At 45.8% G+C, this 57,671-nt stretch carries 42 protein-coding genes and 1 pseudogene (1 of these 43 running past the window's edge); 35 read left to right on the forward strand and 8 right to left on the reverse strand.

Features of this window, described 5'->3' with window-relative positions; all coding sequences use genetic code 11:
• Positions 1–214: 214 nt before the first annotated feature.
• The 12 genes from D829_RS0100140 (at position 215) to D829_RS0100190 (ending at position 25,671) form a co-directional block, all read left to right on the forward strand.
• Positions 215–1,513, forward strand: a complete 1,299-nt coding sequence (locus D829_RS0100140) for an NCS2 family permease (protein ID WP_017686792.1) — start codon at positions 215–217, stop codon at positions 1,511–1,513.
• An 85-nt stretch (positions 1,514–1,598) separates the two neighbouring features.
• Entirely contained in the window at positions 1,599–3,398 is a 1,800-nt protein-coding gene (locus D829_RS0100145; RefSeq protein ID WP_017686793.1) for an ABC transporter ATP-binding protein, read from the forward strand.
• 146 nt (positions 3,399–3,544) lie between these two features.
• Positions 3,545–4,204: a TetR/AcrR family transcriptional regulator gene (locus tag D829_RS0100150; RefSeq protein WP_017686794.1), complete on the forward strand. Its 660-nt coding sequence runs from the start codon at positions 3,545–3,547 to the stop codon at positions 4,202–4,204.
• Positions 4,201–4,938 (forward strand): ATP-binding cassette domain-containing protein, encoded by a 738-nt coding sequence (locus tag D829_RS0100155; protein ID WP_017686795.1) that lies wholly within the window; start codon positions 4,201–4,203, stop codon positions 4,936–4,938. The genes D829_RS0100150 and D829_RS0100155 overlap by 4 nt, the downstream gene beginning before the upstream one ends.
• Complete coding sequence (locus D829_RS0100160) at positions 4,931–5,629, forward strand: ABC transporter permease (protein ID WP_017686796.1); 699 nt, start codon at positions 4,931–4,933, stop codon at positions 5,627–5,629. The genes D829_RS0100155 and D829_RS0100160 overlap by 8 nt, the downstream gene beginning before the upstream one ends.
• Before the next feature lie 40 nt (positions 5,630–5,669).
• Entirely contained in the window at positions 5,670–6,455 is a 786-nt protein-coding gene (locus D829_RS0100165) for a DUF4097 family beta strand repeat-containing protein (RefSeq protein ID WP_193748435.1), read from the forward strand.
• Positions 6,456–6,491: 36 nt separating this feature from the next.
• Positions 6,492–6,662 carry a hypothetical protein gene (locus tag D829_RS33275; protein ID WP_017686798.1) on the forward strand — a complete coding sequence of 57 codons (171 nt, stop codon included), beginning with the start codon at positions 6,492–6,494 and terminating at the stop codon, positions 6,660–6,662.
• A gap of 63 nt (positions 6,663–6,725) precedes the next feature.
• On the forward strand, positions 6,726–7,979 hold the full coding sequence (locus tag D829_RS0100175) for an MFS transporter (RefSeq protein WP_081594906.1): 1,254 nt from the start codon (positions 6,726–6,728) through the stop codon (positions 7,977–7,979).
• Positions 7,980–8,015: 36 nt separating this feature from the next.
• Positions 8,016–8,729, forward strand: a complete 714-nt coding sequence (locus tag D829_RS0100180; protein ID WP_017686800.1) for a thioesterase domain-containing protein — start codon at positions 8,016–8,018, stop codon at positions 8,727–8,729.
• Between the two features lie 179 nt (positions 8,730–8,908).
• Complete coding sequence (locus tag D829_RS32235) at positions 8,909–17,509, forward strand: non-ribosomal peptide synthetase (RefSeq protein ID WP_017686801.1); 8,601 nt, start codon at positions 8,909–8,911, stop codon at positions 17,507–17,509.
• A 5-nt stretch (positions 17,510–17,514) separates the two neighbouring features.
• Positions 17,515–23,241 (forward strand): non-ribosomal peptide synthetase, encoded by a 5,727-nt coding sequence (locus tag D829_RS32240; protein ID WP_017686802.1) that lies wholly within the window; start codon positions 17,515–17,517, stop codon positions 23,239–23,241.
• Between the two features lie 249 nt (positions 23,242–23,490).
• Positions 23,491–25,671: a UvrD-helicase domain-containing protein gene (locus D829_RS0100190; protein ID WP_017686803.1), complete on the forward strand. Its 2,181-nt coding sequence runs from the start codon at positions 23,491–23,493 to the stop codon at positions 25,669–25,671.
• 124 nt (positions 25,672–25,795) lie between these two features.
• Here the strand turns inward: D829_RS0100190 and D829_RS0100195 are convergent, their stop codons facing one another.
• Complete coding sequence (locus D829_RS0100195) at positions 25,796–26,698, reverse strand: EamA family transporter (protein ID WP_017686804.1); 903 nt, start codon at positions 26,696–26,698, stop codon at positions 25,796–25,798.
• On the reverse strand, positions 26,695–27,438 hold the full coding sequence (locus tag D829_RS0100200) for an SDR family NAD(P)-dependent oxidoreductase (RefSeq protein WP_017686805.1): 744 nt from the start codon (positions 27,436–27,438) through the stop codon (positions 26,695–26,697). The genes D829_RS0100195 and D829_RS0100200 overlap by 4 nt, the downstream gene beginning before the upstream one ends.
• Positions 27,439–27,574: 136 nt before the next feature.
• Between D829_RS0100200 and D829_RS0100205 the strand changes: the two genes are divergently transcribed.
• From D829_RS0100205 to crcB, 4 genes are read left to right on the forward strand one after another with little or no spacing between them, the layout of a single operon-like run.
• On the forward strand, positions 27,575–28,465 hold the full coding sequence (locus tag D829_RS0100205) for a LysR family transcriptional regulator (RefSeq protein ID WP_017686806.1): 891 nt from the start codon (positions 27,575–27,577) through the stop codon (positions 28,463–28,465).
• 42 nt (positions 28,466–28,507) lie between these two features.
• Positions 28,508–29,815 carry a replication-associated recombination protein A gene (locus D829_RS0100210; RefSeq protein ID WP_017686807.1) on the forward strand — a complete coding sequence of 436 codons (1,308 nt, stop codon included), beginning with the start codon at positions 28,508–28,510 and terminating at the stop codon, positions 29,813–29,815.
• Between the two features lie 33 nt (positions 29,816–29,848).
• A complete protein-coding gene (locus D829_RS0100215) occupies positions 29,849–30,253 on the forward strand; it encodes a CrcB family protein (protein WP_017686808.1) in 405 nt (134 codons plus the stop codon).
• A complete protein-coding gene (gene crcB, locus D829_RS0100220; protein WP_017686809.1) occupies positions 30,250–30,609 on the forward strand; it encodes a fluoride efflux transporter CrcB in 360 nt (119 codons plus the stop codon). Before D829_RS0100215 ends, crcB begins: the two co-directional genes overlap by 4 nt.
• A gap of 131 nt (positions 30,610–30,740) precedes the next feature.
• Here the strand turns inward: crcB and mnmA are convergent, their stop codons facing one another.
• Entirely contained in the window at positions 30,741–31,865 is a 1,125-nt protein-coding gene (gene mnmA / locus D829_RS0100225; protein WP_017686810.1) for a tRNA 2-thiouridine(34) synthase MnmA, read from the reverse strand.
• 322 nt (positions 31,866–32,187) lie between these two features.
• Between mnmA and D829_RS0100230 the strand changes: the two genes are divergently transcribed.
• A complete protein-coding gene (locus tag D829_RS0100230) occupies positions 32,188–32,607 on the forward strand; it encodes an Rrf2 family transcriptional regulator (RefSeq protein WP_017686811.1) in 420 nt (139 codons plus the stop codon).
• Positions 32,608–32,789: 182 nt separating this feature from the next.
• On the opposite strand, the gene D829_RS0100235 is transcribed toward D829_RS0100230, so the two are convergent.
• Positions 32,790–33,164: a hypothetical protein gene (locus D829_RS0100235; RefSeq protein ID WP_017686812.1), complete on the reverse strand. Its 375-nt coding sequence runs from the start codon at positions 33,162–33,164 to the stop codon at positions 32,790–32,792.
• A gap of 132 nt (positions 33,165–33,296) precedes the next feature.
• Between D829_RS0100235 and D829_RS0100240 the strand changes: the two genes are divergently transcribed.
• From D829_RS0100240 to D829_RS0100305, 14 genes are all read left to right on the forward strand, one after another.
• Entirely contained in the window at positions 33,297–34,448 is a 1,152-nt protein-coding gene (locus D829_RS0100240; RefSeq protein ID WP_017686813.1) for a cysteine desulfurase family protein, read from the forward strand.
• 164 nt (positions 34,449–34,612) lie between these two features.
• Positions 34,613–35,134, forward strand: coding sequence for a PRC-barrel domain-containing protein (locus tag D829_RS0100245; protein ID WP_017686814.1), 522 nt, complete (start codon positions 34,613–34,615; stop codon positions 35,132–35,134).
• Between the two features lie 10 nt (positions 35,135–35,144).
• The gene (locus tag D829_RS0100250; RefSeq protein WP_017686815.1) at positions 35,145–35,354 is read left to right on the forward strand and encodes a hypothetical protein; all 210 of its coding nucleotides are present in this window, start codon (positions 35,145–35,147) and stop codon (positions 35,352–35,354) included.
• A gap of 295 nt (positions 35,355–35,649) precedes the next feature.
• Positions 35,650–36,717, forward strand: coding sequence for an AI-2E family transporter (locus tag D829_RS0100255; RefSeq protein WP_017686816.1), 1,068 nt, complete (start codon positions 35,650–35,652; stop codon positions 36,715–36,717).
• A gap of 435 nt (positions 36,718–37,152) precedes the next feature.
• Positions 37,153–39,774: an alanine--tRNA ligase gene (alaS, locus tag D829_RS0100260; protein WP_017686817.1), complete on the forward strand. Its 2,622-nt coding sequence runs from the start codon at positions 37,153–37,155 to the stop codon at positions 39,772–39,774.
• Positions 39,775–39,903: 129 nt separating this feature from the next.
• Positions 39,904–40,164, forward strand: coding sequence for an IreB family regulatory phosphoprotein (locus D829_RS0100265; protein ID WP_017686818.1), 261 nt, complete (start codon positions 39,904–39,906; stop codon positions 40,162–40,164).
• A 128-nt stretch (positions 40,165–40,292) separates the two neighbouring features.
• Positions 40,293–40,709, forward strand: a complete 417-nt coding sequence (gene ruvX, locus D829_RS0100270) for a Holliday junction resolvase RuvX (RefSeq protein ID WP_017686819.1) — start codon at positions 40,293–40,295, stop codon at positions 40,707–40,709.
• Between the two features lie 12 nt (positions 40,710–40,721).
• On the forward strand, positions 40,722–41,021 hold the full coding sequence (locus tag D829_RS0100275; RefSeq protein ID WP_017686820.1) for a DUF1292 domain-containing protein: 300 nt from the start codon (positions 40,722–40,724) through the stop codon (positions 41,019–41,021).
• Positions 41,022–41,336 carry a DUF1292 domain-containing protein gene (locus tag D829_RS0100280; protein ID WP_017686821.1) on the forward strand — a complete coding sequence of 105 codons (315 nt, stop codon included), beginning with the start codon at positions 41,022–41,024 and terminating at the stop codon, positions 41,334–41,336.
• Positions 41,337–41,426: 90 nt separating this feature from the next.
• On the forward strand, positions 41,427–42,452 hold the full coding sequence (gene mltG / locus D829_RS0100285) for an endolytic transglycosylase MltG (RefSeq protein WP_026080923.1): 1,026 nt from the start codon (positions 41,427–41,429) through the stop codon (positions 42,450–42,452).
• A 14-nt stretch (positions 42,453–42,466) separates the two neighbouring features.
• Positions 42,467–43,396: a peptidase U32 family protein gene (locus tag D829_RS0100290; protein ID WP_017686823.1), complete on the forward strand. Its 930-nt coding sequence runs from the start codon at positions 42,467–42,469 to the stop codon at positions 43,394–43,396.
• Positions 43,397–43,413: 17 nt separating this feature from the next.
• Positions 43,414–44,742, forward strand: coding sequence for a U32 family peptidase (locus D829_RS0100295; RefSeq protein ID WP_017686824.1), 1,329 nt, complete (start codon positions 43,414–43,416; stop codon positions 44,740–44,742).
• A 240-nt stretch (positions 44,743–44,982) separates the two neighbouring features.
• Positions 44,983–47,265: a methyl-accepting chemotaxis protein gene (locus tag D829_RS0100300; protein WP_017686825.1), complete on the forward strand. Its 2,283-nt coding sequence runs from the start codon at positions 44,983–44,985 to the stop codon at positions 47,263–47,265.
• Between the two features lie 122 nt (positions 47,266–47,387).
• Positions 47,388–49,199: a penicillin-binding protein 2 gene (locus D829_RS0100305; protein WP_026080924.1), complete on the forward strand. Its 1,812-nt coding sequence runs from the start codon at positions 47,388–47,390 to the stop codon at positions 49,197–49,199.
• Here the strand turns inward: D829_RS0100305 and D829_RS0100310 are convergent.
• On the reverse strand, positions 49,178–50,374 hold the full coding sequence (locus tag D829_RS0100310; RefSeq protein WP_017686827.1) for an AI-2E family transporter: 1,197 nt from the start codon (positions 50,372–50,374) through the stop codon (positions 49,178–49,180). The two genes, D829_RS0100305 and D829_RS0100310, sit on opposite strands and share 22 nt — an antisense overlap.
• Positions 50,375–50,548: 174 nt before the next feature.
• On the opposite strand from D829_RS0100310, the gene D829_RS0100315 reads away from it, so the two are divergent.
• Complete coding sequence (locus D829_RS0100315) at positions 50,549–51,952, forward strand: polysaccharide deacetylase family protein (RefSeq protein WP_017686828.1); 1,404 nt, start codon at positions 50,549–50,551, stop codon at positions 51,950–51,952.
• 116 nt (positions 51,953–52,068) lie between these two features.
• On the opposite strand, the gene ilvD is transcribed toward D829_RS0100315, so the two are convergent.
• From ilvD to D829_RS0100330, 3 genes and pseudogenes are all read right to left on the reverse strand, one after another.
• Positions 52,069–53,754 (reverse strand): dihydroxy-acid dehydratase, encoded by a 1,686-nt coding sequence (gene ilvD, locus D829_RS0100320; RefSeq protein ID WP_017686829.1) that lies wholly within the window; start codon positions 53,752–53,754, stop codon positions 52,069–52,071.
• Between the two features lie 316 nt (positions 53,755–54,070).
• Positions 54,071–54,313, reverse strand: a pseudogene (locus tag D829_RS0100325) (general stress protein); the annotation flags it as partial.
• A gap of 124 nt (positions 54,314–54,437) precedes the next feature.
• Entirely contained in the window at positions 54,438–55,478 is a 1,041-nt protein-coding gene (locus D829_RS0100330; protein ID WP_017686831.1) for a hypothetical protein, read from the reverse strand.
• 222 nt (positions 55,479–55,700) lie between these two features.
• Between D829_RS0100330 and D829_RS0100335 the strand changes: the two genes are divergently transcribed.
• The 3 genes from D829_RS0100335 to D829_RS0100345 all read left to right on the forward strand — a co-directional run.
• On the forward strand, positions 55,701–56,666 hold the full coding sequence (locus D829_RS0100335) for a sugar kinase (protein WP_017686832.1): 966 nt from the start codon (positions 55,701–55,703) through the stop codon (positions 56,664–56,666).
• 88 nt (positions 56,667–56,754) lie between these two features.
• Positions 56,755–57,420 (forward strand): bifunctional 2-keto-4-hydroxyglutarate aldolase/2-keto-3-deoxy-6-phosphogluconate aldolase, encoded by a 666-nt coding sequence (locus D829_RS0100340; RefSeq protein ID WP_017686833.1) that lies wholly within the window; start codon positions 56,755–56,757, stop codon positions 57,418–57,420.
• 94 nt (positions 57,421–57,514) lie between these two features.
• On the forward strand, positions 57,515–57,671 hold the beginning of the coding sequence (locus D829_RS0100345) for an alpha/beta fold hydrolase (protein ID WP_017686834.1). It continues 608 nt past the right edge of the window; the window shows 157 of its 765 coding nt (coding positions 1–157); its start codon is at positions 57,515–57,517; the stop codon falls past the right edge of the window.

Raw genomic sequence — 57,671 nt, forward strand, 5'->3', positions numbered from 1 at the left:
AGAAGAAACCTGAAGAAGCAAAGCGTTTCGACCTAAAAGCTTTCTGAAAGAAAGCTACATCGGAAGCATACGCTATCACCGGATTTGTACAATTAAAAAATTCAAACAAAAAAATCTGGGGATAACAGCGATCGGAAGGTTGTTCTGTCCACGCAGTGATAGAGTGTAAATACTCAGTTATTCAGCTTATATACAGAGAGGGGAATAGAACGAAATGAAACACGGATGGATGACCAGACGTCTTGGCATGGAGCCAGGAGACCAGTGGAAGAAGGAAATTGTGGCGGGAGCCATTTCCTATTTTGCCGTGGTCTATATCGTTATGGTCAATGCTACAATTCTTTCCGATGCCGGAATGCCCTTACAGGCAGCCATGGCTGGAACCCTGTTGACGTCCATTGCAGGCTGTTTGCTCATGGCATTTGGCGGAAAATCACCGATTATCGTAGTACCCGGAATGGGGATTAATGCATTTTTCACGTATACACTCGTACATTCCATGAAATTAAGCTGGCAAGAAGCTCTGGCCGTTGTAACCGTCACAGGTATACTGTTTGCCATTGTTGCGTTTACGTCACTATACAAAATGATCAGCGAAGCGATTCCCAAAAATCTGCAGCATGGCATTACGGTCGGGATTGGTTTGTTTCTGACATTTATCGGTTTGCAAAAAAGTGGAATCGTTATCGCGCATCAGACTACGTTTGTTGCGATTGGGCACTTCAATGATCCGAATGTCATTACAGCCTGCGTTACGTTGGTGCTTGCCTTGATTTTATTTATACGGAACGTACAAGGTGGACTTCTGATCAGTATTCTGGTCGGGACAGGCCTTGCCTATATACTTGGTGCAGTGAGCCCGGGTGAATCCGTATCAGCGATGGATGCGCTGCGTCAATACGGTGGGTTGTTTGGCGAATTGTCTTTGATGAAGCTGGCTGATGTCGCGTTTTGGATCGCGGTATTTTTGCTACTGTTGATTGTGGTGTTCGAAAATATCGGATTAATTACCGCTCAGACACAGATGATTGGTCGTCCAGAGCGCTTCAAAGGAAGTCTGCGTGCTCTGTCCATTAGCACCGTGCTGGCAGGTGTATTCGGAAGTAGTCCTCCAGTTGCTGCAGCCGAGACTACAGCCGGTATTGCGGCAGGCGGTCGCACAGGTTTGACTCCGCTCGTTACAGCCGTATTATTCGGAGCTACTTTCTTCTTCATCCCGCTACTCGGTTACATTCCGGATAGTGCAATTGCTCCCATTTTGATCATTATTGGTGGCCTGATGGTGCAAGGTGTGAAGGATATGGATTTTGGTGACTTTACAGAGGCATTCCCGGCATTTCTGATCATGGTAATGATTCCATTTACATATAGCATCGTGGACGGTATGGCGTTTGGATTTATTGCCTATCCATTAGCGAAGCTGGCAGCAGGACAAGGTAAACAGGTGCCTGTGGTCATGTATTGCATTTCCATCCTCTTTTTAGCCAATTTCGTGTTGCATGGTATCTTGTAAAGCTGTGTTATACAACAAAAGGCAACGTCATGTAAGTTCATACGTATGATCTCTGGTGAGCAGATGGAGAACGGGAGGAACGGGAATGGAAGAGCAGCAACAAGCAGGGCAGAATGAACCGAAGGTAGGAAAAAAGGGATTTAAGGATTTCGTCAAGCTTATCGCTTCCACGAATCCGCCAAAACTCATTTTGATTCTTGCCCTCATCTTAACCCTGATTCAAACAACAGCCGGACTGATCGTGCCATTGATGACCAAAGGTCTGATTGATGGACTTACCACTTCGGCACTGAACAAATCTGTGATTTTATTGTTGCTGGGGGCATTTGTAATTCAGGCGATTGCCTCAGGCATTAGCATTTATATGTTAAATTATGCCGGACAACGCGTGGTCGCAACGCTTCGCACCAAGCTGTGGAACAAGGTATTGTCGCTGCGAATGCCGTATTTCGATCGCAATCGGACAGGCGATACGATGAGCCGGATTACGAATGATACAAGCCAGATCATGACGTTGATCGCGGATTATCTGGTTTCATTTGTGTCGAACATCGTCGCTGTTGTAGGTGGTGTGGCGTTACTATTTTACTTGGATTGGGTGATGTCGCTCATTATTCTGAGTCTGGTGCCACTTACGCTGTTGATTCTGTTGCCGGTCGGGAAGAAAATGTACAAGATCTCCAAGAAGCAGCAGGACGAGATGGCAGGTCTTACGTCCGTGCTCAGTCAGGTTATTGGCGAGATTCGCTTGGTAAAAGCCTACGGCACGGAGAAACAGGAAGTGGAAGCAGGGGATTCCCGGATTCGTAAAATGTTTGCTTTTGGCTTGCAGGAAGCACGCATTCTTGCACTGATCGGTCCCTTGTTTACATTTGTCATGACTGCCGTACTGGTCGTTATTCTGGGTGTGGGGGGAATGCGCGTAGCGTCTGGACTGTTGTCGCCTGGTGAACTGGTCGCGTTCATATTACTGTTGTTCCAGGTCATTATGCCAATGGGACAATTCACGACGTTATACTCCCGTTTACAGAAAGTTGTAGGTGCAACAGAGCGCATACAAGCTATTCTTGCTGATGAAGAAGAGCCACATGACAGCATCAAGGTAGCGCCAAAAGGAAATGAGACGATTGCATTCCATGATGTACACTTTTCCTATGTCACAGGTGAGGAAGTGCTGCACGGAATCAATCTGACGGTACCTACACGCAAAGTGACGGCGATTGTCGGTCCAAGCGGTAGCGGCAAATCAACGCTGTTCTCCTTGATGGAGCAGTTCTATATGCCCGATTCAGGCCACATTTCGTATGGGGGACAAGCGATAACGGAGTATTCCTTATCCTCCTGGCGTAGCAAGATCGGGTATGTATCTCAGGAAAGTCCGCTTATGGCGGGCACGATCAAAGACAACATCACGTACGGATTAGGTCGTGAGGCCACGATGGATGAGATCCGGCGAGCTGCTGAGATGGCCTATTCTGCCGACTTTATCGACAAGTTGCCACAGGGCTATGACACGGAAGTGGGCGAGAGAGGAATCAAGTTATCCGGGGGCCAACGTCAGCGGATTGCTATTGCTCGTGCTTTACTGCGCAGTCCGGATATTCTCATGTTGGATGAAGCGACATCCAGTCTGGACAGTACCTCCGAGTATGAAGTACAACAGGCTTTGTCCAACCTGATGGAAGGCAGAACTACGATCGTGATCGCGCACCGACTGTCCACAGTTGTGGATTCCGATCAGATTGTTGTATTGGAGCATGGATATGTTACCGGAACAGGAACTCATACGGAATTAATTAGCAATCATCCGGTATACCGTGAATTAGCTCAAAAACAGTTTGTGGCACAGGAAGGAAATGCAGCTACAGTACAAAACGAAGAGTAATTCTCATTAATGCAGGGTCTCCTTTATACCCATGAGGTATTTCAACGGAGATCCTTTTTCTTTTTCTGAAATTCCTCATATTGACAGTAAGATCAACATACTCTATATTATAGATACCGACCGTTGGTATGTATAAGGAGGAACTTATGGCTAGAAATAAATACCCTGAGCAGACGCTGGACCTGATTCTGACAGTTTCAACTCAAATGTTTACCGAAAAGGGATATGAAAAGACCAGTATTCAAGAAATTATAGATGAATTAGGTATGTCCAAAGGTGCAATATATCATCATTTCAAGTCCAAGGAGGATATCCTTAGTGCAGTGATGGAGAAGGAGCTCGGGCGGGCAGAAGACATGTTCATGGAACTCATCCAGAACACGCATGCTCCGAATGCCAGACAGAAGCTCATCAGTATTTTGGAAAATATTATTGTTGATCCTGGAATCCAGTCCAACTCAATTGATCAGGTTCTTAGCACTCAGATCAAGAATCCGCAGTTTGTACTCGGTGGAATCAGGAAGGGTGTTCTAAAAGACGCACGAATTATTGCCAATATTATGGAGCAAGGCAAGGAAGATGGGTCCATTTCAGTCGAATATCCGCTGGAGTGTGCTGAAATCTTCATGCTGCTCGTTAATATCTGGATCAACCCTCTTCTTTTTGGCAGAGATCAGGAGCAGACATTGGAAAGGCTTAAGTTTTTGCAACACATAATGAAGCTCTTGGGAGCAGATATCGTTAGTGAACAGCTCATTCAGCGAATTACGAATCGGCATGCTAGCACGGGAGGGTATGTGGGATGAGTGGGAAGGGCTTAATTGTAGAAATGGAAGGTATATCCAGATTCTTTGGAGAGAGGGAAGTCATTCGAAACTGTACGATGCACTTGCCGGAGGGCAGTATCTATGGCTTTTTGGGACCGAACGGAGCTGGAAAAACTACGGTTATGAAAATATTGACCGGTTTACTTAAGCAGAGCAGCGGTCATGCCAAAGTACTTGGGCTGGATGTTTCGACTCACCGGGATGAGATGCTGGGGCAGGTGGGAAGTTTGATAGAAGTACCCATTTTTTTTGAACATTTGTCAGCGAAGGAGAATTTGCAGATTCATCTCGCTTATATGGATAAAGATGATAACAATGTGATGGAATTTTTGGAAATGGTAGGGCTGGAACAGACTGGTAGTCAAGCGGTTTCTACGTTTTCGTTAGGAATGCGCCAGCGTCTTGCTATTGCCAGAGCAGTTATTCACAAACCTAAGCTCTTGATACTGGATGAGCCGATTAACGGACTAGATCCCTTGGCTATTCGGGAAATGAGAGCATTGTTTAAACGTTTTGTCAACGAATACGGTATGTCTATCTTGATCTCCAGTCACATTATTTCAGAACTGGAACAAGTGGCTGATATTATTGGAATCATTGTGAATGGTTCAATTATCCGTGAGATGCATATGACTGAAATCCGTGCAAAGTTTCCAAATGGATTGGAGGAATACTTTTTTGAAGTGACGAGTGGAGGGACAGAAATTGCATAAACTTATTCGTCTGGAGCTGAAAAGGCACAGAATGAACGTGTACGCAAAAGCAAGTGCAGCGGTGACCTTGGGTTTAATCGCTTTTGTTTATTTTATTGCTTACGTGGCCCAGGTTGAGAAAGAGGCAGACTTTCAAACGTACCCCAACATTCTCTTGTTTACATCAATTATTAGCATGATTTGTTTTTCTGTATTAGCTTCAGTCATGTATTCCCGAATAGTGATCGAAGAGTATTCTGGAAATCGTTTGACGTTGTTGTTTACGTATCCTGTAAACCGGAAAAAGATGTTGCTGGCCAAAGTGATCCTCGTTTCAAGCTTCTCAACGATTGCAATGATCGGAGGGAACTTGCTGGCGTTATTCATTTTTACCATGACAGAATCTGTAGCTCCTATTGTAAATGACAAAATGTCGTTAAATCTGGTGTTATCGATGATATTAACGATTGTCATTCTCTCCATTAGTGCGAGTGTTTGCAGTCTAGCCGCCATGCGTATCGGATTCGTTCGCAAATCTGTGCCGTCTGCTATCGTATCTGCTTTGCTTCTATGTGCACTTATTGGGAATCTCGTGATTGGTAGTGCCCAAAATCAGCTTCTTCTGTTTTTCCTAGCATTAATAATGATTGCGCTGGGGGTGTTTATCGTCATGGAATTGATGAATCGCATCCATACGATGGAGACAGAATGATCTTGGGGTGATAAGCCAAAGAAAGGGGAGAAGAAAAGTGTTGAAAAGCAGTGAACTTAGCCTCTGCAAAACGATAGATGTGGATCAACCCATAGATGACATTGATTTGGATTGGTTGTCAGGCGATATTCATGTACTTTTGGGTGAAGATGAATTGATTCACGTCATGCAGTATGCCGATCAGCGTTATGCCGAGCGAAAGTTAATGCAGCCAAGTATTAACGGCAATAAATTAAGTATTATAGATGGACGGAAAAAAACAGGTTTCATTGGATTTAATATCGGCCGGACCGCTTTAGAGCTGCACGTCCCTCGTCGTGTTTTAAATTCTATTCTAGTGAAAACAACAGGTGGTCAGCTTGCGATGAATGGAATTCAAGCTAATCGCTGTCAATGTAAAGTCACATCAGGAAGTTTAACGTTGTCCGGAAACATGGAAAAGCTTGAGGTATACGCAACCGCCTCAGATTTCTACGCAAATAATGTAAAAGCAAATAGATTCACTCTCCACTCGAGTTCATCCAAGATTGAGATTACAGGAGAATTTCAACATGTGGAATCGAAGACTACGGGGAGGGGGCTTCATATGGATTGTCTTCAAACTCCAAATAGTTTCCATTCTATTTCCACTGGAATGAAGGCCGTGGTATGCATTCCAGATCAAGAAGGCTTTGAAGTGCAACTGAACGAAAGATCAGGCACATTAAAAAGTGATTTTGAATTGACTCCTAAACAGGGTGAACGTAAACGATTCTCATACAAAAATGGAAAAAGACAATTTCAAATTGATATTCGTGGGGGTTCCTTTCATTTAAAGAGAAGGTAATTGAATGAATCCCATGAAAATGAAGGAGGCATGCACATGGCAGGCTGGATTGTAGGCATAACCTTTTCCTCTATTGTACTAATCATAGGAGTCTATGGTGTATTAAATAGCAAACGCAGGCGTGTCAGGAATAAATGGGCTTGGTGGTTCATTTTGTTCGGTTGCTGTGCACTTGTCAGTGCAGTGATTAATTATCAATTCAAATAGCTTTAATCCTGCAATAAAGGGGGAGTTCATATCTTATTAGGTTTTAATCGAAATTTCAACCTGATTCTGATAGGACAGATCATTACCTTATTTGGAAGTGCTATCCTGCGTTTTGCACTGTCATTGTATATTCTTGATTTTACAGGCTCTGCAGAGACGTTTGCTGTGTTGCTTGCTGTTTCAACGTTACCTACCATACTTCTGTCCCCCATTGGCGGAGCGATCGCGGATCGGGTGAATCGAAAACATCTAATTGTGTCCTTTGACTTCATCAGTTTTGTAGTAACGGGTGGATTGCTTGCATTTCTTTATGCAGGATCAGGTGACATGGTTATTATCATTGGAGCAGTTATGACCATATTAGCTCTCGTCAGCACCTTCTATCACCCTACTGTGCAAGCGAGCATACCTTTGTTGATTGAAGGGGATAAATTAATGAAGGCTAACGGTGCAGTATCGGGCATTGGAGCTATTACAAACTTTGCAGGTCCTGTGCTCGGCGGACTGATTTACGGATTTGCAGGGATTGAATTTATCGTTGCTGTTACGTGTGCCAGTTTTTTGATTGCTGCAATCATTGAGCTTTTTATCCGGATTCCTTTCTTCAAAGAGGCCAGAGTTCAGGGAATGCTCAAAACGATTGGATCGGATCTAGCAATAGGGTTTCGCTACATTCATAAAGAGAACCCCTTCTTACTTAAAATTATTTTGATCGCCGCTTCCATTAATTTGTTTATTACTCCTCTTTTTTTAGTAGGTATTCCTTATGTTATTAAAGTGCTACTGCATATGGAAGATCAATACTTCGGGTATACCCAAGGAGGAATATCATTGAGTATGATCGTTGCCGCTGCGGTCATAGGCCTTATTGCAGGGAAAATAAGAATTAACAACTTATATTTATGCTTTTTAGGCAGCGGAATTATATTTTTACCTATGGCTTTGGCTATTTACCCTTCCTGGCTGGACGGTGATCAACAACCCATTATTGCATATCTCGTGTTTTCTCTCTGTGCCATGCTGATTATGTTTGTCATTACTCTTGTTAACATTTTTTTTACTACACTCCTGCAGAAAAAGACGCCTAATGCTTTGTTGGGCAAAGTGATGGCTATAATGTTTGCTATATCGACATGTGCCGTCCCTATTGGTCAAGTAGTAACAGGAACATTGATTGATAAATTTACTAATAATATGTACCTTCTCGTTATCTTGATTGGTATTATCACCATAATTATATCACTATTCATGAAAAAGCTGTTGAGCTCATCAAGTGAAGGCTCCACAACTCAAGATACAGTAACTTCGCAGGTTTGATCAGACAGCTGTTACCAAAAAGGAGAAATAACAAAAATGAAGCGAATGCAATTATTTTGTTTGCCTTATGCTGGTGGAAGTTCATCCATGTATCATGAATTTGCCTCTAATCTTCCTGAATGGATTGAAATGATACCCATTGAATATTCCGAGCTGGGGCAGAAGAATAAACACTCAAGCTTTCAACATATGGTTCAGGAATTGGCGGTTCAAGTGCAGGAGTTATGGGACGAGAAGCCTTTTGCTATTATGGGTTATAGCATGGGAAGCCTTGTAGCATACGAACTTTATTATGAGATTTTACAAAAGTACAACAGAAAACCGATTCACATGTTCTTTGCAGCTCATGTTCCTCCAAGTCAACATACAGCGAAGCGTTTAACTCGTACAGATGTGGAAAAGAGGGTGAAAGCAAACTTATCTAGTATGGGAGTAAATCTTCCTATCACAGAACAACAGACCTTGCTGGAGTGGATCGTACCTAAATATCTTAAAGATCTTGACCTCTACACCGAATATTCGTACGTGCAAGGTAGGCAGGGGATCGATGCTAATATCACTGTACTTTATTCTGATGAGGAGAATAAACAGAGACAAATTTTTGATTGGTCACCCCTTTGTTCAAAATTCTGTATGTATCATCGAATGGGGCCGAGTCACTTCTTTATTAATCAGGAAGCCAAGCGTATGGCTTGGGAAGTCAGTCAGTCCATTACCAATGAATTGAGGCAGCCAATTTTGTCAAATTAATGGCTTATTTTTGTCTAACTTTCAGATTGTTTGTCGAACGCTAAAAACGGTGAAGGATATTCTCTTTTAGTGAAGAATATGGTTCTTTAGATCCATATTTATCATAAAAAGAGATTTTTTTGTTTTTCTTTATTTTTTTATATTTATTTCAATTTAATTACAATTAATTGGAGGTTAACATGATTGACATGAGTCAGGAATACAAGATGGGAATGGACAAGTCACTGGGGCGGTCAATTCGGAAATTTATCTCAGATTATGGAGTGAATGCACCATTTTTACTGGCTTCTGTTTGTGGTTATTATGAGAGTCTTATTTCTGGAAGTGATACATCATTTATTGAAGTGAACACTTCCGATGGGGAATCAAGTTCTCTACAGGTCCAAATGGACCAACAACTGCTGGTTGATGATTTTTTGAAACAACGGTTGAATGACCCATCGTGGCAGCAGCATTGTACATTTGGAATGACCATTACGATGAATCTAGACCATATGATTTCGAATCGTTCCGATTGCAGGAATACTATAACGATGGGAATTACGGAAGAACAAGAACGGTTTTTAGTCACATACCAAACGTACTCTGAGCACATAACTCATCATATGATCAAGAAAATGCATACCCGATTACTAACCATCACCGAACAAATGATTAACGGTACGACTCTTTTACTACGAGACATAGAACTCATTAGCGATAATGAAAAGCAGGAAATGGTGACTAGCTTTAATAAAAGCAAAACTCCATACGATCAGAATTCGACATTTATTGAGCTGTTTGAGGCACAGGTGGACCAGAACCCTGATTATATTGCTTTTGAATACAAAGGGGAGAAGATTAGTTACAAAGACTTCAATGGAAGAGCCAATCGCGTGGGGCAAAAGTTGAGAGAGATGGGAGCTAAACCGGATCACATCATTGGAATTATTACAGAACGTTCCATTTCAATGATGGTGGGGATCTATGGAATTCTGAAATCAGGAGCAGCATATATGCCGATAGATCCAGAATTGCCGGATCAGCGCATACATTATCTACTGGAAAATAGTGGATCTATGGTCATAGTAGCCGAGGATGCTTACATTGACCGCATTCGATCAATAACTTCTCATGCGATTTTAACGCTCTCTGTCGGTGATGAAGGAGTTGAGAACAATCTTGAACGGATAAGCAAGCCTGAGAGCTTGGCCTACGTTATTTATACTTCTGGTACGACTGGGCTTCCCAAAGGGGTAATGGTTGAAAATCGAAACCTGGTGAATTTTACTCAATGGATGCTTCGAGATAAATTTACACAATATGACATTGTTTTGGCGAAAACGACCTATGCTTTTGATTTATCGATATGGGAATTGTTTGTTGCTCCTTTAGCTGGGGCTAAGGTCATACTTTTACCCAAGGAAGATGAAAAAGAACCCTCTCGGATTATGCAAACCATTAAGAAGTGTAAGGTAACCCGTACTTCATTCGTCCCTTCTGTATTAGAAGAATTTACGCTTGCAGCGGATTGGTCTGCACTATCGTCGTTAACACGAATTGTACTATCCGGAGAAGCTCTTCCACTTGCTTTGGCAGAGCGATTTTACTCATGTTCACGAGGTACGACCCAGCTAGTTAACTGTTACGGGCCTACAGAAGCAACGGTATTTGCAACATCTTATGCCGTTCCGCTGAATGAACCGTTAAGTGCTGTACATATTGGCAATCCGATTTCATACACGACCATCTATATTATGAATGAGGATCGAATCTGTGGTGTTGGTATGCCAGGCGAACTGTACATTGGCGGTGCAGGAATAACCAGAGGATACATCAACAAGCCTGATCTAACGGCTGAACGTTTTCTGGATAATCCATATTTTCCAGGTGAGAAAATTTACCGCACAGGTGACCTTGCCTGCTGGATGGATGGAGAAAATATCCAATATCTGGGTAGACTTGATGATCAGGTCAAAATTAGGGGTTATCGTATCGAACTTGCGGAAGTTACAAGCAAACTACGCAGTCTGGAAAAGATCAGTAACGCGGTTGTTATCAAACGAGAAGACAGAGGCTATCCCTATTTATGTGGATACTTTGTTGCTGAAGAGGAAATGGAGATCAATAGCATTAAACAGAGCTTGGCCGAATTTTTGCCTAAATACATGATTCCTTCACACCTTATCCAAATGGATAAATTACCTGTCACTTCTAATGGGAAACTGGACAAGAGAGCCCTCCCGCAGCCAGATTTCGTGAGATCCGCTAATTATGTTCCGCCAGCCAATCCGACAGAAATACGGTTGACCGAAATTCTGCAAGAAGTGCTCGGACTACAGGAAGTTGGCATGACGGATCAATTTTTTGAACTTGGTGGTGATTCCCTGCGAGCAACTAGGCTGGTGAATCTTGTAGAGCAACGAATGAGTTCAAAACTTAGCATAAAAGATGTGTTTAATGCCCCAGTGGTGCAGGATTTGGTTCAAGTGATTTCTCATTGCAAACAAGAATCTACCGATCTTTTTCCCTCACTGGTCAGGGAGCGCTTGGATGTTTATCCGATGAGTTATGCTCAAAAGCGTATGTTTGTTGTTCAGCAAATGGATACGGAAAGCTTAGCTTATAATGTGCCCTTTGCAATGCAAGTGAAGGGTAAGCTGGATGCACAACATTTTGCAAAAGTACTTCAAATGTTGCTTCAGCGTCATGAAATTCTCCGAACACACTTTGCTTACGAAGAAGGAGAATTCAGACAGATTATTGAGCAAGATGCCGAACCGATTTTCAGTATGCTTGATGGCAGTATGGAAGACTTTCCGCAATTGGTCCAAAATTTTGTCCGTCCATTTGATTTGGGCAAAATGCCACTCATGCGAACAGGAATGATGTATGGAACAGATGGCGTGACCTTGCTGTTATTTGACATTCATCACATTATTTTTGACGACGGCTCCAAAGCTTTATTATTACATGATCTTGAACAGTTATATAACGGCAAGATATTGCCTCCGCTAGATTCACAATATAAAGACTACAGCCTCTGGCAAAACTCAAGAGACTTGCAAGTACAGGCAGATTACTGGCTATCTCAGTTTAATGATGAGATTCCAGTTTTAAATTTGAAGACCGATTATCCTAGACCGATGCAGCAAAGTTATCGTGGTAGCAGTATCACGACCTATATTAATGCTGAATTACATCGACAGGTGAAAGAGTGGAGTAAACGTAGCAACACGACTCCGTATATGTTGTTAATGAGCTGCTTTATGTATTTGCTGAACCGGTATAGCAGACAAGAAGAAGTAATCATTGGAAGTCCGATAGCAGGCCGGGTCCATCCGGAAACCGAGCACATGCTGGGTATGTTTGTGAATACGCTGGCCATCAAAGCGGAGTTTAGGGAGAAGCAGACTTTTCGTGAACTATTGCAGCAGATTCGGGAGAAATGCTTGGAAGCTTACGAACATCAAGAGTATCCCTTTGAACAATTGGTTGAGAAAAGTGGTGTGGAACGTGATCCTTCACGTCACCCTATATTTGATGTCATGTTCGTACTTCAGGACAATGTCCAGGCACCTGCATCCCTAGGTGGATTTAAATCTTCTTTTGTCCCTCTACAGAGTGTTGCATCTTCTTTTGATCTCACACTCAGTATTGAGGAAGGAGGCAACGGGTACGATCTTCAGTGGGAATATTGCCAAGATATTTTTAAGCAATCATCTATTTCCCATATGGCTACTCATTTTGAAAGCATAATAAAGCAATGTCTGCAGAACCCAGATCTGCCATTATCCTCAATGAATTGGTTAAGTGCAAAAGAAAAGGAAACCGTACTTAAAACTTTTAATGACAATGAGTTTGCCTTACCCACGGGGAATACATTAAATTCCTTATTTGAAGATCGAGTTGAAAAGTCTCCAAACCAAATTGCTGTTGAATATGGATCAGATTTTCTTACGTATACCGATTTGAATAAAAGAGCCAATGCGGTAGCCAAACAATTACGAACTCTAGGTGTGGTTCCCGATCAGATTGTTGGGCTTGCGCTGGAGCGATGCACAGACATGATCGTCGGAATGCTTGGCATTCTGAAAGCAGGAGGAGCTTACCTACCTATCGATCCTAATTATCCAGTTGAACGCATCAAATATATGCTTCAGGATAGTTCGGTTACATGTGTTGTAACAGGTCAAGGGAGTGAAAAAGTAGCGGAGATTCTAAAGAACACGCATGTCATTCAACTTGAAAAATATCGGAACAAGGTAGAGAAAAATCTACCATCTGTGTCGAAGCCGGATCACTTGGCGTATGTCATTTATACTTCGGGAACAACGGGTAAACCCAAAGGCGTTATGATTGAGCACCTTCATGTGGTTAACCAAGCTGTATGGCAGATGACAGTAGGAAATTATGACGAGCATAGTATGGTTATCCAAAAAACGACGCACGTATTTGATGGATCTGTATGGGAGATATTTCCTTGTCTGATTGCAGGAAGCAAACTAAAGATTATCGACGATTCCCAGCATCAGGATCCTGAACAACTGCTTGAAATCATGCCGGGTAGTCACATAGCACTAATTCCTTCTATGTTACGGATCGCTATGGAATACGCAGAAGAACAGAATAAAACGGATAAACTTCGAGCGGTAAAACAAATATATTTGGCGGCTGAGCCTGTGACTTCTGAGCTGCTTCAAAAATTTGATGAAATAACGGAAGGAGCAATGGATCGTCTAAGCAATCTCTATGGTCCTACGGAAGCAACGGTTACAGCAACTTCCTATTCATTCAAAAGGGGTAACAGCGCGCTGGCTTCCATCGGTAAACCTATTTTTAATACCCATATATATATCATGAACGATTTGCAGCTATGCGGAGTAGGTATTCCAGGTGAGCTTTGCATTGCAGGGGCAGGTGTGGCCAGAGGGTACATGAATTTGCCGGAGCTCACGGAAGAGAAATTTGTGAAGGACCCCTTTCATGAAGATGGACGAATGTATAGATCGGGTGATTTGGCACGTTGGACCGAAGATGGCAATATCGAATTCTTAGGCAGGATCGGTGAACAGGTTAAAATCAGGGGATTCCGCATCGAAGTCAGCGAGGTAGAGAGTAAGCTGAGAGAAATTAAAAATGTCCTGGATGCAGCTTGTGTACAGGTCAAAGTAAATGATGAACTTTTTCTTGCCGGATATGTTGTGGGTGAAGAAATTGAAGGACCTACCTATATTCGTGAGGAGATAAGTAAAATGCTGCCTTCGTATATGGTGCCTTCGTTTATCAAAGTGATTTCGCAACTCCCGTTAACGTCAAATGGCAAACTAGATAAACGTGCTTTGCCTATACCTTATCTGGAGGATTCAAATCCGGTAGACGAGTTCCTGAATGAGACAGAAAGTGCTGTTCAGCAGGCTTTCATGGAGGTTTTAGGAATCAACAAAGTCAGCCTGGATGATAGTTTCTTTGATCTGGGTGGCCACTCACTTCGTGCTATGCGATTAATCAACAAGCTAAATAAAAGTTTAGGTCAACGATTAGCGATACGTGAGATTTTAATGGCCAGAACTGTTAGAAATATTGCAGGGTTATTCTCGGCAGTGAAACATTCAGATGTATACGATCCGATTGAATTTCTGGTAGAGAGAGAATGGTACCCCGTCAGTGCAGCCCAGCAAAGAATTTATATGATTCATGAAATGCAGGGAAGTAACGTTACGTATAACATTCCTATGATCTTCAGAGCAAACAAACTGGATTTGCATCGACTGAAAACAGCATTGGCGAGGTTATGCGAGCGATACGAACTAATGAGAACATCTTTCTCTATACAAGATGGGGATGTCCGTCAAACCATCGCTAATCACGTAGATTGGGAGTTATGGCATAGCGACACAAACCATAAATCTGTACCAGAATTATTAACGCAATTTGTTCAGCCTTTTAATCTGAGTGAAGCTCCACTGTGGAGAGTCGGGGTACATGAAATGTCGGAGCAAGAAAGTTTGCTGATGATCGATATTCATCATATTATTTTCGACGAAGGTTCTAAGCATACATTCATAAATGACCTGCTGCATCTTTATAATGGGGATACTCTGCCTGAGCTCAAACTTCAATATAAAGATTATGCTGTGTGGGAACTACGCCGTGATTTGCATAGACAGGAACAATACTGGCTGAACGAGTTTGCTGAAGATTGTCCTGTTCTGGATCTGCAAACCGACTTTCCTCGACCGCGTCAACAAAGTCACAATGGCGATAGCATTGATTTTCCATTGGATAAAGAAACAAGCAATCTCATTAAAGGTCTCGCCCGTCATCACGGTACGACCAAATATGCAGTCTTGATGTCTGTATTCATGCTCATCCTGCATAGGTACAGCAGACAAAATACTGTAGTGGTAGGAAGTCCGGTGTCAGGAAGAGTACATCCAGAAACAGAGGATATGTTGGGTATGTTTGTTAACACCTTACCTATCAAAGGAGAAATACAGCCTGAATATACTTTTGTCATGCTACTGAAGCATGTCCAGGAAAAGCTTCTTGCTGCAGGGGAGAACCAGGAATATCCGTTTGATCAGTTGGCAGATAACGTGTCTACGGAGCGAGATCCATCGCGCAACCCGATCTTTGATGTTGTGTTTGTATTTAACGAAAAGCAGTCGGAGCTGAGCGTGAAAGGGACCCGGTTGTTACCTGTTAAGTTGGACAGTTTGTCTGCTACATTCGATTTGACTGTCAGCATGGCCGAAACGGATATCGGCTACAATCTCCATTGGGAATATTGCACTGATCTGTTCGTGAAAGAAACAATAGCAAGAATGGCAAATCATTACGATGTAATGCTAAAGGCAGTATTGTCTCAGCCAGAAGAAGAGTTGACTCATTTTCCAATGCTGTCAGAAAAGGAAAATAAATTCATCATACAACGATTTAATGCAACGGATAGGGCTTATCCGTCTGACCGAAGCGTGGTGGATCTATTCTATTCTCAGGCTGCATCGACCCCTGATCAGCTAGCTGTCGTATCAGGCGAAGAGCAGTTGACGTACCATGAACTGGAGCAACGTTCCAGTCGGCTGGCAGAGCAGTTACGGCGAGCAGGTGTAAAGCGCGGAGATTACGTTGGTATCATGGCAGAGCGGAATACACATACGATCACGGGAATTTTGGCGATTTTGAAGGTCGGAGCAGCGTACATGCCGATTGATCCCAAATTTCCGGATCAGCGAATAGCTTACATGCTGAAGGATAGCCGGGCCAAAGTAGTCCTGATCGGTGTACAGATGCCAGAAGCACTTAAAACCATTGAAGTTATGATCTTGTCCATGCTGGCATCCGAAGGAGCGCGGGAAGAAGTCGCCTTTCCGGCTGAGACTGTGGGACAAGTCGTGGAAGAGGGTACAGGTGTAGACTGGCCTGTTCATGCTGATGACGTTGCTTATCTGATGTACACATCAGGAACGACAGGTGAACCGAAAGGGGTCATGGTAGAGCACCGAAGCATTAACCGACTGGTAAAAGAGACGAACTATGCTGATTTTACCGATGCCCGAATCCTGCAAACCGGTTCTTTATCGTTTGATGCCTCGACTTTTGAGATATGGGGAGCCCTGCTTAATGGGGGTTGTCTGTACTTGGTTGATGAGGAAGTATTGACTGATCCAGCAAGCCTAAAACAGGCTGTTACTCACTATCAAATTAATACGATGTGGCTAACGGTTTCCTTGTTTAATTATATCGTTGCTGAGCAAGTGGATGTGTTTGAGCCTGTCTCTCAATTGATCATTGGAGGGGAACAGGTATCATTCCAACATATTCAGCATTTAAGAGAGGCGAACTCTCGCATTCGGATCGTTAACGGGTATGGACCGACGGAAAGTACAACATTTGCAGTTACCTTTGATATCGGTCAGGATATGACGATGCCAATCCCGATCGGTAAGCCGATTTCCAATACTCAGATATATATTCTTGAAAACGAAGGGCTATGCGGTATAGGTGTACCAGGAGAAATTTGCATAGGGGGGGATGGCCTTGCAAGAGGTTACCTGAACCTAGAAAAACTAACCACAGAACGCTTCAGGTTTCATCCAATGCTTTCGGGACAGCGTTTATACCATACAGGTGACCTTGGGCGCTGGCGGGAAGATGGTAACATTGAATATCTTGGAAGGATGGATCAGCAGGTCAAAATTCGTGGTTTCCGAATTGAACTGGAAGAGATTGTAGCCCATTTGCGATCCTGTCCTGGTGTTCAGAATGCGGTTGTTACGATATGGAAGGATAACGATGAAAAGTTTCTATGTGGTTATCTTGTGAGTGATGATCAGCTGGATTTGTCACAAGTAAGAAAACGCTTAGAAGAGGAACTGCCATCGTATATGGTGCCATCGCATTTAGAACAGCTGGATAGTTTACCTCTAACACCAAACGGTAAGCTGGATCAAAAAGCGTTACCTAAGCCTGATTTTAAAGCTAGCAGGGTCTACATTGCACCTAGCAATCCAACAGAGACAGTGATCGTCGATGCAATTAGTACTATATTAGGCGTGGAGCAGGTCAGCATAGAAGATAACTTTTTTGAACTAGGGGGGCATTCCCTCAAGGCGACCAGACTGGTGAACGCGATAGATCAGGCTCTCGGCGTCAGACTTACACTACGGGATATTTTAATGGAGCGCACGGCAAAGAACCTGTCTGTACTGGTTAGTTCTAAGAAAGAGACTCAAGATTCGAATACTTCAGACTCAAACTACTCATATATCGCAGTGGCATTAGAAGAGGAGGACTAACAATCATGAGTAAAAAATATCGAATGAGTTCAGCACAGAAAAGAATGTTCGCCATTACCGAGATGCATGGAAACGATATTGTCTATAATGTCCCGATGCTTTGGAAAATTGAGGGGCAGATTGATGTGGAGCGTTTACAGCGCTCCTTCTCTCAGCTTTGTGCAAGGCACGAGCCTCTCAGAACCTATTTTGTACATCAAAAAGATAAGTTTTTACAAGTGGTTAAGGAAGAGGGCGATATCTTTCTTGACTATGAAGAAGCATCCGAAGAACAGATACAACAGTTGTTCAAGGAACATGTGAGACCGTTTAACCTCAATGAAGCTCCTCTGATGCGAGCTAAAATAGTCCGGATTTCATCCAATGAGCACGTCCTAATGCTCGATATCCACCATATTATTTTTGATGATGGAACTAAACACGTCCTGCTTTCTGACCTTTGCCAGTTCTATAACAATGAGGAAATACCTCCTCTGCGTATTCAATATAAGGATTACAGCGCCTGGTTAAATTCAAGGGATATGCGTGAGCAGGAGCGCTACTGGACAGAAGAGTTTTCTGGAGAAGTCTCTACGCTTGATTTAAAAACAGATTATCCAAGACCGCAGCAGCAGCAATACGGAGGGCGAAGCATAGATCTATTATTACCGCTGGAACTTAAAGCGCGGGTTAAACAGTTAAGTCATCATAGTGGTGCGACAGAATATATGATTTTACTGGCTTGTTTCATGGTACTGATGAATCGTTACACTCGTCAGGACGAGATTGTCGTCGGAAGCCCTATAGCTGGCCGTGTTCATGCAGAGACAGACGAGATGTTGGGAATGTTTGTGAACACATTAGCTATACGTGGGGAATTCCGGACCGGAATGACCTTTCTAACGTTGTTGAGTCAGATTCAGGAGCGATGCTTGAAAGCTTATGAAAATCAGGAATATCCATTTGACGAATTGGTAGAAAAAATTGGTGTAGAACGTGACCCCTCTCGTAATCCGTTGTTTGATGTCATGTTTGTCCTGCAAAAGAATGAACAAGGAAGCTTTAAACTTGGCGATACACTCTTAACATCTATGGATGTAGGTCTTACCGTAGCGAAGTTTGATCTCACCGTGAGTGTGGAAGAGGTAGAAGAGGGTTACAACGTGAACTGGGAATATTGTGATGCTTTGTTTGCTGCAGATACGCTTCAGCATATGGCACTGCAATTTAAAGAACTTGTAGGGGAGATCATGGCCCAGCCAGATCTTGTACTTAGCGAGCTTGGACTGATAACTTCGGCCGAACAAAAAAAGGTATTAGCCGAATTTAATAACACTGAACGGGAATGTAACCTTGAAAAGACAGCTATTATGCTGTTTGAGGACCAGGTTGCGCGTGCTCCAGAGCATATTGCTGTGGAATTTCAAGGACGGGTATTAACTTATCGTGAGCTGAATGCAAGAGCTAATGCAGTTGGTGCTGCTTTACTAGAAAAAGGAGTAGGTCCGGATCAAATCGTGGCTTTGATTGCAACACGTTCTCTGGATATGATTATTGGCATCTACGGTATTTTAAAAGCTGGAGCTGCCTATCTACCAATTGATCCGGAGCAGCCATTAGAGCGTATTCGCTATATTATTGAAGATAGTGGAACAAGCCACATCGTCTTTGAGGAGAACACTAAAAAAACTGCGGCTGCGCTGGAAGAACAACAGGGAGTACAGATATTAAATGTAGCAGAGGTGCAGGAAGAGATTGATGAAAATCCTCAACCTTCAGCTAGGCCAGAACATCTGGCCTATGTTATATACACTTCCGGTACGACGGGTCAGCCCAAGGGTGTGTTGGTAGAAAATAGAAATCTGGTCAATTTGGTTTCATGGCAGCGTTCAACGGGCGAGCTTCATGAAGACAGCGTAATGCTGCAGAAATCCACTTATATTTTTGATGCAGCTGTATGGGAAATATTTTCAATCCTCCTTGCTGGAGGAAAACTTGTCCTCGCAACTGAATCGGAAAATAGGGACCCGAAAGAGCTGCTGGAGTTGATAGCCAAAACGCAGGTAACTCATGCTCTGATTGTTCCATCTTCATTCAGAATGATTCTGGAATATGCAGAGCTGCATCAATTAGCTGAACAGTTGATGTCTTTGCAAAAAATTTATTTGGGTGCCGAACCTCTTACACCTGATTTGATAAGCAAATATACGCAACTGACAGGTAGTGGAACGGACAGGCTGGTTAATTTATATGGGCCTACAGAGGCTACGGTTTGTGCGACCTATATGCAGCTTGAGGAAGACTATGGAGGCAACGTCCCTATTGGTCGGCCGCTGTGGAATACGCAGATTTATATATTGCAGGATGATTGGTTATGTGGATATGGAATACCTGGTGAGTTATGTATCGGTGGAGCAGGCGTGGCCAGAGGATATCTTAATCGAACAGATTTAACTAACGAAAAATTCGTCTCCAATCCTTATGTTCCTGGTGGTCGCATATATCGAACCGGAGATTTAGCTCGATGGAAGACAGATGGAACGATTGAATATCTCGGCAGAATTGGAGATCAGGTTAAAATCCGGGGGTACCGTGTAGAACCAGGTGAGATCGAGACTCATTTACGCAATATAGAATCCGTCCAGGATGCTGTTGTAGTCGTTAAAACGGATAATACTCGTAGTGATTATCTGTGTGCTTATGTAGTCGGCGAAGGCGAGCTGGACGGGGAGCGAATTCGGGAGAATCTGCGCAGCATCCTGCCTTCATACATGGTGCCATCTTATGTGGTACAGCTGGAGGCTCTACCGCTGACAAGGAACGGGAAACTGGACAAGAAAGCACTGCCAGAACCGGACCGGACTTCGACGCAGACGTACACTGCACCGCGGAACGCACTGGAGGAAGTCATTGCTACTGTATTCCGAGAAGTTCTGGGACTTGAACAGGTCGGCATTGATGATGACTTCTACACACTGGGCGGGGATTCGATCAAAGCCATCCGCATTCTGTCCAAGATGAGGGAACAGGGGTATGACCTCGGTGTGAGAACCATTATGCAAGGACGGACGATCCGCGGAATGAGTTCAGCAGTGACGGTCAGTGTCGCCAGTACAGCCGAGCAAGGAGAAGTAACTGGCCAGGTCCATCCTACGCCGATCCAATGTCAGTTCTGGTCCGAATCGCTGGGCGAACCCCATCATTTCAATCAGTCCTTCCTGCTGGAGAGCATGGAACTGATCCATGAGACGGCGTTGAGGCAAGCTCTGGATGCGATCACTGCTCATCATGACATGCTGCGTGCAGTTTACCGTGAGGGCGTGCAAATTATTCGCCCAATTGCATCAGGTGCGGCCTATGAAATGACTGTAATGGATTATCGCTCGTTTACGGATCCAGAAGAGGCGCGGACAGCGATGCATCAGCAAGCAGACCAGATGCAGCGGAGTCTGGATCTGGTGAACGGTCCCCTCATCCGAGTCGGATTGTTCCATACCAATGAGCGGGATTATGTATTGCTCATTGTGCACCATCTGTTGATTGACGGGGTATCCTGGCGGATTCTGTTAGAGGATCTGCAGCAAGCTTACGCGTCTATCCTGGCTGGGCAGGCAGTGACGTTACCTCCGAAGACAGGGTCGTATGCGGGATGGAGCAAAGCCTTGGAGCGGTATGGGAAGAGTGCAGAGCTTCAGCAGGAGCTCGGGTACTGGCAAACCGTAGAAGCACAGATGGAAGAAAGAGGCAAGCACTGGAGCGGCCGAGGTAGCGGAGAAGGGATTGGACACCTGGAGGTCAGTCTGAATGTGAAGCAGACGGAAGCATTGTTGTATCAGGCCAACCGGGCATACCATACCGAGATCAATGATTTGCTGGTGACAGCGCTGGCCCAGGCCATGTGGGCCGTAACGGGACAAGGAACGGCTGCCCTGCAGATGGAAGGTCACGGACGGGAACGAATTGGAGAAGAGTACGTGATGGACCGGACTGTGGGATGGTTCACAAGTATCTATCCTGTGGCAATAACAGGCATAGGTCAAGATCTTGGAGAAGACATCCAGCAGACCAAGGAGATTTTGCGCCGTGTGCCGAACCGTGGGATTGGCTACGGCATTCTCAAATGGCTGGGTGAGAGCGAGCTATCCGGAATTGAGCCTGAAATTACCCTGAATTATCTGGGTGAATTCGGTCAGGAGACGAACCAAGGGACGTGGCGTCTGAGTGAAGAGGAGCGCGGGGAAGAGGTATCGGAAGCAAACCGGTTTGGAACGCCGATCTCGGTGAACGGAGCAGTGATGGACAAACGCCTGCAGATGCGGATCAGCTATGAACGCGAAGCATGTGATGACCGCAAGATGCATGCTTTGGCCGAAGCGTTCATGGATAAGTTGAAGAACATCGTGAGTCACTGCATTGAAGTGAACACTTCCCAACAAGCAAGCTCCCATGCGATGGGCAAAGGAAAGTATGGTGCAGAACTGCTTGACCCGCAAAAGTTTCATCATAATACAGATTATCCGGTTCTTAATAGTTATGCTCCTTCTGTGTTACAGCAATTGTTCGTTCGTACAGCAGACACAGTGGTCATGGAAAAAATTGAATTGCAGGGTTCACGGACCAAGAAAGAAATTATCGAAGCGTGTCACCAAATCATAAGAATGCAGTCTGCACTGCGAAGTTCTTATCAGATGGATTCGCTAGTGGGTACCATCAGTGAACATGAGTGGAATCACGTTTGGCATATGCCTTATATCGATTTACGATATGCAAGTCCAGATGAGCGGAATGCGGTCTCTCAGCAAATTAGCAAACTGAGTGCCATAGAATTCAACGAGCGATCTTCACAGTTGCTTGTTAAGCTGGTCATTGTCCGAAATGCCGAGCGGCAGCATACGATTCATATTATTGCCCATCACAGTGTCTGGGATAAGACGAGCACAGTCATCTTTAAGGAAATGTTTGACGAAGGGAGCATGATGAATACTCCTCGTGAAACATTGCTCTCTTATAGTCAATATATAGCGGATAAACACAAGCATAACGATCTATTCAAAGGAAGCGAACTGACTTTACCGGGGAATATGGAAAAATGGATTCCTGTTCTTCATGAATATATGGATCATAATGTATCGAATGAAATCAGCCAGTCGGTTGCTTCGGTGATTCCACTTGGACCTAATTTGATGAAGGTGTATACGAAAAAACCTTGGGATTTACTCATGCATGCCGTTCAAATTATAGCTAAAGAAAATGGTCTGATCCCACCATCTTCAAAGAGGATTCCCGTTTTTATACTTCAAGAAGACCGTGCTTATACACCAGGCAGATACAGTCATGTTATGGGCGAGTTTCTGGACATGCTTCCTATTGTGGTGCAGGAAGCAGGAGAAACAGAAACAGGATTTCAATCTATACAGGAACAAGTAGAACATATCCAAAAAGCAAAACGGGAGCAAAGTATTCATTATCTTGAACTTGTACATGAGATTGAAGAACAATTGATGTATTGGCTACCCTCTTTGCTGTCAGTGAATTTCCAAGCTACATTTGATCTTTCTTATGAGGACTTTAAAAATATGATGACTCTTGACCATTACCGTACGACAAATGAGATTTTTGTTAATCGGTTTGCGGATTCACTGGTCATTTATTATCCTCTCTATTCCAAACGCCAAGATAATCTGGATGCTGTTCTTCAGAAGGAATTCGAATTATTGGAACAATCCCTTTCCAACGTGACAACATTGATGTAGCAGGGATGGAAATATGGTTGGAGACGTATTGAATCGTTTGTAATGAACGTCAGCATAGCTTGCCACGCGAAACGGCTGTGGTCTGAAATTTATTTTCAGACCACAGCCGCTTTCTGTGTAATCATTCATTGTATAACTCACAAAACGGATGTGGCTTTCAATTGCCCTATGTGATATAGTAAATATCCTTTTGCATTGCCAGATCTAGGCGATGCAAAGCAAAACATATTCTTAGGAGGTAACTGAAACATGTCAGACAGCTTTCAAAGTGCCTATCAAGAAGAAGAGTACAGGTTAGAGCGAACGATGGAGGAAGTGGACAGTCAGCTGGAACGACTGCAGAACATTCCGGTGTATACCGGCCACGACTTCACAGAACAAGTGCTGGAAGCTGGACGCGAAGAGCGCCGCACCGCCTTGTCCAAGAGCGCGCAGCAACCCTATTTCGGACGCTTGGATTTCGAAGAACAGGGCAGTGGTGCACGGAAACCGCTGTATATTGGCAAAATCGGCGTAGACCGCGAAGAGGTGGGAGAGCATCCGCTCGTCATCGACTGGCGTGCTCCTGTCGCGAGCCTGTTTTACTCATTTACCGGAGGGGAAGCCTCCGCTACGTATGAAGCCCCGGAAGGGCTTATTGAAGGTCTCGTATATCTAAAACGAAACGTTGTCATTCGGCAGCGGATATTGGAACGTGTGGCGGATACATATAACCGTGACAGCGACCAGCCAGCGGTATCTGATGAATTCCTCGTTTATCGTCTGGGAGAGAACAAGGATAACAAACTCCGTGATATCGTATCTACGATTCAGGCGGAGCAGGATCTGATCATTCGTGCGGCTAGAAACACCGCATTGATCATTCAAGGTGTAGCGGGATCCGGGAAAACAACGGTTGCCCTGCATCGGCTGGCCTTTTTGCTGTATCAGTACAAGGAGCAAGTATCTGCGGAGAAAATGGTTATTTTTGCACCCAACCACATGTTCCTGGATTACATCTCGGATGTGCTCCCGGAACTCGGAGTAGGGGACATTCAGCAGCGGACATTCCCGGATTGGGCGATGAACCTGCTGGGGCTGGAAATGCCTTTGGCGAACACGTCGGATACATTGAACACCTGGTTCGAAACACCTGATGCGCGGCCAGAATTGAATGATGATGTACCTGGACGTTACAAAGGATCGATCCGTTTCATGGAGCTTATTCGAGAGTGGCTATCCGGGATGGAAGCGGATTCCGTACCGGATATGGACTTCAGTCCATGGGATGGTAAGGTGCTCAGCAAGACGGAGATTGAGAACTGGTTCGGTGAGGAATACAAACATTATCCGCTGGCCAAACGCAAAGAACGGGTCATGGCGCGGGTTCACCGCTGGATTGAGATGGAACTTAAGAAACCGATGCCAGAAGCTGTGCGCAAAGAACGCAAGAAAAAAGCGTCTACTCGTGAGAAAGCTTATGCCAAAAAATGGCCTCAATACGAGCCGCTTACATTATACAAACAGCTGTTCAAAGCTGCAAAGGGTGGCTCTGTGCCAGCCTCGCTCAGTGGGCTTATTCCAAAACTAGTCATGAAACAAACAGCCGCAGATCTGAAACAGGATATCGTCCGTGAAGAGGATCTGCCTGCATTGGTATACATTCATACATTGGTCCATGATATTGAGGGTTCGGAGCGGTTTGACCATATTGTGATCGATGAAGCGCAGGACTTTTCCCCTTTTCATGTGGCGTTATTGGATCAGTTCGTCAAAGGGCATTCCTTCACCATACTGGGTGACTTGTCCCAAGGCATTCATGAGTACCGTGGTGTTCATGCGTGGGAAGAGATGAGTTCTCTGTTTCCTGAGGAACAGAATGCATACTTTGCATTGACCCGAAGTTATCGTTCAACGATGGAAATTATCGATTATGCCAATACGATTCTGGAACGTGGTGTCAAGAGCGGGATTACGGCGATTCCTGTTTTCCGTAGTGGTGATCCGGTTCGGACGTTGGCTTATGGAGGGGAAGGGCGGACGGCGAGTCTGGAGCAGGCTTTGAAGCTGTTAACGGTCAAAGACTACCGAACTGTCTCCATCCTGACCCGTACACTGCATGAAGCAGAGGAACTTCACCGTGATCTACAGGCCGCAGGCTGGGATCTGAACCTGATCGATGGTGGCAAAAAGCAGTACACGGGTGGGCACTCCGTTTTGCCTGTCTATCTGTCCAAAGGGTTGGAGTTTGATGCCGTTATTGTGGCAGACGTAGACCAGAAGCATTATTTGCCAAATGCGGGTGATGCAAAGCTGTTGTACGTTGGTTGTACAAGGGCCTTGCATGAATTGTGGTTGTTCCATGACGGTGTACTGCCGATCTATGCGGCTGCAACACATAATCCCGATGGCGAGCCCGTTACCATTCAGGGTTGGCCAGAGCTTGGTTAGATAAAGTTTGCTTATACAACAAAAGGCATGACGTTCATGGGAAAGTCCCATAAGCGCATGCCTTTTTTGCTTTTGTGCGAGAATCGCTTAATTTTCCTAGAAAGAATGACGAGGCAAGTTCAAGTTATGTTACTCTATTTCTTAATCTGGACGAGCGACGGTTCACCAGGAATATGCCAACACCAATGAATAAACCTCCTGCCAATGCAAACCACTGAACATGCTCTCCCAGTAAAATCCAACTCGATAATACACCAAAGAACGGTGCCAGAAACAGATACGAACTGGTTTGGGCTGGGTCACTATTCTGCAGCAGATAAAACCAGAGTGAGAACTGAATAATGGAGCAAACAAGCGTTAACCAGAGCAGCGCCATAACCGAGGTGGTATTGACCATAAAGTGAGGCTGTTCAGTCCATACGCTCAGTAGAAGAAGCGCAGCACCTCCCGCGAGCATCTGATAGGCAGTTAAGACAAAAGTATCGAAGCCATCGCCCCAGCGTTTGATGAGCAATGTGGACACGGCAAAGGAGATCGCACCACCAAATCCAATCCAGGTTCCGGGGCTAAAGCTCATCTGCCATCCAAAAGTTAACATAATCCCGATGAAACCGAGTATAACACCGATCCACTGACTGAAACGGTAGGTCACTCTATATAAGAGAGCACTGAGGATAATGACCAGTAGCGGATTGGTAAACGTAATAATGGCGGATTCACCGGATGTAATCCAGTTCATGCTGTAGTAGGCGCAGCCCATCACTCCTGCGGATTGGAACAGACCAATGAGGATTATTTTCAACCATGACTTCCATCCAGTAGGCAAAGGACGTTTACGAAGGAACAAGGCCATCAAGCCACCTGCCAGTATATAACGTATGCCCATGAGCAGGAAAGGTGGGGCATATAACATGCCGATCTTGCCAACTGGAAAAGAAGTACCCATGATTAACGTTGTCAAAATGATCAATAGTGTATATTTCAATGGTTTGATGATCCGGGTATCTTTATCATGACTGGAGCTCATAACGTCTGTCCGCTATCTACAGTAATTAGCTGCCCGGTCATGGATTGCTGTTCCAGCGCAGCACAGATCATGTGTGCGATATCTTCAGGTGAGGCAATATGCTGTAATAACACTTCTCCACCAAGACGATACATTCGCTCCTCGTTCCCAGCCCACCACCTTGTAGCAACTGCGCCAGGGACGATAGCATTCACCCGAATGTGTGGTGAGAGTGCGTGCGCAAGTGATAAAGTTAGACCGTGAACTGCCGCTTTGGAGACGGCGTATGGGAGAGAGGAGCCCGAACCCGTACTACCTGCGATACTGCCCAGATTTACGATAGAACCACCGCCAGCCTGTCTCATACCTTCCGTCACCGCACGAGCGCAATGAAACATGCCTTTCACATTCACATCAAGCAGCTCATTCCAGACGTCATCTGTAACAGACTCCAGATCGTGCATGGGGATATGGTGCGTGATTCCAGCGTTATTTACAAGTGCAGTGATCGGGCCATAGGTTTCAGTTACTGTAGTGACCATCCGCCGGACATCAAGATCATTGGCAACATTAGCTTGAACGGCGAATGCATGACCTCCCGTATCCAAAATCTGTTGAACAGTCTCTCTTGCTGCATCTTGTGAGCGGGAATAGTTGACAGCGACTAAGGCTCCGCGTTCAGCGAGCATCTCACTTACAGCACGGCCTATACCTGTTCCACCACCTGTGATCAGAGCAACTCTATTTTTCCAGTATGTCATGCTGAACACTCCTCATCATCATCCAGTCAGATGACTGGTTTGGGATCTACTTGAATTGTAGTCCGGTTTACACATGAAGTATAATGATTGGTAATGAAGCGGATATCATTTTGAATGATGTCAGAGTGGGGGGACCATGGAGAGCGGGGATCTTAGAATATTTCAGTGTGTTGCACAGGAAGGGAATCTGACCAAAGCTGCTTCTAAACTGGGTTATGTTCAATCCAACGTAACGGCACGCATCAGGCATCTGGAAGCAGAGGTAGGTACAACGTTGTTCATTCGTCATAACCGAGGCATGACGTTATCTCCAGCCGGAGAAATGTTGCTGACCTATGCAGATAAAATTATTGGTTTGCTGAATGATGCTTCCAAGGCGCTTCGGGCGACGAGCACACCATCGGGTCCAATGCGAATAGGGTCTACACAAACTGCGGCGGCCGTGCGACTACCTGAACTTTTCGTCAGATATTATAAACAGTATCCAGAGGTCTCCTTGTCACTGGTTACTGGCAATTCGCAGATGCTTATGGATCAGGTTATTGGGTATGAATTGGAGGGAGCATTTATAGGCTGTCCCTGTGATCACCCCGACATCGTTTCTATTCCCGTATTTGATGAGGAACTATTTGTTGTCTATTCTGGTATGGGTCCTACGGATGAAGATCTTAAGAGTAAACCCATTCTTGTCTACAGCATGGGGTGTTCCTATCGTCAGGTTTTGGAGGAATGGTTAGAGGTGGGTGGTGTTACCCGCCCAGTAATTATGGAATTTGGAACCCTTGAAGCGATTATTAGTGGAGTTACGTCCGGCATGGGAATTTCCTTATTACCAGAGATTGTGATTAGGCATCAGATCAAAAATGGATTACTGCGCACGCATACACTCCCCGTCGGTATGAATCGCATGATGACTCATTTTATTACTCGCAAGGATGCCTTTGTCAGTAGTGCACTTCATGCATTTATGGCTATGTTACCGCGAGAGTATGATATGATAGAGAGTGGAGAACCATCAGAGGTGTAATTGTAATCAAGGCAAGGCAATCCGTTAAGGAAGTGATGAGCAATGGATTTATTTTCGTTTCAACAGGACTCAAAACCACAAGCTAGATTGCTCGCGGACCGCTTGCGGCCAGAGCATCTGGATGAATATATTGGACAGGAACATATTATTGGACCGGGGAAATTACTCCGGCGCGCCATCGAGGCTGATCAAATTTCGTCAATCTTGTTATACGGCCCGCCGGGATGTGGCAAGACTACCTTGGCACATATTATTTCCCAGCAAACGCAAGGACAGTTCGTACGTCTGAATGCAGTGGAGGCTTCCGTCAAGGATGTGCGTGAAGTCATCGAACAGGCGCAAACGAACAAACAGCTGTATGGAACCAAAACCATTCTGTTCCTCGACGAGGTACATCGGTTTAACAGTTCACGTCAGGATGCCCTATTGCCAGCGGTAGAGAAGGGCACGATTATTTTTATCGGCGCAACAACAGAGAATCCCTTTCATTATGTCAATGGGGCCTTGATGAGCCGTTCAACCCTGTTTCAGCTAGAATCGCTAAATAAGGATCATTCCCTAATTGCAATGCGCAGAGCATTGAGTGATGCGGACAAAGGTCTGGGGTTCATGGAACTGCATGCGGACGACGAGGCGCTTGAGCATATTGCAACGATGGCCAACGGAGATATTCGGCGTGCGCTTAACGCGCTTGAACTGGCTGCGTTGACCACGCCACCGGAGAAGGATGGGTCCATTCATATTACGCTTGGTGTAGCTGAAGAGTCTATTCGGCGCCCTATTGTGAAGGCAGATGAATCCACCCAGTATGATGTGTTGTCTGCATTTCACAAGAGTATTCGGGGTTCCAGTGATGCGGCGCTGTTCTGGTTTCTATACGCGGTGGAGAAGCTCGGCATGGACCCGATGACCTTCATTAGGCGCCTGATTGCAGCAAGCAGTGAAGATATTGGACTCGCGAACCCACAAGCCATGACCCAGGCAATTGGAGCACTTGATGCTTACCGGAATAACGGCTGGCCCGAAGCCAAGCTGAACATCGCACAAGCGATTTTGTTTGCCGTCGAAAGTCCAAAATCCAACGCGGTGTACACCGCCATTTCCAAAGCCATGAACGCGATTGATGAGGTGAAATCGGCAGAAGTTCCGCTTCACTTGCGAGATACGCATTACTCGGGTGCCGTGAAGCTTGGACATGAGGGCTATCAATATCCGCACAATTACCCTGGGCATTATGTGAAGCAAGAATATTTGCCAAAGCAGCTCTCACGGAGAGTATTCTATGAGGCCACGGAGCAAGGCAACGAATCGAAGATCAGGCTGAATCAACAGCGGCGCAGGGAATTTTAAGAACAGACAGATCATTCGGGAGATGCACACAACATGAAAGAGCTTTTGTATATAGGGGCGGGTGGATTTCTCGGTACATTAACCCGATATGCCATACAGTTAGCGATACCAACTGTCCATGGGGGGTTCCCTTGGGCGGTGCTGTTAATCAATGCGATGGGCAGCCTTTTTTTGGGTTGGTTCTTTACCATAGCTGTTCCAGGCAAAATAACACCACAACTTCGACTGGCGATTGGTACAGGTTTTACTGGCGCATTTACGACATTCTCCACGTTTACACTGGATATTGTTCGTTTATCCGAAGGGGGCGAATGGATCAGTGCCGCTATTTATATGATCGTAAGTCTGTTGGCAGGGTTGTTGCTCTGTGCGCTGGGAATGAGCATTGGACATCGTATGTTGGGAGCACAAAGACAACAAGAGGGTGATGCCTCATGATCCTGTGGATTGGTTTTGCAGGTGTGCTGGGTGCGGTACTGCGTTACAGTCTGGGAAAATGGGTCTCTGGCTTGCTGGGAACGGCTTTTCCATGGGGAACATGGATCATCAACGGCAGTGGTTCACTGCTGCTTGGGTTGTTATACGGGTGGCACCAATCTGCAATGATCTCAGATGGAATCTGGGTGATGTGGGGAACTGGATTTTGTGGTGCTTATACCACATTCTCCACCTTTGGCTATGAAACGATAGGACTTATGGGTCGACAACGATACGCCAGAGCGGCGCTCTATGTCGTTAGTTCGGTTGTAGTTGGGGTGTTGGCCGCCTGGGCAGGAGTCTGGTTGACTGCATAACGAACTATTTTTAATTTTTTTGCAAAAATAAGCAGGAAAAAAGCCATCCTTCATGGTATACATGAAAGACGGCTTTTTTAATAGGGATACACGGTATTGTGTATAATCCACATTTTAATGGACAAGCTCTATTATTGCATTGAGGGTACAGGTACTTTTTGCACCTGATCGATCGTACCCCCACCCAGGCACACCTCTCCGTCGTAGAAAACAACGGCTTGTCCTGGCGTAATGGCTTTTTGCTGCTGGTCAAATTGTACATCCACGCTTCCGTCTGCTTGCCAGGTCAAGGTTACACCTTGATCCGGCTGACGATAGCGGAACTTGGCAGTACAACGGTATGGCACATTAGGCATGTGCTCTGCACCAGCAATCCAGTTCACACCCGTTGCGGTAAGACCAGTGGAGTACAGGCTTGCATGGGCATCGCCCTGAACAACAAGCAGTTGATTCTTCTCCAGATTCTTGTCTGCAACGAACCAGGGTTCACCATTGCCGGAACCGCCAATGCCAAGACCTTGGCGCTGTCCAAGTGTGTAGTACATCAGACCGTCATGACGGCCTTTGACTTCCCCGGTCGCGATATCAACCATGTCTCCACCTTTGGCAGGCAGATAGTTACTCAGGAACTCTTTGAAATTACGCTCACCGATGAAGCAGACACCTGTGCTGTCTTTTTTCTTGGCAGTATACAAACCAGCCGCTTCTGCGATTTTGCGTACTTCCGGTTTGGGCAGATGACCAATCGGGAACATGGCTTTGGACAGCTGGTTCTGATTGAGTGCGTTAAGGAAATAGGTCTGATCCTTATTGTTGTCCACACCACGAAGCAACTTGAGTGTGCCATCTTCTTCAATCAGGCGAGCATAGTGTCCTGTAGCTACATAATCTGCGCCGAGATCCAGAGCTTTGTTCAGGAATTCACCAAATTTGATCTCACGATTACACATGACATCCGGATTTGGCGTGCGGCCCGACTTATATTCATCAAGGAAATAGGTAAATACTTTATCAAAATATTCTTTCTCGAAGTTGACAGTGTAGTAAGGAATGCCGATCTGTTCACATACGCGGCGTACATCCTCTGAATCTTCTTCAGCGGTACAGTGGCCGAACTCGTCGGTGTCATCCCAGTTTTTCATGAAAATGCCGATGACATCGTACCCTTGCTCTTTCAGCAACAGTGCGGTAACGGAAGAATCGACACCTCCGGACATGCCAACGACGACCCGTGTATTTTCAATTGTTTTGGACATCGTTATCACCATTTCTATATATAAATGTGTTTCGTTTCTTATTCTAGCATAACCGGACTCAAGATACGATACACCCGGCCAATTTTGGATAGTGTCCACCACAGACGCACATTTTGGAATATCGTCAATCTTTCTTTTCCATAAAGCATGCAGATATGTTAACATTAGCTGAGGGTTATGATCGGAATACGGAGGATTAGAAGATTTATGCTAATCTCAATGCATCACCGCTGTGGACAGATCGTGAAACAAAAGGTCGTGGACCACAGGATAAAATATAAAAGTTTCTAATCGTTTCTGAAAATTGAAAGAGGTGACTCCTTTGAAAATATCGACAAAAGGCCGTTACGGCCTCACAATCATGATGGAGCTTGCTGCCAGAATAGGCGAAGGCCCTACATCACTTAAAAGCATTGCCGAGCGCAACCAGCTCTCGGAGCATTACTTGGAGCAGCTGATTGCTCCACTGCGTAATGCAGGACTGGTGAAAAGCATTAGAGGTGCTTACGGCGGTTATATCCTTGCAGGTGATCCTGCAACCGTAACTGCAGGTGATGTAATCCGAGTACTGGAAGGTCCAATCTCTCCAGTAGATTTCACAGAGGAAGATGATCCGGCGAAACGTGATCTGTGGTTGCGTATTCGTGACGGGATTGCGGAAGTGTTGGATTCCACAACACTGAAAGACCTGATTACCTTCCAGGATCAGGACAAAAAAGATAGCTACATGTTTTATATTTAGGGTCACTAATTCGCATCACAGAAGACACAATAAAGCCCCCAACTTGGGGGCTTTAGACATGCCAATGGGTACTTTGTTCTGTTCTTCAATTTCTACGAATTATTTTAATTGAGTAGGGCTATGTATTCAGCCGCGGGATTTACAAGTTGGTCAAGTGTGAACTTAACTGGATAACTTGTGAATCAGCGACTTTTTAAGGTTTCTATATCAGCTTCCATGCGTAACTGACGGCGATTCAAAATATCAATGCTGTGCTGATGGGTATTCAATTCGGTAGTTACTTTGCGTTCAGAGGCGGAGTGGGAAGCGTCAAGACGTTTCGTAACGGTCAATGTTTCCAGAACAGCTTGTTGAAGAAGCGGAATGTTTTTAGTTTGTTCCTCAATGGCATTAAGTCTGTCATCGACAGTGTCTAGTCTGCTCTCTACGGCACCGAGCCTTTCTTCCATAGCATCAAGCCGGTGGTCTATTTTTCCAAGATGTCCATCAATGCTGTCGAATCGTTTGTCCATTTGTTGAAGCTGATTCAGAATCTGACCGAGAATGGGATCACTCATGTCTCTCTCTCCTTTTTGAAATGGATATAGAACATTATACACGAAGATGTGACAATAGAGCATCCGTTTCAATTTCCAATTTTGACAGTTTGCCATGAGATAGAAATTTAACATATAACGGGGTGAAGATAAATGAAACGAATTTATTTGGATCACGCCGCATCGACACCTATGCATCCACAAGTCGCAGAAGCGATGATGAACGTTATGACAGGACAATTTGGCAATGCATCAAGTATCCACGCCTTTGGGCGTGAAGCCAAACGGACCGTCAGCGGAGCAAGGGATGTCATTGCGGCGTCTTTGGGCTGTTTCCCGGACGAATTAGTATTCACCGGAGGCGGCACGGAGAGCGACAACCTGGCCATTTTCGGAGCAGTATCAACCAGACAGGATAAGGGGAAACACGTCATTACGACCGCAATTGAGCACCATGCTGTCTTGCATACGTGTCAGGAATTGGAGCGGCAAGGCTACGAAGTAACCTATCTATCTGTTGATCGTTATGGACAAATAAGTCTGGATGAGCTGCAAGAGGCCATTCGACCGGATACGGTGCTGATTACCATGATGTATGCCAATAACGAAGTGGGCACGATTCAGCCGATCCGCGAGGTGGGTGAGCTTGCCCGCCAGCATGATATCCTTTTCCATACCGACGCGGTTCAGGCTCTGGGCAGTCAGAGTATTTCCTGTAAAGAACTGCCTGTGGATCTGATTAGCTTCTCTGCCCATAAAATTAATGGACCTCAAGGTGTGGGTGCACTTTATGTACGGCGAGGTATTGTGCTGGAAGCTAGAGCTCATGGTGGCCTGCAAGAGCGTCAGCGTCGCGCTGGTACGGAAAATATCGCAGGTATTACCGGATTTGCAGAGGCGCTCAAGATTGCATCAGTACATACGGAGATGCATCGTCAGCATGATTTGGCATTGCGGAAGCTTTTGTTGCAACAGCTTGAAATTCATGTGGGGACGGAGCATTTTCACGTGAATGGACACCCGGACCATACGCTGCCAAACATCCTGAATATCAGCTTTCCGGAAGTGTCCACAGAGACAATGTTAATGAATCTGGATATGGAAGGGATTGCTGTTGCAAGCGGTTCTGCCTGCACTTCCGGTTCACTTGAAGTCTCTCATGTGCTCAAAGCGATGAAATTGCCTGAAACATTTTTACACTCTGCGATTCGATTTAGCTGGGGATTGGGTAATACTACGGAAGAAATCATGATAACCGCCGAAAAAATTGGAACCATTCTTGGACGACTGCGTAATAGACCCTAAGGGGAACTTTACACATGGAACAGAAGGAGGGAAGAAGTTCCATTTCATCGGTTGGATAGAAGCGGTTTTGATGATCGGCGTCTGATTGCCACTCATCAACTTTGGGCATACCTAGCAATAGCGCCGCGTCTATTTAATGATAAGAAGATGAGGGGGACCCAGCGATGAAGCTTCAGGAAATGATCGGACTTGCCGTTTTTGATGTTGAGGACGGGAAGCAGGTCGGTAAAATCCAGGATTTCATTGTGAATGATGATTGGGAGATCGAAGGCATTGAGCTTGAGAACAAAGGTCTGTTTACCAATCATGTCAAAATCGTGCAGTGGCAAGATATCGTTGCCTACGGCGAAGATGCCGTCATGATCCGTAATCAACAGGCTGTCCGCAAGACGGGAGCCGACGACATAAAATACACGTACCTCCTCGGTCGGTCTAAATTGAAGGAGATGTCCGTGCTCACCGAAGAAGGTTTGCTGCTTGGGCGTGTCTCCGATGTTTATTTTGACCAAGAGTTGGGAAATACAATAATAGGGATTGAAATTACGGACGGTTTTGTGTCCGATCTGATCGAGGGCCGCAAATGGCTGCCATGTACAAGCGATATGTCCATCGGAGAAAGTGCCATTATGGTGCCGTCTCTGAGTGAACAACGCTTGGAAAATGCCATTCATTCTGTTAATGGATAGGTGAATGAATATGAAATGTCCAAACTGTAGTTCCAAAGATATCGGGAAAATTGGTTCCCACCAGTTTTATTGCTGGGGATGCTTTATCGAATTAACGGTGAACGGTGAGAAAATGTCTGTATATCAGGTGGAAGAAGACGGTACGCTGAGCTCCCTGGATGATTTGTTTTTCGGGGACGAGCTGCCACAAGACTTCCCTCATCTTCACGCTTCTTCTTAATAAGCAGAATAACTTCCTCTATATGCGGTTTCATGACAATGTCTGTCATGGGAGGCTGTCGTTAATTGTTGGCAGATGTATATAGATGCGGTTACATAGTGGTTCGGCTGGTGTATGGTTGATTATATGCTAACCTGTACTGCAAAATGCGCTTCCTTCTCTGATGAAGGAGGCGTTTTTTTGGGTTTAAGAAAAAATGTTCAGATTGCTCCTTTCCACTTCTGCGCTGTGTTAATAAATACTACCTTTCCTACATATACTGACTCTCAGAGCCAGTCCAAAAGGAGAGATGCAAGTGGAGCAATTAACCAAAAACAAGGTGTTCCGTTACGCGATCTGGCTGCTGCTCGGATTGATCATTTTATATTTTATTTGGCTGCTGCGGCCTTTACTGCTTCACATATATGCGTTCCTGAAAACAGTGCTGGCACCCTTTATCGTAGCCCTTATCATATCCTATGTACTTAATCCGATTGTCAGCATGCTGGGAGGGCGCAAGGTGCCGCGTACGATTGCGGTCCTGCTCATATATGCCTTTTTCCTGACCTGCCTCGGTGTCATTCTGATGAATGTCATTCCGGTATTGATTGAACAGCTGGAAGAACTCAACGAACATATGCCGGAACTGTCCATGCGTGCCCAGAGCTTGATGAACAATATGGATCACAAATTAATGCCGCCAAGTGTGCGAACAGGCATGAACAGTTGGTTTTTTCAGATGGAGGATCGACTAACTCAGGGAATTGCCGTGCTCATGGACAATATCGGGGCGACCATTAATGTGTTATTCAATGTGTTTATCGTGCCATTTCTGATCTTCTACATGTTAAAAGACTTTGAGGTATTCGAGCGCACCATTGTGGCGTATCTTCCGCGTTCACGTCGTAAAGCGATTGTCTCGGTGATGAAAGAGATCGATACTGCACTGGGAAACTACATTCGGGGACAGTTTATTGTCTGTGTCATTGTTGGTATCTTTGCCTACATTGGTTATATCGTGATTGATATGCCGTATGCCCTACTGCTTGCGAGTATTGTGGCGGTGTTTAACATTGTGCCCTACTTGGGGCCGTTCCTTGGTGCTGCCCCTGCTGTGGTCATGGCATCGACGGTATCGTTCAAAATGGTGTTACTTGTTGTCATTGTGAACACACTGTGCCAGGTGTTGGAGAGTAATGTTATTTCTCCTCAGGTGGTGGGGCGTACGTTGCATCTGCATCCACTGTCGATTATATTTGCACTGCTCGTCGGAGGTGAATTGGCAGGTATTGTAGGTTTAATTCTGGCAGTACCTGTTTTTGCCGTGCTGAAGGTGATTGTGCAACACTTTTTCGCCTATTACATCAAACGAAGGACTGACTAAATAGTAGGGTTAAAACATCAAGGAAGCCGCGTTGACACCCGCTTGTGCTACCGATATAATGAGTGTATATGTTTAGAACAGGAAATCGATGATGAAATAAAGTACGCCGAGAGTTCCTTTCCTCAGAGAATAGACTTCTTCGGATCAGGGTGAGCCTGAACTGATGGCTGGAAGAGTCTTGAAAGATGAAGCGGCGGAAAGCTAATTTCGGAGTGCAGGACAACCCTGCCGGGAGCGACCGTTATTTCGCATTAACGAGGAGATTGTTTGTTTGTCCGGGCAGCAAGGGATGAACAGCAATAACCAGGGTGGTACCGCGATAACATCGTCCCTGATTATTCAGGGGCGTTTTTTGTGTTTCTTTTTACAAAAGTAATGTTGACCAACCGGAGCGAATACGCAACGGACTATTATAATTTAATGGGGGCATCCAGTATGAAAGCCAGTGAAATCCGGTCCAAATGGATAGAGTTTTTTGCAAGTAAAGGTCACAAAATCGAGCCTAGCGCATCGCTCGTGCCTCACAACGATCCTTCTCTTCTGTGGATTAATGCGGGTATGGCACCGCTCAAGCCTTATTTTGACGGACGTGAGAAGCCGGAGAACCCGCGCCTTGCGAACTCCCAAAAGTGTATCCGTACCAATGATATTGAAAATGTCGGCAAAACGCGTCGTCACCATACGTTCTTCGAAATGCTCGGCAACTTCTCTATTGGAGATTACTTCAAGGAAGAGACCGTTACATGGGCATGGGAGTTCCTGACAAGCAAAGAGTGGATCGGATTTGATCCGGAACGCCTGTCCGTAACGGTGTATCCGGAAGATGAGGAAGCATTCAAACTGTGGAACGAAAAAGTGGGATTGCCTGCGGAGCGTATCATCAAATTGGATGAAAACTTCTGGGATATCGGCGAAGGCCCATGTGGACCTTGTACCGAGATCTTCTATGACCGCGGTGAAGCTTACGGAAACGACATGAGTGATCCCGAGATGTATCCAGGTGGGGAAAACGAACGTTATCTGGAAGTATGGAACCTGGTATTCTCCCAGTTCAACCATAACAAAGATGGTAGCTACACACCGCTACCTAACAAAAATATTGATACAGGTGCAGGTTTGGAGCGTTTTGCTTCCATTCTGCAAAATGTGGATTCCAACTTCGACACAGACCTGTTCCAACCGATGATTCAAAGAACAGCCGCTCTTGCGGGTGTGAAATATAACGACAGCGTAGAGATCGATGTTGCACTGAAAGTCATTGCCGATCATATCCGTACGGTTGCCTTTGCAGTAGGTGATGGCGTTCTGCCAAGTAATGAAGGACGTGGATATGTCATCCGTCGCTTGCTTCGTCGTGCAGTTCGTTATGGGAAAGTGCTTGGACTTGACCGTCCATTCCTGTATGAATTGACAACAACCGTTGGTGAAGTGATGGGCATGTACTACCCTGAGGTCGTAGACAAACAGGAGTTCATCGCCAAAGTAATCAAAACCGAGGAAGAGCGTTTCCACGAAACACTCACAGATGGTCTAGCTATTCTGGCTGATATCAGTGGCACTGCCAAATCCGAAGGACGCACGGTTATTAGCGGACCTGAAGCTTTCAAACTGTATGACACATACGGTTTCCCGTTTGACCTGACAGAAGATTATGCCGCAGAGCATGGTCTGACTGTGGATCGTGAAGGTTTTGATGCTTCCATGCAGAAACAACGTGAGCTTGGACGTGCTGGGCGTCAAGAGAACGAGAGCATGAAAGTTCAAGGCGGACCACTTGCTGACCTGGAGGTTAAAAGCGAGTTTGTTGGTTATACTGACCTGTTGACGGAAGCAAAAGTGGTAGCCATCGTAGCTGGTGACGCCCTTGTTGAATCTGTAGGCGAAGGACAGACGTGTCAGGTTGTTCTGGACAAGACTCCGTTCTACGCAGAAAGTGGCGGTCAAGTGAGTGATCAGGGCTTGCTGCGAGGTGCGGGTGTATCAGCGAAAGTACAAGGTTTGTTCAAAGCTCCACTTGGACAACATGTACATCTGGTGACTGTGGAGTCCGGTGAACTGCGTGTGGGTGAAGTGATTAAGGCTGAGGTGGATGCGTCTAAGCGCGGTGCAATTATTAAAAACCATACGGCAACCCACTTGTTGCACAAAGCACTCAAAGACGTATTGGGAACTCACGTCAATCAGGCGGGATCACTTGTGGATCCACAACGTCTGCGGTTTGACTTCTCCCACTTCGGCAGCATCACACCGGAAGAGTTGACAGAGATTGAGCGTCAGGTGAACGAACAGATCTGGAATCGTCTGAACGTAAACATCGAGCTGAAAGCTATTGATGAAGCCAAAGAAATGGGTGCGATGGCCCTGTTTGGCGAAAAATATGGAGATATTGTGCGTGTCGTTCAAGTTGGAGACTACAGTTTGGAACTTTGTGGCGGCTGTCACGTAAATAATACTTCAGAGATTGGAATCTTCAAACTGGTGAGCGAGAGCGGAATCGGCTCAGGCGTTCGTCGGATCGAAGCGGTAACTGGCCGTGGCGCATATCTGTATGTGGAAAGCCAGTTGGAATTGCTCAAACAATCAGCAACGCTGCTCAAAGCCAATGTGGCTGATGTACCTAAACGGATTGAAGGTCTGAACCTGCAACTGAAAGAAGCAGCCAGAGAGACTGAATCCCTGCAAAGCAAGCTGAGTGCCATGGAAGCGGGTCAACTGACCGATCAAGTGGTACAAGCAGGAAATACACAATTGCTGGCAGTACGTGTAGATGCTCCGAACATGGATGCGCTTCGCACAGTGGCAGATGAGTTGAAAGTTAAATTGCCTAACGCCGTACTCGTATTGGGTGCTCCAGCGGATGGCAAAGTGAATTTTGTTGTAGCGGTACCTGCTGAACAAGTAAAACAAGGACTGCACGCAGGCAAAATCGTCAAAGAAGTCGCAGCAGTATGCGGCGGTGGCGGCGGTGGACGTCCAGATATGGCGCAAGCCGGAGGCAAGGATGCGACCAAGCTGGATGAAGCGCTGAAAGTGGCGGTTTCACTGGTTAGCCAGTAAAGGACAAGCAAAAAACACAATTGCCTTATCCTTTGTTTACTTGTGGCAGTCAGAATATGTTATTATATAAACAGAAATCAATTCGGCAGGACATGGTCCCCATGTTCATGCAGGAGCGAGGTGTCATCAATGGACTCCATGGATAAGACGGTTAAATTTAATGTGAAAGGTGACGAACAGGAAGCATCATCCAAAGAGATTCTTCTCACGGTATATGATGCATTGGTCGATAAGGATTATAATCCGATCAACCAGATTGTTGGGTATCTGATTTCCGGAGACCCGGCATACATTCCTCGTCACAACAACGCACGTAGTCTGGTCCGTAAAAAGGAGCGCGATGAGCTGATTGAAGAGCTTGTACGTTCCTATCTGGCCAATCACCGGTAATGTACGCCGCTTCCGCTGTGTTGCAGCCATGCAGACAGCGGGAAATGAACCGACAGAAGACAGCCTGAAGCTTGAGAAGGCGATTATTTGTAATCGACCTGAGCAGGCCCCAGGATGGGAGAGCATGGATGAAAATATTAGGTTTGGACTATGGGGACCGAAGAATCGGAGTTGCCGCGAGTGACGCCTTCGGTTGGACTGCCCAGGGATTGGAAGTGCTAGAACGCCGCCGTGATGAAGGCGAGTTCGCTCGGATTGCCGAACTTGTGCGTGAGCATGAGATTAGTGAGATCGTAGTCGGACTTCCCAAAAACATGAACGGCACCGTAGGACCGCGCGGTGAGATATGCATTGCTTTTGCCGAACGCCTGCGGGATGAACTGAATTTACCTGTTCACCTTTGGGATGAACGGCTGACAACCATGGCAGCAGAACGTACGCTGATCGAAGCGGATGTCAGTCGAAAAAAACGCAAGCAGGTTGTGGACAAAATAGCCGCAAGCTTGATTTTGCAAAATTATTTGGATGCCAATAGTAGAAGGTGAGGGGGATCAACAATGGCTGAAGATCAACTGGGTATGGAAGAAGAAGCGGAAATTATTTACATTGCGGATGACGAGGGTAATGAAGAGGAATTCGAAGTCATCATGAAGTTCGAAGTAGACGGTTCGGAGGCCAAGTACATGATGGTTGCTCCGGTTGAACCTGAAGATGGCGAAACGGATGTTTATGCGTTCCGTTATGAAGAAGAGGGCGACGATATTAAACTTTTCGTCATCCAAGATGATGCCGAGTGGGATATCGTCGAGGAGACGTTTAATACATTTCTTGCTGAAGATGAAGAGGAAGCGAACTAAATGACGGAATATAGCCGCAAAGACCTGAAATGGACAGATTCACTGCGTCTGGCATTCGGTGCTCATGTTGAGCTCGAAGAAGAGAACGGTAAATCACAACCGTATGACTTGTTGGCTGAGTTCGAAGTGGGCGGTCAGCAGTACGCGGTGCTCCGCAGTTCGTTGCGACCTTATGACGAGGTTGAACTTCTGCGTGTATCACCTGGAAGTGAAGACCAGATCATGCCGGAGTTAGTTACAATCGACGATGATGATGAGTGGGAGAGCATCTCGGAACTGTATGATGAATGTACTCTCCCCATTGACGAAGATTAATCAGCTTCAAATTGAAGAAACCGGGAGGGCGGAGAAGTCCGCTCTTTTTGGTTGTGTAAAGGAGTTGTTTCTTTTTTGAAAGGGAAAGCAATTGTAGTCATACTGCTTATCATTGTAGTTCTTGCCGGAGGCGCAGGCGGTTACGTATGGAGTATGATGCGTCCTGTGGAAGCTTCTACAGAACCGGTCGTATTCGAGATTAAGAGCGGATCGGGAACTTCGAATATCGCGGATCAGCTTCAAGAAGAAGGGCTTATTCGAAGCGGGTTAACCTTCAAAGGGTATTTAAAGTGGAAGAAACTAGGTTCTAATTTCATGGCGGGTACATATTCTATGAATCCTGGCGTGACATATGATGAGATTGTTAGCAAGCTGAGTAGCGGCGAAGTTGTACCGGAAGAAATGGTGAAATTTACGATTCCGGAGGGTTATAACGTTCTGCAAATGGCGGGTAAGCTTTCTTATGAGCATGTTGTAGATCGGGATGAATTCATCAAGCTGGCCAATGATCCTTCGGCCTTTGATGTAGATATCATCAAAGATATTCCAGTGGATGAAGAACTTCGCTACGTATTGGAAGGGTATCTATTCCCGGAGACGTATGAGCTGAAAAAGGGAAGCTCCACGTATGATGTGATGCAACGGATGCTGGAAGAATTCCAGACTAAGATTAATTCCATTCCTGATTTGGAAGCCAAGCTTCAGGAAAAGAACCTTTCCCTTCATGAACTGCTGACGATTGCTTCACTCGTGGAGAAAGAAGTTGTGGTGGACGAGGAGCGTGCTCTGGTTGCAGGTGTAATCTACAATCGGATCAATCAGGATATGAAGCTGGAGATTGATGCTACCGTGCAATATCTGCTCGACAAACCGAAGGAACGATTGTTTTTCAAGGATCTAAAGGTGAAAAGTCCCTATAATACGTATCTGAACAAAGGCTTGCCACCAGGTCCAATTGCCAGTCCAAGTCTTCCGTCCATTGAGGCAGCGCTAAATCCGGAAGCTTCGGAGTATCTGTTCTATGTGACAAAAAAGGATGGCTCGTCCGGACATCTGTTTGCCAAAACGTATAAGGAACATCAGCAAAATATAGCCAAAAGTAAGGCTGCGCAATAAGCGGAGGGGATTATATGAGTAAGAAACATGAACTGCTCGTTACAGCAGCGAATGTGAAAGAGGCAGAAGTGCTGCTTCAGGCTGGAGCAGATGCTTTGGTCATTGGAGATGATCGATTCGGCATGCGTCTTCCAGGCAGTTTTAGCGTGGAAGAGACAGCAGAGGTGGTTGCAATTGCAGCCAAACATCAGGCGCGTGTGTATGTATCCATGACTAATCTGATGTCCAACGAACTGTTGAAAGAATTGCCTGAATATGTTCAAGCACTTGGCAGAACCGGTATTGATGGTGTGGAGTTTAATGATCCATCCGTGCTGGCTACCATGAAGGAATACGCACCACATGTGAAGCTGCACTGGAATGCGGAGATGACTTCAACGAACTATGCGACGGCCAACTATTGGGGAACCAAGGGAGCTAGTCGTGTTGTGCTTGCCCGTGAGTTGAATATGGACGAGTTAACGGAAATGGTTCCTTTTTTGAAGGTGGAAGCGCAGGTTCAGGTGCATGGGATGACGAATATTTATCATTCCAAGCGCAGTCTGGTGCAAAGTTACATGGCTCATCAAGGACGGACAGTCGAGGGAGATCTTGGGAAAGAACGTGGATTGTTCCTGATTGAGGCTGAACGCCGGGATGAGAAATTTCCGATCTATGAGGACATGAACGGCACGCACATTATGAGCTCTGAGGATATATGTATCCTCGAAGATCTTCATCTGTTGATGGAGGCGGGTGTGAACAGTTTCAAAATCGAAGGTATGTTAAAATCACTTACCTACAATGAAGCTGTTGTACGTGCATATCGGACAGCGATTGACAGTTATGTAGCCGATGCTGATGCATATGCTTTCTCTGAAGAGTGGCTGGATGAGGTGCGGAAGTTACAGGACCCTGAACGTGAATTGTCGTTTGGATTTTTCTATAAAGAACAAGTGTATTAATAGATGAGGTGAACAGAATGGAAACAGTGGCGGTACAGCGGAAGTTCTCGGGTAAACGTAACCGTCTGGACAAACCGGAGTTGCTAGCTCCGGCGGGTAATCTGGAAAAACTGAAATTTGCGATCCATTACGGTGCAGACGCCGTATATATCGGTGGACAGGCCTATGGACTACGTTCCAACGCGGATAACTTCAGCTTTGAAGAGATGCGTGAAGGTGTGGAGTTTGCCAAAAAGTATGGAGCCAAAGTGTTCGTAGCGACGAACATCTACGCACATAATGAGGATGTTGAGGGGATCGAAACATACTTGCAAAACCTCTATAATGCGGGGATCTCTGCGATCATCGTAGCTGATCCGGCTATCATTGAAGTAGCTCTTTGTGCTGTGCCGGGCCTTGAGGTACATCTAAGTACTCAACAATCCACACTCAACTGGCAAGCCGTGAAGTTCTGGAAAGAGGAAGGACTTCCGCGAGTTGTTCTCGGACGTGAGACCAGCTTCGAAGAGATTGAAGAGATCAAGGCCAATGTGGATATTGAAATTGAAGCCTTTATTCACGGGGCGATGTGTTCCTCGTATTCCGGACGTTGCGTGCTCTCCAACCATTTTACGGATCGTGATTCCAACCGGGGTGGCTGTTGCCAGTCTTGTCGCTGGAAGTATGATCTGTTCGAGGATGCGAGAGAAGATACGGTCTGGGTCAGCGAAGAGGACATGCAGATGAAGGCACCTGCGCCATTCAAACTGGGTGAGAACCAGCTTCCCCTGTTCCAGGAACAGGATAATTCATTCTCCATGGGATCTAAGGATCTGTGCATGATTGGCCATATTCCCGAGTTGATTGATGTGGGTGTGGACAGTTTCAAGATCGAAGGACGTATGAAATCGATCCACTACGTGGCAACCGTGGTTAACGTATACCGTCAAGCCATTGACGCTTATATGGCCGACCCGGACAACTATGTTCTGAAACCTGAATGGGTTGAAGAAATGAACAAAGCGGCAAATCGTCCGCTCAATACCGGATTTTTCTATGATACACCAGACCATGAAGATCATATCTATGAACCGGAAGAAAAGGCTGTACCTTTTGACTTCGCTGGCTTGGTCATGGGGTATGATGCTGTCACAGGAATGGCAACCATTCAACAGCGCAATCACTTCAAACCAGGACAGGAAATCGAATTTTTCGGTCCGGGAGGTCACTTTTTCAAACAGGTGGTCGGCGAAATACAGGATGAAGAGGGCAATGTTCTAGATGCTGCTCGTCACCCGTTGCAACTGATTAAAATGAAGGTAGATCAACCGGTTTCGTATTTCAATATGATGAGAAAAAAGAAGTAGGCTAAAATACCTACAATGTGTCAATATTGTATTATGATTTAACAAAATAGTGTTATGAAATTTACATGGGGACCTCCGTATATCGGCAGATGGGGGTCTTTTTTTTATAGAAAAATAGGAATAAAGTTGTAAAATATTTCTGGAAAGTGAAAGGGGAACGAAGAAAACTGTCGAATACTACATATTTATAGGGGAGAGAAAGAAAAATCTAACAAGTAAATTACTGGCAGGTGAATGGGATTGGTTCAAAAGAAGCAGGAAGACAGTGGGGAGCAAGTGACAAAAGCCGAGCAGGTTAACCCTGAGCAGGTTCAGAAAGTGAAGAAAGAAAAAGTAGTCAAAAGCAAAATGACAGGTAATGGCAAAAGAATGTCTAAGATTGATCGTAGCAAACTCAAGCTGGGCTGGCTCAAGACTGATTGGGTGAAGAAACAGTTGAAAAATCGTGATTGGAAAAACTTTGGGGGGGCTTCTTTCCAACAGATTAAAAAGGCAAATCCGGTTAAATCCGTAGGGGTTAAACTGTTCTTGATCTTTTTTGCGGCAATTATGATTTTTGTAGTGAGTTTGGGTCTATTATCCTATTCGAAAGCCAAGGGTACGATAGAGAAAAATGCCTCACGTGCCAATCAGGAAACCATTGATCAGACCAAACAAAAAATGGACATTATTTTGGAGAGATTTGTGGATACATCCACACAGATTTTCTTTGATCCAGAAATGCAGTCCTTGCTACAAAAAATGTCAGATAAGAATTTGACTGCGTATGATACTTTCGTGAATACAAGTTCGATCAACAAGCAATTGTCCAACGTTGCATTTACGAATAAATCCATGGAAGCGATTTATTTGGTACCTACGGACGATACGAAGTCCATTATGGGTACCGGTAGCAACAGCTCCTCCATGGGCAGCATTCGCCAGGAAGCATGGTACAGTGAGTTGATTGAGGCGGGAGGTTATCGCTGGCTTCCAACAGAGATCAAGGAAGACGGCTCAACGTCAACGTTCAAAATTGCACGTTCCATGAAAAACTTGCAGGGGACTACTCAATCGTATGTTCTGGTTATTGAACTGAAACTGGAAGTTTTGGAGGAACAATTGAAATCGCTTGATCTGGGGCCAGGAGCTATTCTTCAACTGATTGCTCCGGATAATAAAGTGGTTGCATCCTCCATCTCGGATCGTACAGGACAAGATACAGAGCTTGCATTTGTCAAAGAGTTGACCGAACCAGCAGGTAGCACGAATACGGAGTATACGGTAGATGGCAAATCTACGGAAATGCTGGCTGTATACAGTACGATGGATACATCCAATTGGAAACTGGTTGGTATGATACCTACCTCAGTTTTGGTTCAGGACGCAAAAGGCATTCTGACTTTGACCCTGTGGATGGCGCTGATTGATGCGGGGATTGCAGTATTGATCGGGATCTGGATGGTGCGTATGATCGCTCGTCCACTCGGCAAATTGAAAGACCTGATGCAGGAAGGTGCGAAAGGTAATCTTAAAGTTCGTACACCATATAGCTCCCAGGATGAAATTGGTCAGCTCTCGACCGCCTTCAATCTGATGATGGAGCAGATTACTAAGCTGGTGGAACAAACCAATCGTTCTGCGCAGGAAGTATTGGATACGGCCTCTGAGCTGAGCAGTGCATCCAAGAAAACGGCTGTGTCTGCTTCGGAGATTGCCGTAGCTACAGAAGAGATCGCAGGCGGTGCAGGCAGTTTGGCAACCGAAGCGGAACGTGGCAATGAATTAACTGACAATATCTCTCGTCAGATGCAGAGTGTAATCGCTGCTAATGAACAGATGGGTGATTCTGCTCGTCATGTAGAGAAGTCCAGTCAGACAGGAACACAACATCTGAATCAGTTGATGACCAAAACCCAGAAGACAGAAGAAATGATTGGTGCACTGGTGAATAAGGTTGATTCGCTGAAAGAGAGTACGTCTTCTGTTCTGAAAGTGCTTGAAGTGCTGCAAAACATAACGAAACAGACGAATATCCTTTCCCTGAATGCAACCATTGAAGCAGCACGTGCCGGTGCAGCCGGGCGCGGATTCATGGTGGTGGCTGATGAGGTTCGTCAGCTTGCGGCTCAATCCAGACAATCCATTGAGATGGTTGGAGAGATTACAGACAAAATCATGACTGAAATGAATGAGACCGTGGATGCTTTGTCGGCAGCTTATCCGTTATTCAAGGAACAGATGGATGCGGTTAAAGATACCAACGTCATCTTTGCTTCCGTACAGGAACAGATGGGTGCATTTGTGGAACGTCTGGGCATGGTGACAGGTTCTATTGGAGATTTAAACAAATCTCAAGGTACGTTGTCTGAAGCCATGAGCAATGTCAGCGCTGTAGCTGAAGAATCTTCTGCAACGTCCCAGGAAGTAGCTTCCTTGAGCAGTGAACAGCAAAATATCAGTAACCAGTTGGTCAATCTGTCTGGCAAACTGGAGAATGTGTCTACTGAACTGAAAGAAACCTTGTCACGCTTTACGGTGTAACAAGCCAAGGTTGAAATGAGGAGAACCTGTCCCGCACATGGGACAGGTTTTCTTTTTGTTTACCGGATAATTCCAAGCCATATCAGCAATAATATGTCAAAACGACAAAAGGTGAGATTGGGATGCATCTCCTTGCGAAACGGCGAATCTATATAACTTGTATTCTTCTAACTCTTGTCTTTGGATTGCTTATATTACGATTGGCATGGGTCCAGATTGTTCAGGTGAATCAGACGATGCCTGGATTTCACCGAACGGTACGTGAAATGTCTGTATTGCAGCGTGAACGCGGGGTGATGCTTGACCCGGGGCGGGGACAATTTACGGATTACAAGGGTGAGGCGTTGACCGGTAAGCTGCAATGGGGATTGGTTCTTTTTCCACAGGCAAGTCCATTAGAGAAATTACGCAAGCAAGGGGCATTAGAAGGCTCCGAGATGATACAGTTGGCAACTATTTTACATACCGATCTGGATCAATTGAAGAAGGAATGGAATCAGGAAAGTATACCTCATTTCTGGACAGCAGGTACACATCAGCCTGTTCATTTGACAGCTGCTCAGGTGGAGCGCATACGTAGTTTGCACCTGCAAGGAGCTGGCATCTATCCGATGATGACAAGGTATCTTCAGGGGCATACAGGAATGCAGTGGATGGGTTATCTGGCTGAACAGCCTGAGTCCTCCAAAGGACTAACTGCGCATCAGGATGAAGTGAAACAGCCATTTGCCATGAAATCAGGAGCAGCTGGACTGGAGAGGACACTTGAACCCCTGTTAAGGGGAATTGGCCCCACGCTTGTATCACGTATGGTCTCGGGTGGTGGGGAGATTATCCCTGATATTCAGCCGCACGTCATTGCACCGGCCAATAGCCATTATCCTTTACGTGTAGAAACCACTGTGGATGCTGAGTTACAGCGTGGGTTGGAGGAGTTGACGCAAGAATCTGGATTACAAGAAGGGGCCATTGTTGTGTTAGATGCCGCTAACGCAGATGTTCGCGCCATGATCTCCCGCCCTTTTTATCAGCCCCAACATGTGGACCCCAAGCAATCGGCCTGGGGGAATCGTGCAGTACAGGGAGCCGTACCGGGTTCCATTTTCAAAATTGTCACTGCAGCTGCCGCTTTGGAGTATCATGCGGTTTCTAACGGAGAAGAATTCCATTGCGGTGGCGAGTACGGAAGATATGGGCTGTCTTGCTGGAAGGAGCATGGGCATGGAGACCTGAATCTGGAGCAAGGATTCGCTGAGTCTTGTAACATCGTATTCGCGGAAACAGCGCGCAGGCTTAGTATGGAACAACTGGAGAACACGGCTGATCGTCTGGGACTCGCGCGTCCGATTGGCTGGGAGGGGAAGCAGATGGCAGGAATGCCCGTGTTACGACACTTTGATCATGAGGATCACGGGCGTGTGAGAACAGAGGCTGTTTCTTCTGCTGATGAAGGTGCAAAAATACAGACAGCAATTGGTCAGCGGGATGTCTTGGTCACACCGCTGCAAGCTGCCAATCTGATCGTTACACTGTTACATGATGGAAAGGTTAGTGCCCCACGTCTCGTTAAGCGCATCCGATATGCGGATGGTGGCACCATGCTGGAGATGCCCTTGCATGATTCACCTTCAGCAGCAGGACAGATTGCTCCCGCAACAGCGCATAAACTGTTATCCTGGATGAATAAGGTAGTCCGTGAGGGAACAGGAAAATCCCTGCAGCGTGCGCGGTGGCATGTTGCAGGGAAGTCAGGTACAGCTCAGGTACAGAAACATGGGGAGAAGCGTAACAATCAATGGTTCATTGGTTATGGACCGATAGAACAACCCAAGTACGCCGTAGCTGTTCTTGTCCAAAATGTCTCTCCAGACAGCCATCATCAGGCGACAGCTCTCTTCAGGAAGGTGATGGACTATTTGGCGGAGTCCTCATGATCCTTCGCAGGAACGGGACGTTGTACAGTAGACTCGGCAGAATTCGATGAGGCCTTATTAACGGGTGGGTCCATGACCAATGGAGATGACTCAAATTCATCTTTTGGCAGGTGAATCCACTTTTGCAGGTATCCTTGTTGTAACAGTTCTTTCAGAAGGATCAGAAGCACTGGAGATAACACTACACCAGCCAGGCCAAAGATCGAAAGGGAGATCAGCATAAACGAAAGCATCAAGTACGCCGAAGATACACCAATCGAGTTACCTGATATTTTCGGTTCCAGCAACTGTCGTGTCAGCATTGTCACTGCCAGAATCACAATCAGGCCGATGGCCAGGCTACTATTGCCTATAATAAACAAGTAGACGATCCATGGAATGAATACAACAGGAACGCCAAGCAATGGTACCAGATCAAAGACGGCACAGACTGCTGCAATGGTAAAGGCGTTAGAGGTTCCCAAAATCACCAAACCTGCATAAATCAATACAAACGTAATGAGCATCATGATCATCTGTGCCTTCAGATATGAGCGGATCGTCTTGAACACGTGATTACGCATGAATTCAATAGCTAACTTTAATGTTTTGGGCGTTTTCGCACGGGCGAACTTGCGCCAGGATTCAATCTCGATGCTGAGAAAGAATGCGAGAATAATCGCAATTCCGAAGTTCGTAATAAACGAAGAGAATGAACTGAGGAAGCCTACAACGAATTGCGCTCCGCTAGTTACCCATTTGGATAGGAACCCGGTCAGTGTAGCAAAATAATCATTCGCTTTTTCCATAATCCCATCAGGGAGAGCATCTGACTTGTCCTGAATGAATAACACCAGGTTGGTGAATTCACGTTGTATCATTTCAATGTATACGGGGAAATTATCTTGAAGATTGGAAATTTGTGAAATGATAATCAGGCCTACCCCAAAAAAGGCAGCGACAATCAAAGCAAGAAACAACAAGACGGAGATGGCGGCTCCAAGTGTCTTGGGCAATCCTTTGCGATGTAAAAATTTGGCCAGCGGTTCAATCATCCAATAGACGATGAATGAGAGAAAAACTGGTGCAGCCACTTGGTATAATTGACTGAAACCGTACATGATCACATACACGGTTAATACGAGCAACGCGATGTCAAAGACAGTGCGCCCGTATTTTTTGTAAAGCGGTAGCATGGACATGGCTCCTTTGATGGCAATAATTAGATTGTATTTATTGTACACGATAGCTATCTTTTTGGGAAAACAGGATTCAAGAAAAGTCTGAACTATGATAAAATTAAAGGCGGTTTATTTTAGATAGTGCCATAGTGCACCGTAATTCAGCAGGAGAAGTGGGGAGCTTGCAACATGACAACGATACTTCAGAGTATTCTACTGTGGTTATTGTATCTTTCATCTTTTTACGCCTTTATTCCAAGTTTGATCAGCAGGCTTTTCGGATTTCGTGTATTCAGACGGGGAAGAAGTGATACACAATTTGCATTAACGTTTGACGATGGGCCAGATCCACACTATACGCCGAGACTGCTCGATCTGCTCCGTCAGCATCAAGCAAAAGCCACATTTTTTGTCGTTGGAGAACATGCCGCGAGTCATCCTGAACTCATTCAGCGCATACATGACGAAGGCCATCTTATTGGCATTCATAATTATATTCACAAGACGAACTGGCTCATGCGGCCACGTACCGTTCGCGATCAGATTCAGCGAACAGGTCAGATTATTCATGAAGTAACCGGCGTCAAAACTTGTTATTATCGTCCACCTTGGGGGATTATGAATTTGTTTGATTTTTTCAGCAAGAAAGAACGAAAGATTGTACTGTGGTCTTCCATGTTTGAAGACTGGAGAAGCCGAGTAGGTGCCCAGAGATTGACCGAACGGATGCTGAAGGAACTGAGAGGCGGAGAGGTCATGCTGCTGCATGATCGAGGAACGACCCTTGGTGCTGATGCACACGCGCCGGAGCAGATGCTTCAGGCGCTGGAAGCCGTATTACAGGAAGCTGAACGGCTAGGCCTGCAAAGCGTACGCGTCGATACGTTGATGGGAGGTATCACAGTGAGCCAATCTCAGGACAAAACGCAATTACAAACACCATTGAAGCTATGGAAACGAATCGTTGTTGCCTTATGGCTGGGCTGGGAGAAGTTGTTCCACTGGGTATATCATCTGCGGACGGCTTCGCCAGAGGACCCAATGCTGCACTTCAGATCACGTGTATATCACGGAGCACGAATGGAGATGAGTGAGGGCCATGTCATTCAAAACGGAGATCCGGTAATTGAACTGCATTTTGATAATCAGAAGTTGTTTGAACTTGGAGTGACATCACGTTCCAGTATGCATTTGGCTATTCGCATGATTCGGACCATGGAACAGCAATTGCCGGATCTGGCACGCATGGTGGATCTCGAACCTGAGTTACGCTCTGCCAAGGCGATATACGGTGTGAGCATGATTAACAGAGGCCCAGAAAAATTCGGATTTACCATACAAGACTTGCCTCCTGGACCGTTCAGTGCTGCATCCAAAGTATACTTGAAGCTGCTGTTAAGTGTAATCCACCCGGCAGGAACCAAACGTCTGAAACAGCGAACAGAACAATTGGTACCCAAGATGATTGCCATGCCGCTGGATCTACTGTTGGAACGTTACGGTCAACATACGATGCAGGTGACAGCAACGGTAGAAGAATCCAGAGATGGTTCGCTGTTAATTGAACAAGAGATACTGCCAGAGCGGAACTAAACGGACTGATCACACCAACCAGCAAAAGAAAAGGGTTGCCCTTCGCCAGATTTGGCAGAAGAGCAACCCTTTATTTATAAGTCTGTTTCCGTTAGGTAAGTAACGAATATCATGAATTAGATACTCAGTACGCCACCGTTGCTTGCATTCGTAACCAGTTTGGAATAACGAGCCAGGTAACCGGTTTTTACTTTCGGTTCAAAGCCTTTCCAACCTGCACGACGACGTTCGAACTCTTCGTCACTGATTTGCAATTCGATGATACGATTGTTCAGATCCAATTCAATGATGTCCCCTTCTTCAACAAAGGCGATTGGACCGCCTTCAGCTGCTTCCGGAGAGATATGTCCGATACTGATTCCACGGGATGCGCCAGAGAAGCGTCCATCGGTGATCAGACCAACTTTGGCACCCAATCCCATACCTACGATCTGGGAAGTAGGAGCCAGCATCTCAGGCATACCTGGTCCGCCTTTTGGTCCTTCATAACGGATAACAACAACATGTCCTTCTTTTACTTTGCCGTTAGCAATACCTTCGAGCGCTTGCTCCTGGGAGTCAAAGCAGATGGCAGGACCTTTGTGGTATCCACCAACCGAAGCATCAACTGCACCAACTTTGATGATAGCGCCTTGTGGTGCAAGGTTACCAAACAATACAGCCAGGCCGCCTTTTTCGGAATGCGGGTTATCCAGATGGTGAATGACATTTGTATCCTGGATTTCTTGTCCTTCAACGTTCTCACGGATTGTTTTACCTGTTACTGTAATGCAGTCACCATGAATTGCGCCTGGTTTCTTGAGCAATTCGTTCAGCACTGCACTTACGCCGCCTGCATTGTGAACGTCTTCGATGTGAAGATCGGAAGCAGGTGCAAGTTTCGCCAGATGCGGAACGCGGTTAGCTACTTCATTAATACGTTCGATTGGATACTCGATACCTGCTTCATGAGCCAGTGCCAGCGTGTGCAGTACTGTATTCGTAGATCCGCCCATCGCCATATCCAGTGCAAACGCATTATCGATCGCTTCTACAGTTACGATATCACGTGGTTTCAAGTCCATTTTGATGAGTTCCATCAATTGGGTAGCGGATTGTTTAACAAACTCACGACGCTCAGGAGCAACGGCAAGGATGGTTCCGTTACCTGGCATAGCCAGTCCCATCGCTTCAGCCAGACAGTTCATGGAGTTTGCCGTAAACATACCGGAACATGATCCACATGTTGGACAGCCGAACTGTTCAAGTTCAAGCAAGCTCTTATCATCGATTTTACCTGCTTGGTAAGCACCAACACCTTCAAATACGGAAGTCAGGGAAAGAGCTTTACCATTGCTGTCACGACCAGCTTTCATTGGTCCACCACTTACGAACAGGGTAGGGATGTTTACGCGAAGCGCACCCATCATCATGCCTGGTGTGATTTTGTCACAGTTCGGGATACATACCATGCCGTCGAACCAGTGTGCAGATACAACGGTTTCCACGGAATCCGCGATAATGTCACGGCTTGGCAGCGAGTAACGCATACCAATGTGTCCCATGGCAATACCATCATCTACTCCGATGGTGTTGAATTCGAATGGAACGCCACCGGCTTCACGAATAGCATCCTTTACAATTTTACCGAATTCCTGAAGGTGGACGTGGCCGGGCACGATATCGATGTATGAGTTACATACGGCAATAAACGGCTTGCCGAAATCCTCTTCTTTAACGCCCGCTGCGCGGAGCAAACTCCGGTGTGGTGCACGGTCAAAACCTTTTTTGATCATATCGGAACGCATCTTCTTGGCTGACATGGTGTATTCCCCCCAAATATATAATATTGAGCAACATGAATGGAAAAGTAAATGGCAGTGCATCTGTCGTTTAATTTCATCCGTACTCTAAAAAAAGTACCGGCATGCCGGTGTCGAGCTCCCCGTAGTTTGTGAAATTCTTTGCTGCTTTAAACCCGTGAACACCCAGTTTTTCTATTGAGTCTATCACAACCGTCGTCATATTTCTACAATCAATAGAAAGAAGCCTCAAACCATTTTCATGGAATTAGACTTCTTGATTTACGGGAAAGCTATGATCATGTTTCGATGTGGCGAGCAGAATTCATTAGTTGCTTCCGCCTTTGCGTCCAATCTCACGATAGAATTCCTTATCATGGGTTTCGGAGGTTGCTTCGCCGCCCTTGCGTCCAATCTGCTTGTAAAAGTCAGTGTCATGGGCATCTGAAGTCGCTTCTCCACCTTTTTTTCCAATCATCTGGTAGAAGCTTTGATCATGATTTTTGGAAGTGGCTTTGCCACCTAATCTGCCAGCTTCTTCACGGCTCATCTTGCGTTCTGACGTCGGTTGACGTGCCATTACAAATCACTCCTTACAACGATAAGTTGTTTTTTGTAGTGCGTATCCCTAATTTACCACGTCATTTCCAGTCTGAAACAACATCACCAGGGTAGGATCGATAGCGAAGAGATCCGCTAGAGCGTTATGCCGACCGTTTAAACACCTCATGCTGATTGAAAGAAAATCGGGATATATCTGGTTCAATTAAGGGTTTGAACGTGTGACGTACAGCCGGCAGAGCCAGTGTGACTGCGAAGAGTACAGCGATGACCAGTATGACTGGAATATACGCCGAGTTTCCCATATAACTGTAGACTCCAGACCAGATCGCGAGACGAACGAGAAAACCATGCAACAGGAATACGTAGAGTGTGCGTCGTCCAAGGTCCGTCAGTCTGGAAGTTAAGGAAGGTACCCAAGCCAAGAAAAGTGCTGCAGATGTGATCTCCAATAGGTAGACACCAAGTCGGAAGATGCCGGCATACCATTCGTGGTGACCCAGTTCGTCGTACGTCATGCTGCCGAGTAACCATCCGGTTGAAATATTCAAACCGCCATACCCGATCCATACCAACAGTGCAGCAGAGAGGATGGCTGCGGTTTTTCGCCCCCAACCGGATAATAAACGTGAACGGATGGTTGCTCCATAGTCATAACCGATGACAAAGAACGGCAGGAATACAAACGTACGGCTGAAGCTGAGCCAGAACCCGTCGATGGGCAAATACCCGGCAATTATACCGAGCCCAATCGATCCAATCAGCCGATATATCGGTTTCCAGAAAATCGTCAGACGAAGCAACAGTCGCCAACAGAAATGACTCGCGAGAAACCATAACAGCAAGTAAGGTGCAAAGAAGGATAGCCGCATATGGGGTGTGTGGAATACGGTAAAGTCCATTAATGCGTATAAGGACTGAAACAGTACATATTGTAGTGCAATCTGCTTCAGGACATTTCGCCCAGATGCACCTTGAAGTGAGTGTGTCGCAAAATACCCGGTTACCCATACAAAGAGTGGCATGTGAAACGTATATATCCACAGGAACAGAGCTTCTGCTCCTGCAAAGCGTGTGATGAGTGGTTCCAGTGCATTACCAGCAAGGACACAGACGATAAGCATAAAGCGCAGATTGTAAAAGAAAGATTCCTGATCATCCCGGATCAGTGTCTGTTTTTTCATGGTGTAGCCCCCTTATAGACCCTAGTTGCAAGGTCATTTGCATCTGTAATAAGGGTAATACGGATGTACATTATCTATTGTGATTTAATTCACATTGGTAAGCGCTATCTTTTCTCAAAGCTGTGACAACAAAATGAACGCAACGGGATTGACAACGGTTGCATAGAGGATGACAATAGTAAAAGAAGATGAGGGAATGTAAATATAAGGAGGGAAGAAATCATGTCAACGAGTCCCTATCCAAGCCCGGAAATTATTACGTTTGGGGAGAGTATGGGTTTGCTGACCGCCAAGGATACAAGAGGGCTGGAATATGCAGCCACACTGGACAAGTCTTTCGGGGGTGCTGAGAGCAATCTGGCTATTGGCGTATCCCGCCTGGGGCATACCAGTGGTTGGTTTGGACGCTTGGGCAATGATCCGATCGGCAGTATGATTCTAAAAGCCATTCGCGGTGAAGGCGTAGATGTATCCCGGGTAAGGTTAAGTGATGACGAGCCTACTGGTTTGATGATTCGTGAGAACGCTTCCGGGAAAGCCTCGGTGCATTATTATAGGAAGCTATCTGCTGCAAGTGCGATTACACCTGATGATCTGGATCCCGACTATATTGCCGGGGCGAAGATATTGCACGTTACGGGTATTACCGCAGCGATAAGCCCGTCCGGACTTGCTACGGTAGAGGCTGCCATACATATTGCCAAACAAGCAGGGGTGAAAGTAAGCTTTGATCCAAATCTGCGTCTCAAACTATGGTCTGCGGATGAGGCCCGTCCGGTTATACTGCGTTTAGCTGAACTGGCGGACTACTTTTTACCGGGTCTGGACGAGATGAAACTTCTATATAACGAAGAAAATGATCAAAAAGTACTTGAGCGTTTATCTGCCATGAATGCTGTGTGCATCGTGAAGGGTGGCCCTGATTTGACCTACGTATTGGCGAATGGTACCCTAACGGAAGTTCCGTACTTTAAGGCGGATTATGTTCTGGATACGGTAGGAGCAGGAGATGGTTTCTGCGCGGGATTTTTATCGGGTTTGTTAAAAGGATACTCCCCGCAGGAAGCAACCCGTCTCGGCAATTTGACCGGTTCCATGGTTATACAGGCTGTTGGCGATTGGGAGGCGCTTCCGACGTGGGAGCAGGTCGAGGCCAAGCTGAACAACGTTGCCCATGTTGAGCGCTAGTCGCTGCTGACATCATATATGGCTCATCTTCGTTCTGAAATGTAAGGCTTGTATACACAACCACCACATTGACAAGGGAGAGAATGAAATGAAGAAGCTTCAGCTGTTGCAAAAGATTACGGACAATGGGGTTGTGGCAGTTCTGCGTGCAGATTCTGCGGATCAAGTCATTGCCATGGCCGAGCAAGCGATTGCGGGTGGCATTAAAGTTATCGAGATTACGATGACAGTACCCAGTGCACTCAAAGCCATTGAAAAATTAAGCCGTGTATACCATTGGAACACACAAGATCCAGAGAAATTCGCGATTATTGGTGCGGGAACGGTGCTCGAACCGCAAACGGCGAGAGCGGCCATCATGTCGGGTGCCGAGTTTGTCGTTGGACCTTCCCTGAATCCGGATACCGTTCAGATCTGCAACCTGTATCGAATTCCGATTTTGCCTGGTGTAATGACGATTGCTGACGTTCAACGCGCATTGGAACTCGGCGTGGACATTGTGAAGTTGTTCCCGGGTAATCTGTACGATCCTTCGATTATCAAAACGATGAAGGGCCCTATGCCGCAGGCGAATTTTATGCCAACTGGCGGGGTATCCTTGTCTAATCTGGGGGATTGGATCAAGGGTGGAGCAGTGGCTGTAGGGATCGGTTCCGACTTGACATCGGAAGCTGTGAAGACGGGTGACCTGAGTCATGTCCGTCGCAAAGCGGAACAATATATGGATGCTTACCGCAAGGCCAAGGCTGAATAATATTTTTTCAATTCGTAGAAGGGGAGCCTGATAAACAAAGGCTCCCAATTCTGTGAGCCGCGGCACCTGCGGAAGTGAAGAAAGGTGATAAACGTTGAGAAATCGGTATAATACAGGGCGCAAGAAGAGGGGCATTGGGAAATTCCTGCTCGTACTTCTGGCGCTCATTGTCATTGGATGTGGATTTGTTGCGTGGAAATTATTCACACCATACGGTCCACAGGAAACAGCCCAAGCAGCTATGGAAACAG

Origin of the sequence: Paenibacillus sp. PAMC 26794 (assembly GCF_000316035.1) — a bacterium.
In the GTDB taxonomy this organism is placed as follows: domain Bacteria; phylum Bacillota; class Bacilli; order Paenibacillales; family Paenibacillaceae; genus Paenibacillus.

Coding starts and splice junctions, on each gene's coding strand:
- D829_RS0100140 (WP_017686792.1), top strand. CDS start 215: ATGAAACACGGATGGATGACCAGACGTCTTGGCATGGAGCCAGGAGAC.
- D829_RS0100145 (WP_017686793.1), top strand. CDS start 1,599: ATGGAAGAGCAGCAACAAGCAGGGCAGAATGAACCGAAGGTAGGAAAA.
- D829_RS0100150 (WP_017686794.1), top strand. CDS start 3,545: ATGGCTAGAAATAAATACCCTGAGCAGACGCTGGACCTGATTCTGACA.
- D829_RS0100155 (WP_017686795.1), top strand. CDS start 4,201: ATGAGTGGGAAGGGCTTAATTGTAGAAATGGAAGGTATATCCAGATTC.
- D829_RS33275 (WP_017686798.1), top strand. CDS start 6,492: ATGGCAGGCTGGATTGTAGGCATAACCTTTTCCTCTATTGTACTAATC.
- D829_RS0100180 (WP_017686800.1), top strand. CDS start 8,016: ATGAAGCGAATGCAATTATTTTGTTTGCCTTATGCTGGTGGAAGTTCA.
- D829_RS32235 (WP_017686801.1), top strand. CDS start 8,909: ATGATTGACATGAGTCAGGAATACAAGATGGGAATGGACAAGTCACTG.
- D829_RS32240 (WP_017686802.1), top strand. CDS start 17,515: ATGAGTAAAAAATATCGAATGAGTTCAGCACAGAAAAGAATGTTCGCC.
- D829_RS0100190 (WP_017686803.1), top strand. CDS start 23,491: ATGTCAGACAGCTTTCAAAGTGCCTATCAAGAAGAAGAGTACAGGTTA.
- D829_RS0100195 (WP_017686804.1), bottom strand. CDS start 26,698: ATGAGCTCCAGTCATGATAAAGATACCCGGATCATCAAACCATTGAAA.
- D829_RS0100200 (WP_017686805.1), bottom strand. CDS start 27,438: ATGACATACTGGAAAAATAGAGTTGCTCTGATCACAGGTGGTGGAACA.
- D829_RS0100205 (WP_017686806.1), top strand. CDS start 27,575: ATGGAGAGCGGGGATCTTAGAATATTTCAGTGTGTTGCACAGGAAGGG.
- D829_RS0100210 (WP_017686807.1), top strand. CDS start 28,508: ATGGATTTATTTTCGTTTCAACAGGACTCAAAACCACAAGCTAGATTG.
- D829_RS0100215 (WP_017686808.1), top strand. CDS start 29,849: ATGAAAGAGCTTTTGTATATAGGGGCGGGTGGATTTCTCGGTACATTA.
- crcB (WP_017686809.1), top strand. CDS start 30,250: ATGATCCTGTGGATTGGTTTTGCAGGTGTGCTGGGTGCGGTACTGCGT.
- mnmA (WP_017686810.1), bottom strand. CDS start 31,865: ATGTCCAAAACAATTGAAAATACACGGGTCGTCGTTGGCATGTCCGGA.
- D829_RS0100235 (WP_017686812.1), bottom strand. CDS start 33,164: ATGAGTGATCCCATTCTCGGTCAGATTCTGAATCAGCTTCAACAAATG.
- D829_RS0100240 (WP_017686813.1), top strand. CDS start 33,297: ATGAAACGAATTTATTTGGATCACGCCGCATCGACACCTATGCATCCA.
- D829_RS0100245 (WP_017686814.1), top strand. CDS start 34,613: ATGAAGCTTCAGGAAATGATCGGACTTGCCGTTTTTGATGTTGAGGAC.
- D829_RS0100250 (WP_017686815.1), top strand. CDS start 35,145: ATGAAATGTCCAAACTGTAGTTCCAAAGATATCGGGAAAATTGGTTCC.
- alaS (WP_017686817.1), top strand. CDS start 37,153: ATGAAAGCCAGTGAAATCCGGTCCAAATGGATAGAGTTTTTTGCAAGT.
- D829_RS0100265 (WP_017686818.1), top strand. CDS start 39,904: ATGGACTCCATGGATAAGACGGTTAAATTTAATGTGAAAGGTGACGAA.
- ruvX (WP_017686819.1), top strand. CDS start 40,293: ATGAAAATATTAGGTTTGGACTATGGGGACCGAAGAATCGGAGTTGCC.
- D829_RS0100275 (WP_017686820.1), top strand. CDS start 40,722: ATGGCTGAAGATCAACTGGGTATGGAAGAAGAAGCGGAAATTATTTAC.
- D829_RS0100280 (WP_017686821.1), top strand. CDS start 41,022: ATGACGGAATATAGCCGCAAAGACCTGAAATGGACAGATTCACTGCGT.
- D829_RS0100290 (WP_017686823.1), top strand. CDS start 42,467: ATGAGTAAGAAACATGAACTGCTCGTTACAGCAGCGAATGTGAAAGAG.
- D829_RS0100295 (WP_017686824.1), top strand. CDS start 43,414: ATGGAAACAGTGGCGGTACAGCGGAAGTTCTCGGGTAAACGTAACCGT.
- D829_RS0100305 (WP_026080924.1), top strand. CDS start 47,388: ATGCATCTCCTTGCGAAACGGCGAATCTATATAACTTGTATTCTTCTA.
- D829_RS0100310 (WP_017686827.1), bottom strand. CDS start 50,374: ATGCTACCGCTTTACAAAAAATACGGGCGCACTGTCTTTGACATCGCG.
- D829_RS0100315 (WP_017686828.1), top strand. CDS start 50,549: ATGACAACGATACTTCAGAGTATTCTACTGTGGTTATTGTATCTTTCA.
- ilvD (WP_017686829.1), bottom strand. CDS start 53,754: ATGTCAGCCAAGAAGATGCGTTCCGATATGATCAAAAAAGGTTTTGAC.
- D829_RS0100330 (WP_017686831.1), bottom strand. CDS start 55,478: ATGAAAAAACAGACACTGATCCGGGATGATCAGGAATCTTTCTTTTAC.
- D829_RS0100335 (WP_017686832.1), top strand. CDS start 55,701: ATGTCAACGAGTCCCTATCCAAGCCCGGAAATTATTACGTTTGGGGAG.
- D829_RS0100340 (WP_017686833.1), top strand. CDS start 56,755: ATGAAGAAGCTTCAGCTGTTGCAAAAGATTACGGACAATGGGGTTGTG.